This window comes from Bradyrhizobium sp. P5_C12 (assembly GCF_054049735.1).
On the sequence record NZ_JBFULU010000016.1, the window covers coordinates 56,694 to 112,946 of the forward strand.

General features: G+C 64.8%; 53 protein-coding genes (1 of these 53 cut by a window edge). 26 read left to right on the top strand and 27 right to left on the bottom strand.

Going from position 1 to position 56,253, the window contains the following annotated elements; genetic code table 11:
* Positions 1-182: 182 nt before the first annotated feature.
* From ACXJMY_RS16645 to ACXJMY_RS16655, 3 genes are all read right to left on the bottom strand, one after another.
* Positions 183-1,481, bottom strand: a complete 1,299-nt coding sequence (locus ACXJMY_RS16645) for a lytic murein transglycosylase (RefSeq protein WP_456620417.1) — start codon at positions 1,479-1,481, stop codon at positions 183-185.
* A gap of 117 nt (positions 1,482-1,598) precedes the next feature.
* Positions 1,599-3,536 (bottom strand): glycosyltransferase, encoded by a 1,938-nt coding sequence (locus ACXJMY_RS16650; protein ID WP_456620496.1) that lies wholly within the window; start codon positions 3,534-3,536, stop codon positions 1,599-1,601.
* A complete protein-coding gene (locus tag ACXJMY_RS16655; RefSeq protein ID WP_456620418.1) occupies positions 3,536-4,882 on the bottom strand; it encodes an HlyD family secretion protein in 1,347 nt (448 codons plus the stop codon). The genes ACXJMY_RS16650 and ACXJMY_RS16655 overlap by 1 nt, the downstream gene beginning before the upstream one ends.
* Before the next feature lie 286 nt (positions 4,883-5,168).
* On the opposite strand from ACXJMY_RS16655, the gene htpX reads away from it, so the two are divergent.
* Together htpX and ACXJMY_RS16665 are read left to right on the top strand one after the other, a co-directional pair.
* Positions 5,169-6,140, top strand: a complete 972-nt coding sequence (gene htpX, locus ACXJMY_RS16660; protein WP_456620419.1) for a zinc metalloprotease HtpX — start codon at positions 5,169-5,171, stop codon at positions 6,138-6,140.
* Between the two features lie 138 nt (positions 6,141-6,278).
* On the top strand, positions 6,279-6,905 hold the full coding sequence (locus ACXJMY_RS16665; RefSeq protein WP_456620420.1) for a tetratricopeptide repeat protein: 627 nt from the start codon (positions 6,279-6,281) through the stop codon (positions 6,903-6,905).
* Positions 6,906-7,065: 160 nt separating this feature from the next.
* Here ACXJMY_RS16665 and ACXJMY_RS16670 read toward each other — a convergent pair whose 3' ends face one another.
* Positions 7,066-7,410 (bottom strand): hypothetical protein, encoded by a 345-nt coding sequence (locus ACXJMY_RS16670; RefSeq protein WP_456620421.1) that lies wholly within the window; start codon positions 7,408-7,410, stop codon positions 7,066-7,068.
* 173 nt (positions 7,411-7,583) lie between these two features.
* Complete coding sequence (locus ACXJMY_RS16675; protein WP_456620422.1) at positions 7,584-8,384, bottom strand: hypothetical protein; 801 nt, start codon at positions 8,382-8,384, stop codon at positions 7,584-7,586.
* Positions 8,385-8,613: 229 nt separating this feature from the next.
* Between ACXJMY_RS16675 and ACXJMY_RS16680 the strand changes: the two genes are divergently transcribed.
* Positions 8,614-8,907 (top strand): antibiotic biosynthesis monooxygenase, encoded by a 294-nt coding sequence (locus ACXJMY_RS16680; protein ID WP_027522803.1) that lies wholly within the window; start codon positions 8,614-8,616, stop codon positions 8,905-8,907.
* A gap of 180 nt (positions 8,908-9,087) precedes the next feature.
* Here the strand turns inward: ACXJMY_RS16680 and ACXJMY_RS16685 are convergent, their stop codons facing one another.
* A complete protein-coding gene (locus ACXJMY_RS16685; protein WP_456620423.1) occupies positions 9,088-10,533 on the bottom strand; it encodes a helix-turn-helix domain-containing protein in 1,446 nt (481 codons plus the stop codon).
* A gap of 241 nt (positions 10,534-10,774) precedes the next feature.
* Here ACXJMY_RS16685 and ACXJMY_RS16690 point away from each other — a divergent pair, with 241 nt between their 5' ends.
* The 3 genes from ACXJMY_RS16690 to ACXJMY_RS16700 all read left to right on the top strand — a co-directional run bounded on the left by ACXJMY_RS16690 (position 10,775) and on the right by ACXJMY_RS16700 (position 13,396).
* On the top strand, positions 10,775-12,415 hold the full coding sequence (locus ACXJMY_RS16690; RefSeq protein ID WP_456620424.1) for an isocitrate lyase: 1,641 nt from the start codon (positions 10,775-10,777) through the stop codon (positions 12,413-12,415).
* Positions 12,416-12,445: 30 nt separating this feature from the next.
* Positions 12,446-12,655, top strand: coding sequence for a DUF4170 domain-containing protein (locus tag ACXJMY_RS16695; protein ID WP_018323282.1), 210 nt, complete (start codon positions 12,446-12,448; stop codon positions 12,653-12,655).
* A gap of 186 nt (positions 12,656-12,841) precedes the next feature.
* Positions 12,842-13,396: a hypothetical protein gene (locus ACXJMY_RS16700; protein ID WP_456620425.1), complete on the top strand. Its 555-nt coding sequence runs from the start codon at positions 12,842-12,844 to the stop codon at positions 13,394-13,396.
* Between the two features lie 122 nt (positions 13,397-13,518).
* On the opposite strand, the gene ACXJMY_RS16705 is transcribed toward ACXJMY_RS16700, so the two are convergent.
* A complete protein-coding gene (locus tag ACXJMY_RS16705) occupies positions 13,519-14,400 on the bottom strand; it encodes a metallophosphoesterase family protein (RefSeq protein ID WP_456620426.1) in 882 nt (293 codons plus the stop codon).
* Between the two features lie 92 nt (positions 14,401-14,492).
* Between ACXJMY_RS16705 and ACXJMY_RS16710 the strand changes: the two genes are divergently transcribed.
* From ACXJMY_RS16710 to ACXJMY_RS16730, 5 genes are all read left to right on the top strand, one after another.
* Positions 14,493-14,984 (top strand): NUDIX domain-containing protein, encoded by a 492-nt coding sequence (locus tag ACXJMY_RS16710; protein ID WP_456620427.1) that lies wholly within the window; start codon positions 14,493-14,495, stop codon positions 14,982-14,984.
* 48 nt (positions 14,985-15,032) lie between these two features.
* Positions 15,033-16,184, top strand: coding sequence for a hypothetical protein (locus tag ACXJMY_RS16715; protein WP_456620428.1), 1,152 nt, complete (start codon positions 15,033-15,035; stop codon positions 16,182-16,184).
* Complete coding sequence (locus ACXJMY_RS16720; protein WP_456620429.1) at positions 16,181-17,116, top strand: glycosyltransferase family 2 protein; 936 nt, start codon at positions 16,181-16,183, stop codon at positions 17,114-17,116. The genes ACXJMY_RS16715 and ACXJMY_RS16720 overlap by 4 nt, the downstream gene beginning before the upstream one ends.
* A gap of 57 nt (positions 17,117-17,173) precedes the next feature.
* Complete coding sequence (locus ACXJMY_RS16725; protein WP_456620430.1) at positions 17,174-17,689, top strand: GNAT family N-acetyltransferase; 516 nt, start codon at positions 17,174-17,176, stop codon at positions 17,687-17,689.
* Positions 17,690-17,826: 137 nt separating this feature from the next.
* Entirely contained in the window at positions 17,827-18,309 is a 483-nt protein-coding gene (locus tag ACXJMY_RS16730; RefSeq protein ID WP_456620431.1) for an N-acetyltransferase family protein, read from the top strand.
* Positions 18,310-18,337: 28 nt separating this feature from the next.
* Here ACXJMY_RS16730 and ACXJMY_RS16735 read toward each other — a convergent pair whose 3' ends face one another.
* The 7 genes from ACXJMY_RS16735 to ACXJMY_RS16765 form a co-directional block, all read right to left on the bottom strand.
* Positions 18,338-18,751: a nuclear transport factor 2 family protein gene (locus ACXJMY_RS16735; RefSeq protein ID WP_456620432.1), complete on the bottom strand. Its 414-nt coding sequence runs from the start codon at positions 18,749-18,751 to the stop codon at positions 18,338-18,340.
* 156 nt (positions 18,752-18,907) lie between these two features.
* The gene (locus ACXJMY_RS16740) at positions 18,908-21,304 is read right to left on the bottom strand and encodes a TonB-dependent receptor (protein WP_456620433.1); all 2,397 of its coding nucleotides are present in this window, start codon (positions 21,302-21,304) and stop codon (positions 18,908-18,910) included.
* A 128-nt stretch (positions 21,305-21,432) separates the two neighbouring features.
* On the bottom strand, positions 21,433-21,831 hold the full coding sequence (locus ACXJMY_RS16745; protein WP_456620434.1) for a DUF2946 domain-containing protein: 399 nt from the start codon (positions 21,829-21,831) through the stop codon (positions 21,433-21,435).
* 152 nt (positions 21,832-21,983) lie between these two features.
* Entirely contained in the window at positions 21,984-24,047 is a 2,064-nt protein-coding gene (locus ACXJMY_RS16750) for a hypothetical protein (protein WP_456620435.1), read from the bottom strand.
* Positions 24,048-24,177: 130 nt separating this feature from the next.
* Positions 24,178-26,991 carry a DUF4159 domain-containing protein gene (locus ACXJMY_RS16755; protein ID WP_456620436.1) on the bottom strand — a complete coding sequence of 938 codons (2,814 nt, stop codon included), beginning with the start codon at positions 26,989-26,991 and terminating at the stop codon, positions 24,178-24,180.
* A complete protein-coding gene (locus tag ACXJMY_RS16760; RefSeq protein WP_456620437.1) occupies positions 26,988-27,932 on the bottom strand; it encodes a DUF58 domain-containing protein in 945 nt (314 codons plus the stop codon). Before ACXJMY_RS16760 ends, ACXJMY_RS16755 begins: the two co-directional genes overlap by 4 nt.
* The gene (locus ACXJMY_RS16765; RefSeq protein WP_456620438.1) at positions 27,932-28,930 is read right to left on the bottom strand and encodes an AAA family ATPase; all 999 of its coding nucleotides are present in this window, start codon (positions 28,928-28,930) and stop codon (positions 27,932-27,934) included. Before ACXJMY_RS16765 ends, ACXJMY_RS16760 begins: the two co-directional genes overlap by 1 nt.
* Before the next feature lie 272 nt (positions 28,931-29,202).
* On the opposite strand from ACXJMY_RS16765, the gene ACXJMY_RS16770 reads away from it, so the two are divergent.
* Genes ACXJMY_RS16770 through ACXJMY_RS16785 form a run of 4 tightly spaced genes read left to right on the top strand, consistent with a single transcriptional unit; the run spans position 29,203 to position 32,009 of the window.
* Complete coding sequence (locus ACXJMY_RS16770; RefSeq protein ID WP_456620439.1) at positions 29,203-29,814, top strand: DUF1285 domain-containing protein; 612 nt, start codon at positions 29,203-29,205, stop codon at positions 29,812-29,814.
* Positions 29,811-30,482: a CoA pyrophosphatase gene (locus ACXJMY_RS16775; protein ID WP_456620440.1), complete on the top strand. Its 672-nt coding sequence runs from the start codon at positions 29,811-29,813 to the stop codon at positions 30,480-30,482. Before ACXJMY_RS16770 ends, ACXJMY_RS16775 begins: the two co-directional genes overlap by 4 nt.
* A complete protein-coding gene (locus tag ACXJMY_RS16780) occupies positions 30,479-30,742 on the top strand; it encodes a DUF6111 family protein (protein WP_456620441.1) in 264 nt (87 codons plus the stop codon). The genes ACXJMY_RS16775 and ACXJMY_RS16780 overlap by 4 nt, the downstream gene beginning before the upstream one ends.
* A gap of 10 nt (positions 30,743-30,752) precedes the next feature.
* The gene (locus tag ACXJMY_RS16785) at positions 30,753-32,009 is read left to right on the top strand and encodes a CCA tRNA nucleotidyltransferase (protein WP_456620442.1); all 1,257 of its coding nucleotides are present in this window, start codon (positions 30,753-30,755) and stop codon (positions 32,007-32,009) included.
* 112 nt (positions 32,010-32,121) lie between these two features.
* Here the strand turns inward: ACXJMY_RS16785 and ACXJMY_RS16790 are convergent, their stop codons facing one another.
* Positions 32,122-33,105, bottom strand: coding sequence for an AraC family transcriptional regulator (locus tag ACXJMY_RS16790; protein ID WP_456620443.1), 984 nt, complete (start codon positions 33,103-33,105; stop codon positions 32,122-32,124).
* Between the two features lie 290 nt (positions 33,106-33,395).
* Between ACXJMY_RS16790 and ACXJMY_RS16795 the strand changes: the two genes are divergently transcribed.
* The 3 genes from ACXJMY_RS16795 (at position 33,396) to ACXJMY_RS16805 (ending at position 35,493) form a co-directional block, all read left to right on the top strand.
* Positions 33,396-34,244 carry an outer membrane protein gene (locus tag ACXJMY_RS16795; protein ID WP_456620444.1) on the top strand — a complete coding sequence of 283 codons (849 nt, stop codon included), beginning with the start codon at positions 33,396-33,398 and terminating at the stop codon, positions 34,242-34,244.
* 94 nt (positions 34,245-34,338) lie between these two features.
* Positions 34,339-34,503, top strand: a complete 165-nt coding sequence (locus ACXJMY_RS16800) for a hypothetical protein (protein ID WP_456620445.1) — start codon at positions 34,339-34,341, stop codon at positions 34,501-34,503.
* Positions 34,504-34,722: 219 nt separating this feature from the next.
* On the top strand, positions 34,723-35,493 hold the full coding sequence (locus ACXJMY_RS16805; protein ID WP_456620446.1) for a sulfite exporter TauE/SafE family protein: 771 nt from the start codon (positions 34,723-34,725) through the stop codon (positions 35,491-35,493).
* On the opposite strand, the gene ACXJMY_RS16810 is transcribed toward ACXJMY_RS16805, so the two are convergent.
* The 3 genes from ACXJMY_RS16810 to ACXJMY_RS16820 are packed head-to-tail and all read right to left on the bottom strand — an operon-like array spanning position 35,483 to position 38,710.
* Complete coding sequence (locus ACXJMY_RS16810) at positions 35,483-37,072, bottom strand: DHA2 family efflux MFS transporter permease subunit (protein ID WP_456620497.1); 1,590 nt, start codon at positions 37,070-37,072, stop codon at positions 35,483-35,485. The genes ACXJMY_RS16805 and ACXJMY_RS16810 overlap by 11 nt on opposite strands.
* Before the next feature lie 46 nt (positions 37,073-37,118).
* Positions 37,119-37,637 carry an isoprenylcysteine carboxyl methyltransferase family protein gene (locus ACXJMY_RS16815; protein WP_456620447.1) on the bottom strand — a complete coding sequence of 173 codons (519 nt, stop codon included), beginning with the start codon at positions 37,635-37,637 and terminating at the stop codon, positions 37,119-37,121.
* Positions 37,634-38,710: a type III polyketide synthase gene (locus tag ACXJMY_RS16820; RefSeq protein WP_456620448.1), complete on the bottom strand. Its 1,077-nt coding sequence runs from the start codon at positions 38,708-38,710 to the stop codon at positions 37,634-37,636. The genes ACXJMY_RS16815 and ACXJMY_RS16820 overlap by 4 nt, the downstream gene beginning before the upstream one ends.
* A 347-nt stretch (positions 38,711-39,057) precedes the next feature.
* On the opposite strand from ACXJMY_RS16820, the gene ACXJMY_RS16825 reads away from it, so the two are divergent.
* Together ACXJMY_RS16825 and ACXJMY_RS16830 are read left to right on the top strand one after the other, a co-directional pair.
* The gene (locus ACXJMY_RS16825; protein WP_456620449.1) at positions 39,058-41,238 is read left to right on the top strand and encodes a PQQ-dependent dehydrogenase, methanol/ethanol family; all 2,181 of its coding nucleotides are present in this window, start codon (positions 39,058-39,060) and stop codon (positions 41,236-41,238) included.
* 225 nt (positions 41,239-41,463) lie between these two features.
* Complete coding sequence (locus tag ACXJMY_RS16830; RefSeq protein ID WP_456620450.1) at positions 41,464-42,762, top strand: glycosyltransferase; 1,299 nt, start codon at positions 41,464-41,466, stop codon at positions 42,760-42,762.
* A gap of 150 nt (positions 42,763-42,912) precedes the next feature.
* Here the strand turns inward: ACXJMY_RS16830 and ACXJMY_RS16835 are convergent, their stop codons facing one another.
* Together ACXJMY_RS16835 and ACXJMY_RS16840 are read right to left on the bottom strand one after the other, a co-directional pair.
* Positions 42,913-43,116 carry a DUF2158 domain-containing protein gene (locus tag ACXJMY_RS16835; protein WP_456620451.1) on the bottom strand — a complete coding sequence of 68 codons (204 nt, stop codon included), beginning with the start codon at positions 43,114-43,116 and terminating at the stop codon, positions 42,913-42,915.
* 89 nt (positions 43,117-43,205) lie between these two features.
* On the bottom strand, positions 43,206-44,252 hold the full coding sequence (locus ACXJMY_RS16840) for a hypothetical protein (protein WP_456620452.1): 1,047 nt from the start codon (positions 44,250-44,252) through the stop codon (positions 43,206-43,208).
* A 254-nt stretch (positions 44,253-44,506) separates the two neighbouring features.
* Between ACXJMY_RS16840 and ACXJMY_RS16845 the strand changes: the two genes are divergently transcribed.
* Positions 44,507-45,016 carry a hypothetical protein gene (locus tag ACXJMY_RS16845; RefSeq protein ID WP_456620453.1) on the top strand — a complete coding sequence of 170 codons (510 nt, stop codon included), beginning with the start codon at positions 44,507-44,509 and terminating at the stop codon, positions 45,014-45,016.
* A gap of 110 nt (positions 45,017-45,126) precedes the next feature.
* On the opposite strand, the gene ACXJMY_RS16850 is transcribed toward ACXJMY_RS16845, so the two are convergent.
* From ACXJMY_RS16850 to ACXJMY_RS16875, 6 genes are all read right to left on the bottom strand, one after another.
* The gene (locus ACXJMY_RS16850) at positions 45,127-45,330 is read right to left on the bottom strand and encodes a YodC family protein (RefSeq protein WP_456620454.1); all 204 of its coding nucleotides are present in this window, start codon (positions 45,328-45,330) and stop codon (positions 45,127-45,129) included.
* A 337-nt stretch (positions 45,331-45,667) separates the two neighbouring features.
* Positions 45,668-46,426, bottom strand: a complete 759-nt coding sequence (locus ACXJMY_RS16855) for an HAD family hydrolase (RefSeq protein WP_456620455.1) — start codon at positions 46,424-46,426, stop codon at positions 45,668-45,670.
* Positions 46,417-47,304 (bottom strand): oxygen-dependent coproporphyrinogen oxidase, encoded by an 888-nt coding sequence (gene hemF, locus ACXJMY_RS16860; RefSeq protein WP_456620456.1) that lies wholly within the window; start codon positions 47,302-47,304, stop codon positions 46,417-46,419. The genes ACXJMY_RS16855 and hemF overlap by 10 nt, the downstream gene beginning before the upstream one ends.
* Before the next feature lie 130 nt (positions 47,305-47,434).
* Positions 47,435-47,800 carry a 6-pyruvoyl trahydropterin synthase family protein gene (locus tag ACXJMY_RS16865; protein WP_456620457.1) on the bottom strand — a complete coding sequence of 122 codons (366 nt, stop codon included), beginning with the start codon at positions 47,798-47,800 and terminating at the stop codon, positions 47,435-47,437.
* A gap of 17 nt (positions 47,801-47,817) precedes the next feature.
* Entirely contained in the window at positions 47,818-48,450 is a 633-nt protein-coding gene (queE, locus tag ACXJMY_RS16870; RefSeq protein ID WP_456620458.1) for a 7-carboxy-7-deazaguanine synthase, read from the bottom strand.
* An 18-nt stretch (positions 48,451-48,468) separates the two neighbouring features.
* Positions 48,469-48,927 carry a tRNA (cytidine(34)-2'-O)-methyltransferase gene (locus ACXJMY_RS16875; protein ID WP_456620459.1) on the bottom strand — a complete coding sequence of 153 codons (459 nt, stop codon included), beginning with the start codon at positions 48,925-48,927 and terminating at the stop codon, positions 48,469-48,471.
* Between the two features lie 280 nt (positions 48,928-49,207).
* Here ACXJMY_RS16875 and petA point away from each other — a divergent pair, with 280 nt between their 5' ends.
* The 5 genes from petA to ACXJMY_RS16900 all read left to right on the top strand — a co-directional run bounded on the left by petA (position 49,208) and on the right by ACXJMY_RS16900 (position 55,981).
* Positions 49,208-49,738 (top strand): ubiquinol-cytochrome c reductase iron-sulfur subunit, encoded by a 531-nt coding sequence (petA, locus tag ACXJMY_RS16880; RefSeq protein ID WP_282524363.1) that lies wholly within the window; start codon positions 49,208-49,210, stop codon positions 49,736-49,738.
* 62 nt (positions 49,739-49,800) lie between these two features.
* A complete protein-coding gene (gene fbcH, locus ACXJMY_RS16885) occupies positions 49,801-51,864 on the top strand; it encodes a cytochrome b/c1 (protein ID WP_456620460.1) in 2,064 nt (687 codons plus the stop codon).
* Positions 51,865-52,008: 144 nt separating this feature from the next.
* Entirely contained in the window at positions 52,009-52,683 is a 675-nt protein-coding gene (locus ACXJMY_RS16890) for a dienelactone hydrolase family protein (RefSeq protein WP_456620461.1), read from the top strand.
* A 478-nt stretch (positions 52,684-53,161) separates the two neighbouring features.
* Positions 53,162-55,327: an anthranilate synthase component I gene (locus ACXJMY_RS16895; protein WP_456620462.1), complete on the top strand. Its 2,166-nt coding sequence runs from the start codon at positions 53,162-53,164 to the stop codon at positions 55,325-55,327.
* Between the two features lie 114 nt (positions 55,328-55,441).
* A complete protein-coding gene (locus tag ACXJMY_RS16900; RefSeq protein WP_298878702.1) occupies positions 55,442-55,981 on the top strand; it encodes an adenine phosphoribosyltransferase in 540 nt (179 codons plus the stop codon).
* A gap of 22 nt (positions 55,982-56,003) precedes the next feature.
* Here the strand turns inward: ACXJMY_RS16900 and ACXJMY_RS16905 are convergent, their stop codons facing one another.
* Positions 56,004-56,253: the 3' portion of a GIY-YIG nuclease family protein gene (locus ACXJMY_RS16905; RefSeq protein ID WP_456620463.1), read on the bottom strand. The gene runs 83 nt beyond the window's last position; the window shows 250 of its 333 coding nt (coding positions 84-333); the start codon falls outside the window, past its right edge; it ends in the stop codon at positions 56,004-56,006.

Here is a 56,253-nt window from a genome sequence, read left to right on the forward strand (position 1 = left end):
ATGGGAGCCTCATGGAAAAATACAATCGCGCGAGCGGCTTGTGCGGTGCGAAAATTCTCCACGGCTGTCATCGCCCGCGAAGCGGGCGATCCAGTACGCCGCGGCCGGAATTGTGCGTACCAATTGTCGCCGCGGAGTACTGGATGCCCCGCTTTCGCGGGGCATGACGGAGAGTAGAGGCTTTACCGCACCGTCGCCTGGGGCTGCGCCTGCGCCGTGCCGCCGCGCATGCGGGCGAGCAGCTCGGCGGTCGGCCAGGAATCGGCGGGCAGGCCGTATTTGACCTGCATCGCCTTCACGGCGGCACGGCTCTGCTGGCCGAGCACGCCGTCGACCTTGCCGACATTGAAGCCGGCGCGGACCAGGAGCTGCTGCAATTCCTTCAGGTCGTTGAACGGCAGCTGCGCGACCGGCTGGGCCGGCTTGCGCATCGGCGCCGCGCCCGCGATGCGCGAGGCGAGGTAACCTGCGGTGGTCGAATAGATCAGCGAGTTATTCCACTCGGTGTAGGCCGCGAAATTCGGATAGGCCATGAAGGCCGGACCAAAGCGTCCCATCGGCAGCAGCACGGAGGCCGCGAGATTGTCGTTCGGCAGCGGCCGGCCGTCCGGATAGGTGACACCGAGCTGCGCCCATTTCGAGCGCGGCTCTCGCACCGAGAGATCGGTCTGGTCCCATGGCAGGTTCTGCGGCACCTTGATCTCTTCCAGCCATGGCTCGCCGCGCCGCCACTTCAAGCCGTTGGCGATGTAGTTCGCGGTCGAGCCGATCACGTCGGGCCCGCTGCGCAACAGATCGCGCCGCCCGTCGCCGTCATAGTCGACGGCGTAGTTGACGTAATGCACCGGCAGGAACTGGGTCTGCCCGAGCTCGCCGGCCCAGGAGCCGATCATCTCCTCGGGCGTGAGGTCGCCGCGGTCGATGACCTTCAGCGCAGCGATGGTCTCGTTCACGAACATCTCCGAGCGCCGGCAGTCATAGGCGAGCGACACCAGCGATTTCAGCGTCGGCAGATTGCCCATGTTGGCGCCGAAATCGCTTTCCAGGCCCCAGAACGCCGCGATCACCGCCGCCGGCACGCCGTATTCCTTCTCGGCCCGCGCGAACGCGGCCGCATAGGTCTTGATGTGCTGCTGGCCGTTTTGCATGCGATAGGGCGCGGCCATGCGGCCGGCGAATTCGGTGAAGAGCTGGCCGAACACGCGCTGGCCGCGGTCGCGGTTGACGATGCCCTGGTCGTAGACGAGGTAGGGCGAGGCTTCCGCGATCGTGTGCTGCGACACGCCGGCGGCAACGGCCTGCTGTTTAATGTCGGCCAGGAAGCGATCGAAGCTCGCCCCGTTATGGCACGACGCCGCGCGCGGCGAGGGAGCGGTGGCCTTCGGGACGGCGGGCTTTGTCGGAGGCGGCATGAGCTGAGCCGAGGCGCTCGAGCAGGCGAGGAGTGCGACGGCCGCGATCAGAAATCGGGTCTGGACCATGTGGGTTCCGGCAGGGGGAGGGCGAGGCGTGGATTCGCCCAAAGTTTAGGTGAAGTGATGGCCTCAAGCCAACCTTTCCATGACCCGCCGGCTGATGGAATAAGAGCGAGCGCTGATCTAGCCAAACAGCCTCATCAGAAGTGCTTTGCCGACCGGGAGGGCCCTGACGCCCTGATAGGCGCGGATATATTCGCCGGCATAGAACGCCCTGATCGCATGGACGCGTGCATCCATGCCTTCCTCAAACCGCACCGCGAATCCATCCACCGTCAGTCGCACCACGATCGCCGCGATCGAGCGGCCATAGATGCGGCAGTCGATCGTGCTGCCGGGTGCCGGCGGATCGGGATCGATCAGCCGGGCGCCGGTAATGGAGATGTCGGCGAGCCGCGCGAGATGCCACTTGCCGCCCTGACGCAACAGGATCGGCTCATTGCGATTGAAGCGCTCCGCCTTGCGCTTGCGCGGCTGCTCGATGCAGACGAAGCAGACCACGGTGAGGATGACCGCGTTGTAGAGGCTCCAGGCCAGGGCCAGTCCGCCATAGGCGATGTTCTCGCCGCGCAGATGCAGGATGAAAGCGTAGGCGATGGCCGCGAGCGTGATGATGAGGGCGCAGCCATAGATCCGCAGCAGCGGCCATTCGACGAATCTGCTGTCACGGTCGCCGCCCTTCGCCGTGACCTTGAATTTGTGTCCCTTCGGCTTCAACAGGCCGGTTGCCACCGCCTTGAGCACCGCGGGCGCGGCGATGAGTTGCGAGACGTCCGACATCATGGCGAGTGACCGGCCGTGCGACAGCCAGGCCATGCTGAGTGCGTGCCAGACGTAGAACGGCAGGAAGAAGCGCAATAGCTCAGTGAGGTCCGCCTGCACCGCCTTGATGCCGAACAGCAGGAACAGCCAGGGCACGATGAGTCCTGCGACCTTCGACGTGTAGACCGCCGCCCAGCTCATGAAGGCATCGACCAGCGAAAGCCGGTCAATGAAGGACAATTTTGAATCCCGCGAGAGCGGCCCGCTGCGGCCGCGGACGATTTGCATCAGGCCGAGGCACCAGCGGGCACGCTGGGTGATGTATTCCTTCAGCCCCTCGGGCGCGAGCCCGATCGTCAACCGCTCGTTGAGATAGACCGTGTTGAGGCCGTTTTCCTTCAGGCGAAGGGTGACGAGGTAGTCTTCCGTCACCGAGTCGGTCGGGAAACCGCCGATCTTCACCAGCCCGGCATAGCGAATGAGGGATGAGGTGCCGCAGCAAAACGCGACGCCCCAGGCGTCCTTGGCCGGCAGCAGGATGTCGAAGAAGAAGCGCTGCTCGTCGGGCCATACATCGGTCGCAGCGAGGTTGGTCTGGATCGGGTCGGGATTGATGAAGTGCTGCGGCGTCTGCACCACGCCGACCGAAGCGTCGTCCATGAGGGAGATGGTGCGCGCGAGGAAGTCGGGCCGCGGCACGAAGTCCGCGTCAAGAATGGCCACGAAATCCGGTCGCTCCGGCAGGGCGCCGACGTGCTTGAGCGCATGGTTGATGTTGCCCGCCTTGGCGTGGTGGTTGTCGGGCCGTATGAGATAATGGCAGCCGAGTTCGCTCGCGAGGCGCCGCAGCCAGGGGCGTCGGCCGTCGTCGAGCACCCAGACGCGATACTTGCCGTACTCCATGCCGGTCGCGCCGATGATCGTGCGCTCGAGGATGGATCGTTCCTCGTTGTAAGTGCAGATGAAGACGTCGATCAGAGGCGCGTGTGGATCGATGGCCCGGCCGTCTATCCTTGCCGCGCCGGTGCGGTCGACGGTCCGGCTCAGAAACAGCAGGGACAATGCGACCGCGACGAGCGAGGCCGCCTCCAGCAGCATGAAGGGATAACCGATCACGGCGTCCGCGGTCAGATGCGGTGGCGGGAGCGTCGCCGTGACACGCCAATAGAGGTAGCGGAGCAGGAACACCAGCGAGACAACGGCCATGAACGAGCGCGCCATCGTGCTGTCGCGCCTGAGCAGCGGCACGACCGCCATGAAGGCGCCGAGCGCAATCAGGCCTGGCGTCAACCCCGTCATCACGGCGCGGTCTCGTGCCGGGCAAACACGACGCGGCCCGTCCGCCCGACCGTACAGCCGTGCGCGGCGGCATCGCCAATCGCCACGGTGACGCGATAGGGCTCCTTGCTCAGTGCATCGGGATTGATGGCAAGATTGGCGGGCGCGCCGGCGGCGCCGGTCAGATTGACCACGGTGCCGGAGATCGGCTCGCCGCCGTCATTCGGCTCGAAGCTGGCGCGGTCGCCGAGTTGCAAGCGGTTGTAGACGTTCTCGGTGACATTGGCCGTGATGACGGCGCCGCTGCAATCGAGCACCTTGAGCAGGGGTTGGCCGGCCTGCACGTCCTCGCCCGGCGAGGTCATCATTTCCCAGACGCGGCCCGCGACGGGTGTTGTGATGTTCGCTTCGGACAGATCGGCGAAGCGAGCCTCCTCGATGATGATCTCGTTGGCGAGCCAGGCGATTTCGGTGTCGGTGCGGGCGAGATCGGCCGCGAGATCGTTCGCACGCTGGCGCATTTCCTCTTCGCGCTGGACCGAGCTTGGGCGGTCATTGTAGCTGTCGCCGAGGAACGAGCCGTTCTTTGCCGCAGCAAGCTCGACCGTTGCAGCATCCAGCCGCTTGCGCGCGCCGAGTTCGGTTTGCTGGGCCACGGAAAGCTCGCGCGTCAGCCGCGCCAGCTCGACCGTCGAGACATTGCCGGATTTCGCGAGCGAGGATGCGCGCTCGACGGCGGCGCTGGCTTCGTCCCGCCGCGCTGCCGCCGCCTCGATCGAGGTCTGGATCTCGGCGATGCGGGCCTCGAGCTGAAGCACGCGTCCCTCGCGGAATTGCGCGGCCTGCCGCGCCAGGTCCTTTTGCGCGGCCTGGGCCGAGGCGAGCTTGGCGGCAACGCTCGGCCGCTCGAGCTCCAGCCGCGATTTCTGCCGCCGCAGATCGTCGAGCCGGGTGCGATCGCCGCGCGAGTTCACGACGCGCAGGAGCACGGTTCCGGCGTCAAGTTTGGCTTGATCGGTGACGCCCTGGGCGGCCGCCACGCGCCCGCCGATCGGCGTGCGCAGGGTGACGAGGCGGGAATTCAGCACGGCCTCGACGCTTGAATTCTCCCATATCGCGCGCAGCGGCAGCCAGCCGAACACGGCAATGATGGCAAGCCCGATGGCGATCTTGGCGCCGCGCCGCAGATGCGGCCAGCGCGGCCTCGGTTCCGGCGCCGCCCGCGCATCGGGCACGTGGTCGGGTTCCTCATGAGCGAACAGCTGCTCCTGCAGCGCCTCCTGCAAGGCCTTGGCGTCACTCTTTGTGTCGTGAGAGGAGGGAGTCGATCCGGGGTCGACGGAAGCGGCGCGCGAGCGGTCTACCATGAAGGTCACCTTGCCGACGGGAAGCCAATGGAACCGGTCAATGCGCGAGGACCGCGCGGCGTGCCGGTCATTGCGGATTAAGCCGACGCTGCGCTTTCCAGGTCTCTAAACTTACGCGCGTGTTTTTGCACAAATCCCCGTCAAGGTTTAGCGACGCCGCAAAGGCTGGCCGCGCGTTTGCGGTCTGCGGCCCGGCGACGCACCTTGAAACCTTGCGGTGCACGGTGGCGTCCATACTTCGAGGGCGCCGGCCAATGGCTTGTCCGGGCCGGCCCGGGAGACGGCCATGAACTATCTTCGTACCGCAATGCTTCTCGCAGGCCTCACCGCCCTGTTCATGGGCGTGGGCTATCTCATCGGCGGTGCCGCCGGCGCCATGATCGCGCTCGTCATTGCGGCGGCGACCAATCTCTTCACCTACTGGAACTCCGACCGCATGGTGCTCCGCATGTACGGCGCCCATGAGGTCGACCGCGCCAGCGCGCCGGAACTGGTCGGTCTCGTCGCCGAGCTCGCGGGCCGCGCCGGCCTGCCGATGCCGCGCGTGTTCCTGATCGACGAGCCGCAACCCAATGCGTTCGCGACCGGCCGCAATCCCGAAAATGCCGCCGTCGCCGTCACCGCCGGCCTGATGCACCAGCTCAGCCGCGAGGAACTCGCCGGCGTGATCGCGCACGAGCTCGCGCACATCAAGCATCACGACACGCTGCTGATGACGATCACCGCGACCATTGCGGGCGCAATCTCGATGCTCGCCCAGTTCGGGATGTTCTTCGGCGGCCACCGCGACAACAACAGCGGCCCCGGCATCGTCGGCTCGATCCTGATGATGATCCTCGCACCGCTCGGCGCCATGCTGGTGCAGATGGCGATCAGCCGCACCCGCGAATATGCCGCCGACAATCTCGGTGCGCGCATCGCCGGTCAGCCGATGTGGCTGGCATCGGCGCTGGTCAAGATCGAGAGCGCCGCGCATCAGGTCCCGAACTTGGAGGCCGAGCGAAACCCCGCAACCGCGCACATGTTCATCATCAACCCGCTGTCGGGCCATGGTGTGGACAATCTCTTCGCCACCCATCCCTCGACGCAGAACCGCATCGCGGCGCTTCAGCAACTGGCAGCCGAGCTCGGCACGCATGCGCCCCCGTCGCTCGGCGCGAACGAGAACTATCCGCCGCAGGGCCCATGGGGCCGCTCATCCTCGCGCGGTCCCTCACGCGGTCCTTCACGTGGTCCTTCACGTGGTCCCTGGGGCTGATCCGGAACCGGCCGGAATTTTGCGCCCGGCTTTGTGACTTGGCGCACACAGGATCGTCCGGGCCGGTGCTAACACCCCTGCGAGATTATTCGTTCGAAAGGGGATGCGTGCCCGGCCTGTCGCCGGGCATCGCCGAAGATGACCAAAGCTGCCGTGCCATTGCTGATCGTCCTGGGCGTGCTCATCGGCCTGTCCACGCACATGGTCGTCAATTGCGGCGACGAGGATGACCCCGACATCTGCTCGGCCGTGATCGGCTTCTCGCCGCTGCGCGGCTCACTGATCGCCTTCGCCTATGAGGGGCGCGGACGGATCGCGCTGCGCCATGGCGACTGGCGGCGGGCGATCGCCGATTTCGACGAGGCCATCCACCTCAATCCCAACCGCGCCCCGCTCTACCGTGACCGCGCTTTCGCGCGGTGGCAGAACGGCGATCTGGAGCTCGCGATCGAGGATTATGACGAAGCGATCGCGCATGATCCCAAGCTCGCCGCGCCCTATCACCAGCGCGGCCTCGCGCTCGCCGCCACGGGCGATCTCGATCGCGCCATCCTGAGCTACAACACCGCGATCCGCCTCGACCCGTCGGACGCGCGGGCCCGCTTCGATCGCGGCGTGGCATTCCTCGCCCGGGGACAGGCCGACGATGCACGCGCCGATTTCGAAGCGGCTCTGGCGCTGCCGGCCGGCAAGGACGGCCAGACGCGCGAGGCGGCGCGCGCGAAGCTTGCCGAGCTCACCAATACCGAGCCCACGCGGCGGTGAGAGAAATTTCTCTCCCTCTCCCCGTTCTTACGGGGAGAGGGTTGGGGTGAGGGGCCTCTCTCCACACGGTAGACTGCCGCGGGACCTGTACCCCCTCACCCGGATCGCTGAAGCGATCCGACCTCTCCCCGCAAGCGGGGCGAGGTGAAGGCACACCACGCTACTTCGCCTTTTTCTTCTTCGCCTTGGCCGCCTTCTTCACCGGCTTCTCCTTCGCCGGTTTCTCCGGCTTGGCCGCGACGGGTGTGCTGGCGGCGAGCCGCATCGCACGCGCGTAGCTGTCGGCGACGTTGTCGGCGGACATCTGCAGGCGCCTGGCAGCCGCGGTGGCCTGCTCCATGGTGGCCTTGGCCATCGTCTTGAAGCGGGCGCTCGTGTCCTTGCCCTTGGCCTTGGCCGCCAGCGCGTTGAAGCGATCCCGTCGCTCCTTGGCACGGGTCATCAGGCCCGCATGCGTTTGTCTGGCCAGTTGCCGGATCACGACATCCAGGTCGGCGTCCGCCATGTTGTTCTATCCTCTTCGAAACAGTCACCAAATCGATGCGCGGGACTATGCAGATCAGGCCCCGCCTTGGCAATTCCCGGCCGTGCGTCATCCGCAGCTTCCGGTTCAAAAACGAAAAGGGCCGCGCTGGGCGCGGCCCTTGAGGTGTTTTGGCGCGGGATCGCGCTTTTGCCTTACTGCAGCGAGGCGACCGGTCCGCTTGACGGTGCCGGGTCGGGGTCGAAGCCGAACACGCCGACCAGGTATTTGTAGTAATCCGGCATCTTCTCCTTGAGCGTCTCGCGGGACTTTGGATCGTGGAATTCGCTCTTCCCGGCCAGGAAGATGCTGGCAGTCACGGCAAAGAATTCCATGTGATTCTTCAGCGCGTAGGCCTCCTTGGGCAGGAGATCCTTGGACTTGGCATAGGCGTAATAGGCCCTGACGCCCTTGTTGTCGTAACCGTCGGGCAACAGCCGGGCGTGATAGGCGTGCAACAGCTCGTGCAGCAGCACCGCCTCCTTTTCGTAACGCATCATGTCCGGCCGCAGCATGATCACGCCAAGCCCCGAATCGACCGCGAGGTCGACGGCGTTCGGATTGGTCCATTGCTGCTTGTTATGGTCCCACACCGTCAGCATGCGCGGGACGCGGCGCTCCACGTTCGGGGCAACCCGGCCGTAACACGCGGTCGCGGCGCCTTCGTCGAGGCAGGCCAGCTCGCTCGCGACGATCGGCACGGTGCGGAAGAAGCGCAGCACGCGCGGCGAGAGGCCGGCCGCCTCGACCACGTCGATCTGGCGCTTCAGATTGTCGGTGAGCTTGTCGACGTCCTTGCGGTCGGAGTTCTCCGACAGGTCGAACATGTAGCCGCGGTAGCTCTGGAAGCCCGGCGGCAATTGCTGAGCTGCGTCAGCTTCGAGCGGCCCGGCATTGGATGGATTGGCGAAGAGCGCGCCGATAACGGTCGCGGTCAGCAGCAGCGCAATGCGCATATGAACCCCCTGATGTCACTTCAGCCGGCAGAATAGGCCGCCGTTGTTTGCGAAAAGTGAGTGGGGCGAGACTAAGGCGCCGATGTTGAGGCGTGCTTAATGGTTCGTTGCAGACCGCGAGGGGCGGGTTAGTCCAGGGTTAACCAAGGAGGTATCCCGGGTCCGCGCTTCGGCGTAACATCCGGCTCGGGCACCAAGCCCCTGTTCAACAGTCGGAAGGGAGGATGCCATGTACGCCGCCATCCGTCAGGCCAAGGCGAAAAGCGGGAGCGCGGAAGAGCTGGCGCGCCGCATCAAGGAGGGCGCCGTTCCGATCATCAGCGACGTCGACGGCTTTCGGGCCTATTACGTCGTCTATGCCGGCGACGACACGGTGACCGCGATCTCCATCTTCGACAAGTTCGAGCAGGCGGAGGAGGCGAACCGGCGTGCGATCGCCTGGATCGAGAAGGATCTGGGCCCGCTGCTCGCCGGACACGCGAGCGCCGCCGCGGGCCCGGTGATCGTGCATACGCTGGCGTGACGTCGGCGCGAGCTCTCTCCGATGTCGTCCCGGCGAAGGCCGGGACCCATAATCCCAGGGAGTAGTTGTGGCGCGAGATCGGAGCGACCGGTCTTCGCCAAACACGATGCGGTGGTTATGGGTCCCGGCCTGCGCCGGGACGACACCGAGATTGTAGAGCGCGTTTTCCGCCAAACGCGCTCACAACTCCCGTGCATTCGAGAACGCGAACGAGCTCATGCGCCGTGTCGTCTCGTCCAGGATCAGCGTGCGCGTGATTGGCGGCTCGGCGCGTTGCGCGCAGTTTTCGCGCTCGCAGAGGCGGCAATTGACGCCGATCGGGGTGCCTTCCGCCTTCTCCAGGTCCATGCCGGAGGCGTAGACGAGGCGCGCGGCGTGACGCATCTCGCAGCCGAGGCCGATGGCGAAGCGCGGCTGGGGCAGCGGGTGCGGCGCCACCGGCCGGCGTACCATCTGCGCGATCGAGAAATAGCGCGTCCCGTCGGGCAGCTCGATCACCTGCTTCAGCAGGCGGTCCGGCGTGTCGAAGGTCGAATGCACGTTCCACAAAGGACAGGTGCCGCCGAACTTCGAGAACGGGAAGGTGCCGGACGAGAAGCGCTTCGACACGTTGCCGGCATTGTCGACGCGCAGCAGGAAGAAGGGAATGCCGCGCGCGTTCGGCCGCTGCAAGGTGGTGAGGCGATGGCAGACCTGCTCGAAGCCGGAATTGAAGCGCTGCGCCAGCAAATGGATGTCGTAGTTCAAGGCCTCGGCGGCAGCCAGGAACGCCGGGTAGGGCATCATCACCGCGGCGGCGAAGTAGTTGGCGAGCGTGATGCGGAACAGGCGGCGCGGTGCGTCGTCGAGCGGGCCGGCGCGGCCGATGATGGTTTCCAGATGCTGCGTGCATTCGCCTAAGCCCAGCTGGAAGGCGAGCTGGAACGCGCGGCCGGCCGGGTCGACCAGCTCGGAGATCAGGAGCTGGCGGCGGTGGCGGTCGAAACGCCGCAGCGTCTCCCGCATCACGTCGACCGGCATGATGCGGGTCTGGACCGAATGTTTTTCACGCAGACGCGCGGCGAGCGCGGCATAGAGCCCTTCGGCCGGCACGTTCAACTCGTCGCGCAGGGTTTCGGCGGCCTGCTCGAGCTCCGGAAAATAGTTGCGGTTGGCCTCGATCAGCTCGCGCACGCGCTCGACCGGATTGGCCTCATAGCGCGTGCCGACGTCGCGGTCGGCCATCTGCGCCGCCGCCAGCGTCTCGCCCTGGCGCGCCTCGGTATAGGCCGCATAGAGCCGTTGCAGCGCATGGGTGACGCCCGGGCAGAGCTCGGCGAGGTCGCGCAGCTCCTGCTTGGGCACGTCGATCTGGCGGAACAGCGGATCGGAAAAGATCTCGTTTAGCTCGGCGAAGAAGCGGTCCTCGTCGGCGGTGGCGAGGTCCCTGAGGTCGAGGTCGTAGGTCTCCGCCAGCCGCAGCAGGATCTGCGCCGTCACCGGGCGCTGGTTGCGCTCGATCAGGTTGATGTAGCTCGGCGAGATTCCGAGCCCCTCGGCGATCTGGGTCTGCGACAGCCCCAATTGCTGCCGGATCCTCCGGAAGCGCGGGCCGACGAACAGCTTCTTCCCGGAATCGGCGGGCATTTTCACGTCTCCAGTGGCATCAAGGACAGTCTCGCTGACCTATAATTTTACAAACTTTACAAAATAACATCTATTACATGTACCGATGTTACATGACATCACCATTCGAATACAAGCCATCTATACGAACTTCGCTTTCTCGCGTTTAGCTATCGCCACGCATTTCGCAATGCACTGTCAAGAATGTCGAGACGAATAGCGGACTAACGCTGCATTTGTCGTCACCGAAAGGATTACGCAGATGAACTACCAGCCACGTGGACTCAGTGACCAGGCGATCCAGGGACCCGCTTCCTATCTGAGCGAGGTTGGCGCTGCTGAAGCGCTCCTCAAGACCCAGCCGACCTGGAACGGGGTGACCGCCGAAGCCGTGGCGCGCATGCGTCTGCAGAACCGCTTCAGGACCGGCCTCGACGTCGCCCGCTACACTGCGGCGCTGATGCGCAGCGATATGGCTGCCTATGATGCCGATCCCACCAAGTACACCCAGTCGCTCGGCTGCTGGCATGGCTTCATCGCGCAGCAGAAGCTGATCTCGGTCAAGAAGCACTTCGGTGGCAAGACCGATCGCACCTACCTGTATCTCTCGGGCTGGATGATCGCGGCGCTGCGTTCCGAGTTCGGACCGCTGCCCGACCAGTCGATGCACGAGAAGACCTCGGTGCCGGCGCTGATCGAGGAGCTCTACACCTTCCTGCGTCAGGCGGACTCGCGCGAGCTCAACGATATCTTCCGCACGCTCGACAAGGCGCGCAAGGAAGGCGACAAGACCCGCGAGAAGGAGCTGATCGAGAAGATCGACAACTTCCAGACCCATGTCGTGCCCGTCATCGCCGACATCGACGCCGGCTTCGGCAATGCGGAGGCGACCTATCTGCTCGCCAAGAAGATGATCGAAGCGGGCGCCTGCGCGCTCCAGATCGAAAACCAGGTCTCCGACGAGAAGCAGTGCGGCCACCAGGACGGCAAGGTCACCGTGCCGCACGAGGTGTTCCTGGCCAAGATCCGGGCCTGCCGCCACGCCTTCCTCGAGCTCGGCGTCGAAGATGGCATCATCGTGACCCGCACCGACTCGCTCGGCGCCGGCCTCACGCAGCAGATCGCCGTCAGCCACAAGCCCGGCGACATCGGCGATCAGTACAACAGCTTCCTGGATTGCGAGGAAGTGACGGCGGAGAACGCCCGCAACGGTGATGTCATCATCAACCGCAACGGAAAGATGATGCGTCCGAAGCGGCTCGCCAGCAACCTCTACCAGTTCCGCGCCGGCACCGGCGAAGACCGCTGCGTGCTCGACAGCATCACCTCGCTGCAGAACGGTGCCGACCTGCTGTGGATCGAGACCGAGAAGCCGCATATCGAGCAGATCGCCAAGATGGTCGACCGCATTCGCGAGGTCATTCCGAACGCGAAGCTGGCCTACAACAACTCGCCCTCGTTCAACTGGACGCTCAACTTCCGTTGGCAGGTCTACGATGCGATGAAGGAAGCCGGCAAGGATGTCAGCAAGTACAACCGCGCCGACCTGATGAAGCCGGAATACGACGATACGCCGCTGGCCATTGAAGCCGACGAGCGCATCCGCACCTTCCAGGCCGATTCAGCCAAGCGTGCCGGCATCTTCCACCATCTGATCACGTTGCCGACCTATCACACGGCGGCTCTGTCGACGGACAATCTCGCCAGAGAGTATTTCGGCGAGCAGGGCATGCTGGGCTACGTGAAGAATGTTCAGCGCCAGGAGATCCGTCAGGGCATCGCCTGCGCCAAGCATCAGAACATGGCCGGCTCCGATATCGGAGACGACCACAAGGAATATTTCGCAGGTGAAGCCGCTCTGAAGGCGGGCGGCGCCCACAACACGATGAACCAGTTCGGCTAACGCGCCACGCTATTCGACAGGAGACTGACAATGACCAAAGGCAGCAATTTCTGGGTGATCGGCGGCGAGTTCGGTTCGATGAACTTCCACAAGCTCGTGGAAGGCTCGGCCCAGGTGCAGGGTCCGTTCAAGACCCGCAAGGAAGCCGAGGATGCCTGGCGCACTGTCTCGGAGGAGAACCGCCACAAGGCCGGCGTCCGCTTCTCGATCGTGGAAGAGCCGTCGCGGGTCTCGGCCTGACGGCTGCCTGACTAATCAAGAAACGTCCAAGGACGGAGGGTCCCATCCGGCGCAAGCCGGGTGGGATCGTCTGTTTTTGGCACAGTGAAGGAGCTGTGGGCGCCGTAAGTATCTGGAATTATGGGCCCTTTGCGGACGTCTTGGTTGCTGATAGGTTAATGGCGGTGAGTGAGGACGAGGCCGACAATGTCAGAGCCCGAGACCAGCGGGACCCATCCCAGCCAGCCGCGCCCGGTGCGGCTGCGCGACGCGCTGCTGCGGGCGCGGATCGAGGCCGCCGACCGGACCGGCGTGGTCGTCGACCTCAGGGATGCCGAGGTGGCGCGGCTGGAGATCCTGAACGACGCGCTCGATCCCTTGTTCGCGCAGGTGCCCGAGCAGGTCGATTTGTTCGACCGCGGCATCAGCCAGGGCGATACGCCGCGGCTGTGGATCGACGTCGTCGCCCACATCCTGATGGGTCGCGACAAGCGGCTGTACCGCTTCGTCCAGGACACCCGATTCGGCCGCATCGTGCTCGCCGAATCGCACGACACGGCTGTCATCGTCGAGGCCGTGACCGACTATGTCGCGCGCCGCATGATCGAGCGCGAGCATGCCATGGTGGTCCTGCCCGAGCCGAAGCCCGCCACGCCGGAGCAGCCGCGCCGCTCGCGCGTGTGGCCGTTCGTGTTCGGCTTCATCCTCGGTGCAGCCGCATTGTTCGGCGTCGCCGTGCTTGCGGTCCTGCGGAGCTGGTGAATTCCTCTCCGCCGTCATTCCGGGGCGCGCGTCAGCGCGAACCCGGAATCCATTTATCCGCACATGCTGAGGCCCGATGGATTCCGGGCTCATGCTTCGCATGCCCCGGAATGACAGGCACCTCAAATCAACCTTGCATGCTTGATCTGGCGGACCTGCAGACCGGGATTGAGGCTCCGCACCGTCTGCTCGCAGCGCCAGCCGGCATTGTCCTTCTCGATCGCGAACAGATTGTAGGCGGCCGCGGGATAGCGCCCATGCGCGAGCGCGGAGGCCGACGGCACGCCGATTGCGGGAATGTTGCCGTTGGGGCCGTCGAACCACATGGTCGAATGAATGTGGTCGTGCCCGTGCAGGATCAGCTCGACACCGCGGCGCCTGATCAGCGCCAGCAGATCGGCCGAATCGGTCAGCCGCTTCTGGCGCGCCCTCGACTTCAGGGGGTGATGGACCAGCAGCACGCGAAAGACGTCCTCGGCCGCAAGCCGTTCGAGGATCTGTTCGAGGGCTGCGAGCTGGTCGCGCCCGAGCGTGCCGGTCGCCATCAACGGCAAGGTCGGCACCGCCGTGGACAGGCTGATCAGCGCCAGCGGTCCGCGCCGGCGGATGGCGGGGAAGCCGATGCTGCCGTCGTCGCCGGCAAGATAGGGCGCAAATGTCTCGCCAAAGCGATGATAGGTAGCGCGGACATAGGCGTCGTGATTGCCGGGAATCGTGGTGACGCGGTCGGGCGGGCCGACGCCGTCGAGCCACGCGCGTGCGGGGCCGAATTCTGCTTCCAATGCCAGGTTGACGAGGTCGCCGGTCACCGCGATGTGGTCGGGCGCCTGCGCCTGCATGTCGGCGACCAGCACGTCGAGCACCTCGCGGCGCTGGTACTTGTGGCGGTTGCGCGTCCAGTTGACATAGCCGAGCGCACGCTTGCCCGCGAGCTCGATCAGCCGCGGCTTCGGCAACGGCGGCAGATGCGGGTCGGACAGATGGGCGAGCGTGAAGGGGGCCATGGCGCGCGATTGCCTCGCAATTCCTGCGCTGTAATGGCAAGGTCGCGACATCAGCGCAAGGGAAGCCTGAAAAGGGACGTCAAGGGAGCCTGATGGGGGATCGTCTGGACTGGATGCGACGGAGATTCGAGCCGCTGCTGCGGCGAGTCTTCCACGCCTATTTCCTGCTTGTCCGCGGCATGACCCTCGGCGTCCGCGCCGTGGTGCTGGACGCCGACAACAGGGTCTTCCTGGTCAAGCACAGCTATGTCACCGGCTGGTATCTGCCCGGCGGCGGCGTCGATTTCGGCGAGACCATGGAGCAGGCGATGCGGCGCGAGCTCAAGGAGGAAGGCGATATCGATCTCACCGGCGAGGCCGTGCTGCACGGCATCTTCCTCAACAGCCACGTCTCCCGCCGCGACCATGTCGCGGTCTACGTGGTCAGGCATTTCCGGCAGGAGCGCCTGCCGCAGCCCAACCATGAAATCGTCGCATCCGGATTCTTCGCGGCCGGCGCGCTGCCCGAGGGGACCACGCCCGGCACGCGGCTGCGGCTCGCGGAAGTGCTCGACGGCACGCCGCTGATTGCGACGTGGCGGTGAGGGCGGGCTGTGCTAGTAACCGGCCGGAACGGGTGCCGCGGAAACCGGATGAAGATTGCAAAATTCGCCTTCGGCCTGATCTGCCTTGCGATCCTCGCCAGCAACATCGTCACGATGTCGCGCTGGAGCGAGGCGCGCGGGGTCTATGACGACATCTGCTATCTCCGGCAGGCGCATCTGTTCCAGCGCCTCGGCATCGGTGGGCTGAACACCAATGCCCTGTTGGATTACGATCATTATTTCGAGGACAAGATGAAGGAGATCGCGTTCGCCGAATGGCGCGACCCGATCCGCTGGCCCTGTCACAACCCGATGCCGAACGGCAAGGTGGTGATGCAATATCCGCCGGGGACCGGATTTCTGCTGGCGCTGTTTCCACAAGGCCACCAGGTGGTGCCGCTCTACATTGCCGCCAGCCTGATCGTCTGCGGTCTTGCGCTGCTCGGCATCTTCATGGCGCGAACGCTGCCTTCGATCGTGGGGGCGGGCGTATTCGGCGCGCTTGCCGTCTATCTCATGATCAATCCGGCGAAGGCGAGCTATTCGGTCGCGCCGACCATGGCGATCTCAGCCATCGCGGGATTCCTGACCGCCCTGTGGCTGACCAGGGACAAGCGCAGTGTCTTGCTGATCGCGCTGATCGGCCTCCTGCTCGGTGCCTCCGTCAATTTCAGATTGCCGAACGCGCTGCTCGCGGCCGGCTACTTCCTGTTCCTCGGCATTCCCTTCGTGTGGTCGCGCAAGCTTGCCACCTTCTTGCAGGGCCTCGGCTTCGGCGCCGGCGTGCTCGTCGGCATGGCGCCGACGCTGATCGCCCAGGCCATCAATGCCGGCAGCCCGTTCGCCACCACTTACGGCAGCGCCGACGTGGTCGCGCCGGCCTTCGACTTCGCCGTTCTCGGCCAATATCTGCGCGACATGCAGTTCGTGCTGATCGTGCTGGCGATCGGTTCGACGGCGTGGCTGTTGCGGGTGGGTGAGGGCAGCGTGCGGCAGGTCGCGCTCGTCGTCGCCAGCAATCTCGCGATCAACCTCGTCTTCTTCCTGAGTCATCCGGTCTTCACGCCCTACTATGTGGTGCCGATCGCGATGCTGTCTTTGTGGAGCGTGTCGTTTGCCTGGCTGATGCAGCCGGAAGAGGCGCGGCAGGCCGCGCCGCTGCGGCGCGCGCGGGCCAACCTGGGAGTTCTGCCGCGATGATGTCCACGCCATTTCGCATCGCGGTGCTGGTGCCCTGCTACAACGAGGAAGCGGCGGTCGCGACCGTCGTTGCCGATTTTCGCAAGGCGCTGCCCTCGGCCGAGATCTACGTCTACGACAACAATTCGCGCGACCGCACCGCTTCCGTCGCGCGCGAGGCCGGCGCGATCGTGCGCAGCGAGCGGCGGCAGGGCAAGGGCCACGTGGTCCGGCGCATGTTCGCGGATGTCGAGGCCGACGTCTACGTGCTGGTCGATGGCGATGCGACCTACGACGCGCCGAGCGCGCCCCGAATGATCGACAAGCTGCTCGACGATCATCTCGACATGGTGGTCGGCCTTCGCGTTGACCAGGTGCAAGCCGCCTACCGGCTCGGCCACCGCACCGGCAACCGCATGCTGACGGGCTTCCTGTCGTCGACCTTCGGACAGGAGTTCAAGGACATCCTGTCCGGCTACCGGATTTTTTCGCGCCGTTTCGTCAAATCCTTCCCCGTGCTCTCCGACGGTTTCGAGATCGAGACCGAGCTCGCGGTCTACGCGCTGGAATTGTCGCTGCCGGTCGCCGAGGTCGAGACGCCCTATTATGCGCGCCCGGAAGGCTCGTTCTCGAAGCTCAACACCTGGCGCGACGGTTTTAGCATCCTCGGCACCATCCTGAAGCTTTATCGCTCGGAGCGGCCGTTGCGATTCTTCACGGTGATCGGAATTCTGCTGGCGCTGGTCGCGATCATCCTCGCGATCCCGATTGTCATCACCTTCATCGAAACAGGTCTCGTGCCGCGCTTTCCGACGGCCATCCTGTCGATGGGATTGATGATCATGGCGCTGTTGTCGGTGTCGTCGGGGCTCGTGCTGGACACCGTGACGCGCGGGCGGCGGGAAATGAAGATGCTCGCCTATCTGTCCCAACCGGCGCTGAAAAGGGACTGAAGTCGGGGCTCGCTCCCATGGACCTCCGCATGCGCAAATGCTACTCCGCGACATAACATGAACGATCTCTCAGTCACCATTCTTCCCGAAGCCGCCGGCGACGCCCAGGCGATCGAGCGGTTGCACGAGCGCACCTTCGGCCCCGGCCGTTTCGTGCTCAGCGCCTATCGGATCCGCGAGCATGTCGACCATCTGCTCGACCTCTCCTTCACCGCCCGCATTGGCACGCTGCTGGTCGGCTCTGTGCGGCAGCTGCCGATCCTGGTCGGCGAGACGCCGGCGCTGCTGCTCGGGCCGCTCACGGTCGAGCCGCCGTTCCGCGGCCGCGGTGTCGGGCGGCTCCTGATGGAGCGCGCGCTGAAGGACGCGAAGGAGAAGGGTCACCGCCTGGTGCTGCTGGTCGGCGATGAGCCCTATTACAGCCGCGTCGGCTTCAAGCCGGTCGCCAAGGGCCGCGTCACCATGCCCGGCCCGGTCGACGCCGGCCGCATCCTGGTGTTCGAGCTCGTCGACGGCGCGTTCGAGGGCGTGTCGGGGGCGGTCGGCCCCGACTGGAGCAAGGCGCGGGGGTAGCTGTAGCCCGGATGGAGCCAACGGGTCGGCGCGAAGCGCCGCCCGATGACAGGCTCCGCGCAATCCGGGACGATGTCGCTATGCGGATAGAACCCGGATTACGCTACTGCTCCATCCGGGCTACGGGAGTATCGCAGATGCAGGTGAGGCCGGCTGATCCTGGTGAGATCGATCATCTCGCGCGGTTGTGGCACGACGTCTGGCACGAATCGCATGCGGCTTTTGCGCCGCCTGAGCTGATCCGCCTCCGCACGCTTGCGAGCTTTCGCGATCGGCTCGAGGCCGCGCTCCCCAATGTCTATGTTGTCGGCCCGGTCGGCGCGCCTCTCGGCCTATGTGTTCTCAGGGGTGAGGAATTGTATCAGCTGTTCGTGTCGACCGAAGCGCACGGCTCGGGCGTGGCTGCGGCGCTGATCGCCGATGCCGAGGCGAGGATGGCCGAGCGCGGCGTCGAGACGGCGTGGCTCGCATGCGCGATCGGAAACAATCGCGCTGCGCGGTTCTATGAGAAGAGCGGCTGGCACAGGGCCGGCACCTTCGTCATGTTGTCGGAAACGTCGAACGGTCCTTTCCCCGTGGACCAGTGGCGCTACGAGAAACGGCTCACGCGCTCAACGTGAGATATCAGACGCGCCTTCAGCTCGCCCATTATGTCGGCGGCGAGTCGAGATAGACATAAAGAGCCGCGATCTTGCCCTCGCGAGCAATGATGAAATCCACGCCGGTGTAAGCAGGCGTTTCGCCTTTCGGCCCCGATCCCCACGCCAGTCGTCCCGAATTGTGCAGAACCTGGGGCGCGCCGTGCGGCGTATAGACAAAATGCGGATGCGTCGCGCGGAGATCGCCGGCGAACTTGTCGAGCGCGTCGTGACCGACGAATGTGCCGGGCGGCGCGTACAGCACGCAGTCCTCGGTATAGAGTTCCTGAATGGCGCGCCTTCGGCGAGCCGGATCACCTTCACCGAATACGTCCGGAAGATTGCGGTTGAGCAGCGTCTCGATCCCGCTCACATCGGCGCCCGCCGATAGTGGCACGTTGGTCTTGCTGGCCTGTTGGTTCATCGGAAACTCCCTGTCTGTGGGGAGATGATGTGGTCGCTGGCTCAGCGACCGAAACAGAAATAATTGAAAGTCATCGTTTCAGTTTTTTGGGTATGGGCGATGGTGTCTACAAGCAGCCGAGGGTGTCGGGGCCCATAGGCCCCGACCGGAGCAAGGTCAGAACTTGAAGTTGGCGAACGCCCGCACGCCGATGCCGGGCATCAAGACCTCGTCCTTGGTGTAGGACACCGAGTTGCGGATGTTTTCGTTGAGCAGATTGTTGCCGACGAGGCCGGCTATCATCTCGTGCGCGCCGAACCAATGCGGATCGAGCTTGGTCTTGTAGCTCACCTCGGCCTTCAGCAAATTGTAGCCGGCCGTCGGCGTCTCCGCGATCACGGCGACGTTGTTCTGCGCGAAAGCGTGCAGCAGGTTGACGCGCATCAGCCAGTTGTCGTCGCGCCAGAACACGCCGCCGCCCAGCCGCACGGGCGGAATGCGCGGCACGTTGGTGCCGTCGGTGAAGGTGGCGCGGACCACGTCGAACTGGTTCTCGATGCCCCAGATGCCGCCCTGGAACGCGCCGACGTCGAGCTGGGACTGGAATTCGCCGCCGCGGAAGGTCGCGTCCCGCTGCGAATATCTCGCTTGCTGCAGCTCAAGCTGGTCCGGATTGGCGATGTCCACACAAGCCGCCTCGTCGCAGGTGTTGCCGGTCAATCGGCGGAATATGAATCCGTTGAACCTCGTGTAGTAGCCGGTGAGTTCGAATCGGAACGGCCCCGTCGCCCGCCGCAACCCGACCTCGATCGATTTTGCCGTTTCGATGCCGAGGTCTGGATTGCCGATGTCGAAGGTAGCGGTCGCGTCATGCGCGCCGCGCGAAAAGAGCTCTGCCGGTTTCGGCGCTCGTTCTACGTATTGACCGGTAATGCTGGCGACCAGATCCCACGGCAGATTCTGGAGCAGGCCAATGCTCGCACTTTTCGGCGTGAAGTTCAGGTTCCGCGACGTGGCAGGACCAATACTGGCAGGGTCGATGTTAACGTCGAACACGGGAGGGATGAATGCCGGCGTTGTCCCGGAGAGATTGACATGCTCGATGCGTCCGGCAATCTGCGCCTTGGTGGTCTCGCTGAATTTCAGCTCGTTGAAGACGTAGCCGGCGACCCTGTTGTTCTTGTTAGGGTCCCATAATCCGTTGAGTGGGCTGCCGGGATCGTCGGGGCTCGGCGCGGTCAATTCCTGGTGGCCGGCCTGGAAGCCGAACGCCGTCGTCACCTCGGCAAAGCGCGCGTTGAACGGCATCAGCTGCACCTCGGTGCGGATCTCCTGCTCCTTGTTGGTGAAGGTCTGCCGCACGCCGTCGGTGTTGGGATCGGCGGGATCGGCAAGGCCGATCTCGTTGTGCCGGTAATCGGTCGCGCCGGCCCAGAAGCGGACGGCGTCGATCGCGGCGGCGTCGGGATGGTATTCGCCCTTGACGTTGATCTTGGTCTGGTGCGCGTCGATCCGGGTGTTGTGGTCGGCGCCGTCGATGCCGGGGATATGGTAGAGCGAGTCGTTCTGGGTGATCGCCGCGCCGATATAGCCGCCCTGGAAGAAGTAGGAGCCGCCGAGCGAGGCGCCGTCCGAGCGCGTCGCCGAATTGGGCTGGCGCCCGTTCGTGATCGGTCGCGTCTGGTCGGTCAGGTACGGGTAGCTCGGGATGCCGTAATCCGTCGTGTTGCGGCCGTAGACGTCGGCGTGGAACGCGAAATTGCCGCCACCGGTATCGAGCAGCACGCCGCTTTCGACGCCGCGATCGACCGAGCTGAATGCGCTGCGCGTCTCGGCCGTGACGCAAGGCGCGGTCCCGGTGCTCGCGAGCGGCGCCTTGACCGGCAGGCCATAGCTCTGGAACGGTTGCGCGCCGCAGGTTGGCAGCGCGTCCGGAATCCGGTTGTTGGTCGCGCTGACGACGCCGCCGATCGAGGTCGAGCCATAGCGCAAGGCGGCCGGCCCGCGCACCACCTCGACCTGGTTGGTCGCGAGCGTATCGACCGGGACGAAATGATCCTCGCCGAGATCGGAGGCGCCGTTCGAATTGGTGCCGTTCTCGACGATGCCGACGCGGTTGACGTCGAGCCCCCGGATGACCGGCCGGCTGGAGGCGCCCGGCGCGAAGCTCGAGCCGGTGATGCCGGGCTTGGAGAACAGGAGATCGCCGAGCTGACCGCCGCCCTCGCGGCGGATCTCCTCGTTCGGCACCACGGTGACGGTGGCGAACTGGTTGGTCACGATCGGCAGCACGCCCTGTTGGGGCGAGGCGGCGGGCGGAGGTGTCGGCGTGGATTCGGCGGTGCGTTCGCGGTTGCGTGCAGGCGCAGGACGCGTGCCCCGGCTTGCGGTGCGCGACGGCACCACGGCCCGGCGCACGATGGGGCTGGGGGCCGTCACCGTCACCGCGGGAAGTTCGGTGGCTGCCGGCTTGTCCTGGGACGTGTTTTGGGCCAGCGCCGGAGTGGCGGCGGCGCCGAGCAGGAGCAGGCTTGCTCCGCCAAGGCGCTGCGCGCGTCGCAATTCAAATGACATGATCCTGATTCCAGTCAGGCGCCGTCCGCATGTGTGCTTGCTGATCGGAGGTGGCCTGCCGTCGCAGCGCGACGGAATTCGACTTCAACGGGTCCCGGGCGCGCCCAGGCGTGATCAAGCGTTGGAGGTCAGGACGCGGGAGGGGCGCGGGGCTGGAACGCCGCGCTGGCCGATTTCAGATGGACGAATTCGGCGTCGGTGGTGCGGTAGAGCAGTTCGACCGCCTGCGGCAGCAACAGCAACGGCGGCGTCGCGAACACGACGGTGCCCGCCATCGCCACCACGGCGCAGATCGCGCAATTGTCGTCGCCGGGATGCTCCCGGTCGGGACTCCCTGGCGATTGCTTCTGGGCCGCCGCGCGATCGATCGCAGCGGCGCCCTTGGTGCTGTCGGTCTGCTGGGACTGGACGAGAGGCGTCGCCTGCGCGAACCAGTGGCTGTGGCCGAACGTCAGCGCGAACTGCACCAGCATCGCGAACAACGCGAGCCGGGCGCCGTGCCTGATATTCGACCGGAACCACTTCATTTGGAAACGCCACCCCGCATCGCGAGCCGCCAATCCCCTGACGTCGCGATGTTATAATGTAACATCGCAGCATCGGTTAGCGGATGTCAACGGCGGTCATGCGATCTCGCGCGGGCGGCCGTGCGATGTGTCGTTCGGGCAACTACAAGGATTCAGCGTCCTTCGCGGACCCAGGTCGCGGCGAATGCGCCGAGCAGCAGCAGCAGCCCGATCAGGCCGGAGAAGATCGGCAGCACGCCGACGCCCTTCACCACGCTGGCGTCGCGCATCCGCACGCCCATCCAGCCGTCGCCATGGAACATGCTGGCCGAGCGCACCGGCACGACCCGGGGCAGCTCGACGCTGGCGCCGTCGACCACGCGCACGGCGTTGCCGCCGGTGGCCTGCGTCAGCGGCTTCAAGGTCTCGGTGGTGGAGGTGACTTCCGAAAACTCCTTCGGATTGGTCGGGCCGACATTGATCAGCGCCTTCAGCGTGCCGTCGGTCGCCTGCCACAGGCCGAGCTCGTTCGCAGGCAGGCTGGCGCGCCACTCGCCGGGGTCGCCGGCACTGAGCGTCAGGTCGCGCGATACACCGGAGGGCGAGGTCACGCTCACCGGCTGGACGCTGTCCGACATGGTCTGGCGCACCACCACGAGATCCTTGCCCTGCACCTGGAGGCGCAGCGCCTCTTCATCAAGATCCGGCTGCTTCATCAGCCAGTGCGACATCCGCCGCAAGAGATCGAGATGTGGACCGCCGCCCTCGTAGCCGCGCGCCCACAGCCAGATGTGGTCGGACAGCAGCAGCGCGACACGGCCTTCGCCGAAGCGAGACAGGAACAGCAGCGGCTTGCCGTCGACGCCCGTCATCACCGGCGGGTTGACGGAATTGCGGGTCTCGACGGTGCGGAAGAAGCGGCTCCAGCGCGGCGGCTCGGATGCCGAGCCTTCCAGCCCGCGCGTGACGGGATGGCGTTTGCCGACGTCGGACAGATGCGCGTAGAACGGTTTTTCGGTGACGCCGACGGGTTCTGCCGGCAGCACCGAATCCAGCGGCGTGCGCCAGATGCTGGTGTTCGAGGCATAGTCGGGGCCGGCCGAGACCAGCACCGCGCCGCCGGCGCGCACGTAGCGCGCGATGTTGTCGAAATAGGCGATCGGCAGCACGCCCTGGCGGGCATAGCGGTCGAAGATGATCAACTGGAATTCGTTGATCTTCTGCTGGAACAGCTCGCGGGTCGGAAACGCGATCAGCGACAATTCGTTGATCGGCGTGCCGTCCTGCTTCTCCGGCGGACGCAGGATGGTGAAGTGCACGAGATCGACGCTGGCGTCGGATTTCAGCAAATTGCGCCAGGTGCGCTCGCCGGAATGCGGCTCACCCGAGACCAGCAGCACGCGCAGCTTGTCGCGCACGCCGTCGATGGCGACGACCGCACGGTTGTTCACCGGTGTCAGTTCCCGCTCGAGCGGCGAAGCCTCGATCTCGACGATGTTCGGCCCCGCATGCTTGATGTCGACGTCGACGCTCGCGGTCTGGCCGCTCGACAGCGTGCGCTCGTTGATGACCTCGCCGTCCCTGCGGACCGTGACCTTGGCGCGCTCGCCGCTGACGCCCTGGTCGTCGAGGCGGTAGGTGATCGTCTGGTTCTGGCCGACGATGCCGAAGCGCGGCGCCGCCGTGATCGCGATGCGGCGGTCGCGCTCGTCCTTCTGTCCCGTGATCAGCGCGTGCACCGGCGCCTGGAAGCCGAGCGCGGCGGCATTGGCCGGGATGTCGTGGACGCGGCCGTCGGTGATCAGGAACGCGCCGGCGACGCGGTCGACCGGCACGTCCGACAATGCGGAGGCGAGCGCACCGAACAACCTTGTGCCGTCGGTTTCGCCATCGGCCTGTCCGGCATCGACGACGCGGACCTCGAGGCCCTTGATCTTCTTCAGGCCGTCGACCAGCGCCTCCTGCGCCTGTGCGGCCTCGCGGGTGCGGTTGCCGAAATTCTGGCTCGGGCTCTTGTCGACGACGACGGCCGCGATCGAGGTGAGGGGATCGCGGTCCTCGCGCGTGAAGGAGGGATTGGCGAGCGCCAGCAGGAACAGCGCCAGCGCCGCCACGCGCACGGCCGCTCCGCGCGCCCGCGCAAGCGCCAGCACGAGCGCGATGACGACGACCGCGGCGAGCGCCAGCCACAGCACGATCGCGGGAACCAGCGGCGTGAACGCAATGCCGTAATTCATCAGACAGACCTATCAACGTCATTCCGGGGCGATGCGAAGCATCGATCCCGGAATCCCGAGATTCCAGGTCTGGTCCTTCGGACCATCCCGGAATGACGGGGCGTGTGGCTCAAGCTCGTCACGCGCATCTCTATTGCCCCAGCCGTTCGATCAAGGCCGGCGCGTGCACCTGGTCGGCCTTGTAGTTGCCGGTCAGCGTGTACATCACGATGTTGACGCCGGCGCGGTAGGCGAATTCGCGCTGGCGCGGCTCGCCCGGCGTGAGCGGCAGCATCGGCTGGCCGTCGGGACGGATCGCCCAGGCACCGGCAAGATCGTTCGAGGTGATGATGATCGGGGAGACGCCGTCGCCGCCGCGCGCCGGCCGCTGTGCGCTCTCGTCGTCGTCCTCGCGCGGCAGCGTCTCGACCCAGGTCTGGCCGGAGTTGAAGCGGCCGGGGAAGTCGCGCAGCAGGTAGAAGGTCTTGGTCAGCACGTGCTCGCGCGGCACCGGCTCGAGCTCGGGCACGTCGAGCGAGGACAGGATCTCGCGCAGCGCCCGCATTCCCGGCGTCTGCGAGGCACTGTTGTCGCCGGGCGGCGCTTCGATCGCGTCGCGGGTGTCGAAGATCACGGTGCCGCCCTGCTTCATATAGGCGTCGATCTTGTTGATCGCGTCCTGCGGCGGCTTTGGCGCGCCCGGCACGATCGGCCAGTAGATCAGCGGGAAGAAGGCGAGCTCGTCGCGCGCGGGATCGACGCCGACGGGATCGCCGGCCTCGAGCGCGGTGCGCTGTGCCAGGAACAGCGTCAGTCCGGACAAGCCGGCCTTGACGATGGAATCGACGTCGGCATTGCCGGTGACGACATAGGCGAGGCGGGTCTGCGACACCGCCTTCATCGCGAACTCGTCCGCGGCGCCGTCGGCGCGCGAAGGCGTCGGCGAGAACGCCAACAGGCCGGCAAGCACCAGCCCGAGCACGATCATTGCAGGCGCGGCGCGGCGGCGCAGCAGCGCGGCGAGGCCGCCGCCCAGCACCGCGACGATGATGGCGTCGATCAGGAACAGCGCCAGCGCCGTCGACAGCAGCCAGCCGCGCAAATCGCGTGGCTCGGCATTGGTGTAGGTGGCGTGCCGGGCGCGCAGGCTCGCGGTGTTGAGCTGCGCGATGCGGTCGGCGGCGGCGAGCGTGTTCACGGCGAGCGGTCCTTCTGGCGGACCGTAAAAGCCCGGCGGATGATCGGGTGTGGCGCGGTCGCGATAATCCGCGGGCAACGGCTTTGCGGTGGCCGGCGGCGGGCCGAAGGCGCCGAAGCCGTCGAGAATGTGCAGCGGCGCCACCGTCTCGGTGCTCGCCTCGCCGGCAACGCCTGCGCCGGGCTTGGTGGTGTAGCCGGACATGTCGACGATCCGCCGCAGCATTTCGACGAAGGTGCCCGACATCGGCAGATCCGACCAGCGCATGTCGGCGCTGACGTGGAACAGGCTGACCAGGCCCTTGCCGCGATGCTCGCCGGTCACCAGCGGCGTGCCGTCTTCCAGCGAGGCCCAGCTCTTGGTGGCGAGCACGGCGTCGGGCTCGGCGAGAACCTGCCGGCTCACGGTGACGTCCTTGGGCACGACCACGCCGGTAAACGGCCCATCGGCGCTGAAGGTGGCCAGATGCTGCGGCTTCTCCCAGGTCAGGCTGCCGCCGAGCGTGCGGCCGCCCTTGCGCAGCTTGACCGGAACGAGATCGTCTTCGGCCTGCGCCAATCTGGGCCCGGCGAACCGCACCAGCACGCCGCCCTGGTCGATCCAGGCGTTGAGCCGTTCGCGCAGCTCGGGCGCGATGGTGCCGACGTCGGCCAGAATGATCATCGGCAGCTTCTGGTCGAGGAATTGCGTGATGCCCTGCTGCGGCGAGCCCTTGTCCGCGAGCCGCACGTCGGCGAACGGCGCCAGCGCGCGGGTGAGATAGAAGGTCGGTGCCAGCAGCGGCTGCGCGGTCTCGCTGGTCGCACCGGAGACGATGCCGATGGCGCGCCGGCGCCAGCGCTTGTCCAGCAGCTGCACCGCGCCGGCCGAGCGCTCGCCGGAGATCTCGAGCCGCGTGATGTCGTTGCGCAGCTCGACCGGCAGGTCGAACGCCGCTTCGGTTTCCTTGTCCTGCGGGCCGAAGCTGTAGCGCGCCTCGCCGATCGGCGAGCCCTTCTGGTCCAGCGCCCGCACGGTGCCGGCGGTGATGCCGCTGTCGGTGCGCAGCACCTTCACCGTCATTTTCGCCGCCGCGTTCTCCGCTGCGGCCAGCGCCAGCGGGGAGGAGGTGCCGCCTTCGAACACCGTCAAGCTGCGATCTCCGATGGTCTTGCCGAGGCCTTGCACAAACTCCTCGCCGCGGCCGGTGTCGACGCTGTCCGACAGCCAGGCGATCTCGCAGTCGCCGGTCGCTTTCAGAAAACGATCGATCGCGGTGAGGGTTTCCACGCGTTCGATGGAATAGGGTTTTGGCGTGAGCTGCCGCAGCGCCACGCGCGCAGCACCCGCCGGCATCAGCGTGATGTCGCGGTTCGGCTCGGACAGCGGCACCAGCGCGATGGCGCGGCGGTCATTCTCGGCATTGGCGATCAGCTCGTCGGCGGCCCTGATCCGGATGTCCCAGTTCGAAGCCGCGCTCCAGCCGTCGTCGAACATGATCATCAATGGCGCCTTGCTGGAGGCGAGGCCTGTTTGCGGATTCCAGATCGGGCCGGCGGCGGCGAAAATGACGAGGGCCGCAGCCAAAAGCCGCAGCGCGGTCAGCCACCACGGCGTCCGCGAGGGCGTCTCTTCCCTCGGCGCGATGTCGAACAACAGCCGTGTCGGCGGAAACTCGATGCGGCGCGGCCGCGGCGGCATCACGCGCAGCAGCCACCACAGCACCGGCAGGCTGACGAGGCCGATCAGGAGCAGCGGTTCGGTGAAGGCGAGCGGCAATCCCATCATGCTGCCGGCCCCGCCTTGATCGTCGTGGTGCGGGCGCCCGACTTGCTCACCTGCATGCCGGCATGCAGGAACAGCAGCAGTTCGGCGGCGGAACGGTCGGTCGAATGGGTCGCGAACAGCCAGTCGAGCCTGTTGGTCTCGGCGCGGATCTGGTCGCGGTGCAGTGCAAGCCGCGCGGTGTAATCCTGCACCCAGCTCTCGGCCCGGCCGGCGGTGATCACGCCGAACCCTTCGGGCTCGACGAACTCGATGCGGCCGGAATAGGGGAAGGACTCTTCGGCGGGATCGACGACCTGCACCAGCGTGCCATGCGCGCCGGAGCCGGCCAGACCGGCGAGCGTCGCTGTGATCTCCGCGACCGGCGACCAGAAATCCGATAGCACGATCGTCTCCGCCAGCGCCGAGGGCACGAAGGAGGGCGGCAGGCTCAGCCGTTCGGCGTCGTCATGCAGCATCGCCTGCGCCATCTTGTCGATGACACTGCGGCTCGCGGTCGGCGCCATCAGCCCGGGAATGCCGACGCGCTCGCCGCCCGAGACCAGCAGCTCGGCCAGCGCAAAGGCGACGATCAGCGTGCGCTCGAGCTTGGATTCGCGGGCCTGCTTCGAGGCGAAGGCCATCGACGGCGAGCGGTCGGGCCAGATCCACACCGTGTGCGAGGCTTCCCATTCGAGCTCGCGGACATAGAGATGGTCGTCGCGCGCCGAGCGCCGCCAGTCGACGTTCTGCGACGGCTCGCCCGAGACGAAGCGGCGGTATTGCCAGAAATTTTCGCCGGAGCCGGCGCGGCGCCTTCCGTGCAGGCCGTGGATGACGTTGGCGGCGATACGGCGGGCCTCGAGCACCAGGCGCGGCAGCGAAGCGGCGAGCGTGCGGCTTTCGCCATCGGCACGTCGGATCGCGATGATCTCCTTTGCTGTGTGCCCGTTGTCTGCGGCCATCAACCGATCCGTGTCTTCAACTGCCGGATCACGTCCGGAATCGTCCGACCTTCGGCCCGCGCCTGGAAGGTCAGCGCCATGCGGTGCTTCAGAATGGGTTCGGCGAGGTCGAGCACGTCGTCGATCGAGGGCGCAAGGCGTCCGTCGATCAGCGCACGCGCGCGCACCGCGAGCATCAGCGACTGGCTGGCGCGCGGGCCCGGGCCCCAGGCGATGAACTTGCCGGTCTCGCCGCTGTCCGGACCCGGACGGGCCGCGCGCACCAGCGACAGGATCGCCTCCACGACGGAATCGCCGACCGGCAGGCGGCGGACCAGCCGCTGCGCCGTGATCAGCGCATCCGCCGTCATCGAGCCCCGCGCCAGCGTCTCGTCGGCACCGGTGGTCTCGAACAGGATGCGGCGCTCGGCGTCGCGATCGGGATAATCGACGTCGATCTCCATCAGGAAGCGGTCGAGCTGCGCCTCGGGCAGCGGATAGGTGCCTTCCTGCTCCAGCGGATTTTGTGTCGCGAGCACGTGGAACGGCTTCGGCAGATCGTGGCGCGCGCCGGCAACGGTGATGTGCTGCTCCTGCATCGCCTGCAACAGCGCCGATTGCGTGCGCGGGCTGGCGCGGTTGATCTCGTCGGCCATCAGCAGCTGCGCGAAGACGGGACCGGAGATGAAGCGGAAGGAGCGCTTGCCGGCGGTGCTTTCGTCGAGCACTTCGGCGCCGAGAATGTCCGACGGCATCAGATCGGGCGTGAACTGGATGCGCTTGGCGTCGAGGCCCAGCGTGACGCCGAGCGTCTCGACCAGCTTGGTCTTGGCGAGGCCGGGCACGCCGATCAAGAGCGCATGGCCGCCGGAGAGGATGGTGACCAGCGTGTTCTCGATCACCCGGTCCTGGCCGAAGATGACGGAAGCGATCGCGTCCTTGGCCGCGCGAATTTGACCAGATACCTGCTCGGCCGAACGGACGATCCCGTCCTCGAGTTTCTCGACACTTTCCGCCATCCGTCAGCTCCTTACGTCCGCCACGCGGCTCGCTTGCGTCGTCAAATCATCTCATCACGTCGGATCATGGGCCTATGCTAGACTTGCAGGAAGGCCATGTATTCGTTGAATTAACCTATCCCCACCTTATCGGCTTCGGGATATGTAGGGCATCACGAAGTGGCGACCTCCACACCGGGCTAATCCGGGGTGGAACCGCACATCGACATACGACGTAGACTTACAAATCAGACCTGCACCAATCGTGCCAAATGACAAAGTCAGGGCAAACCATGGCGAACCAAGGGCAGAGTGCCGATCGCGGTCTCGAGGGGCTGACTGCCGCCGCCAAAAGTGCTGCCAACGCAGAAGGCGTCAAAAAAGGACTACCTCCTGTGCATCTGTGGAATCCGCCGTTTTGCGGCGATCTCGACATTCGAATCGCCTCGGATGGTACATGGTTCTACATGGGCACGCCAATCGGCCGGCCCGCGCTGGTGCGCCTGTTTTCGACGGTCCTGAAGCGCGAAGGCGAGAAGCACTTTCTCGTCACGCCGGTGGAGAAGGTCGGCATCCGCGTCGACGATGCGCCGTTCATGGCGGTCGAGATGCTGAAGGACGGCGAGAACGACCATCGCGTGCTCCGCTTCCGCACCAATGTCGACGACTGGGTCACCTGCGACGCCGCACACCGGCTGCGCTTCGAGCAGGCCGGGGACGGCGGGCTGACTCCTTATCTGCACGTGCGCGCCGATCTCTGGGCCAAGGTCACCCGCGCGCTCTATTACGATCTGGTTGACATGGGCGAGGAGCGGATGGTCGATGGCCAGCCGATGTTCGGCGTCGAGTCGGCCGGCGAATTCTTCGCCATGGCCGACGCGGAGCAGGTGAGGGCCGCGCTTTGAACAAGCCTATTCCGAGGAACGAGCCCGTCGCGGTCGGTGCGGCCGATTTCTTCGCCCGCTCCAGGGCGCGGCTCGGCTTCGACGTTCCGCCCGGCCTGTACGATCCGAACATCGTTCCGGCCTCGGGCGATCCCGGTACCGACAAGATGCTTGAGATCGTCGCGCGCGAGCGGCCGGTGCGGCCGGCAGCGGTGCTGATCGCGGTGGTCGACCATCCCGAGCCGACCGTCCTCTTGACGCAGCGTTCGGCGCATCTGAATGACCATGCCGGCCAGATCGCCTTTCCCGGCGGCAAGATCGATGCGACCGACAGGTCCCCGCTCGATGCGGCGCTGCGCGAGGCCGAGGAGGAGGTCGGCCTGTCCAGAGACTTCGTCGAGCCGATCGGCTATCTCGATCTCTACGGCACCGCCTTCGGCTTCCGTATCCTGCCGACCGTTGCCAGGGTGCGGCCTGGGTTTGAGCTGACGATCAACCATTCCGAGGTTGATGATGCGTTCGAAGTGCCGCTATCCTTCCTGATGAACCCGGTGAACCATCAGGTGCACAGCAAGGAATTCCGCGGCATGGAGCGGTTCTACTACGCCATGCCGTTCGCGGAACGCTACATCTGGGGTGCGACGGCCGGAATGCTGCGTGTGCTTTATGAGCGGATCTATTCATCATGATCCGGCCGGTTTTGACCGAGATCGGAATTTTCCTCGTCCCCTTTGTCGTCTATGCGCTGTTCCTGGCCGCCACCCGTTCCGGACTGTTCGTGCAATCGTCCTGGCCGATCACCATCGTCGCGCGCCTTGCCCTGGTGGCGCTCGTCCTGGTGATCGCAGGGCTGATCGGGTTTGCGCATTTCTCCGGCGCCGCGCCGGATTCGACGTACATTCCTGCCCATATCGAGAACGGCAAGCTGGTGCCGGGCAGGGAAAAATAAGGGCCGAACGATGAGCGCGGAGCCGATACTCGCCGATGCGCCCTGGCTGACCGCAGGCGGGACCGCGCGCGTCCTGCAGCTCCTGAACGCGGAGGGCGAGGAGGCGCGCGTGGTCGGTGGCGCCGTCCGCAACGCGCTGCTCGATCTGCCGCCGGGCGACATCGACATCGCGACCACGGCGCTGCCGGACGAGGTGATGCGGCGCGCCAAGGCTGCCGGCATCAAGGGCGTGCCGACCGGCATCGACCACGGCACCGTCACGCTCGTCATCGACGGGCAGCCCTATGAGGTCACGACGCTGCGCGAGGACACCGAGACGTTCGGGCGCAAGGCCAAGGTCGCCTTCGGCCGCGACTGGGTGAAAGACGCCGAGCGGCGCGACTTCACCATGAACGGGCTCTCGGTCGACGCAGCCGGAATAGTCTACGACTATGTCGGCGGCATTGCCGACGCCGCCGCGCGGCGCGTGCGCTTCATCGGCGATCCCGACCAGCGCATCGCCGAGGATTATCTGCGCGTCCTGCGCTTCTTCCGCATCCACGCCGCCTTCGGCGCCGGCGAGCCCGACCGCGACGGCTATCTCGCCTGCATCCGCGGCCGCGGAGGCCTCGCGAGCCTGTCGGCCGAACGGGTGCGCATGGAGATGCTGAAGCTGCTGGTCGCGGCCGGCGCGTCTGCAGCAGGGCTCGCAATGGCCGAGGGCGGATTGCTGCAAGCGCTGATCGGCGGCGTCGCCTACACCGGACCATTGTCGGCGATGATCGCGATCGAACGCGCGCTCGGCCTGCCGGCAAGCAGCACCCGGCGCCTGGCCGCGCTGACGGTCGCCGTGACCGAGGATGCAAAACGCGTCGCCGCGCGCTTGAGGCTCTCCAACGCCGAAGCCAAGGCGCTGGATTCGATGGGGCATCGCTGGTGGCGCTTCGCCGCCAAGGACGAGGCCCATGCCCGGCGGCTGTTGTACCGGCTGGGGGCCGGGCCCTATCACGATCGCGTGTTGCTGGGCTGGGCGAGGAATGGCGGCGATGTGACATCGTCGCACTGGCGCGAGCTCGCCGAGCTGCCGCAGCGCTGGACCGCGCCGAAATTTCCGCTTCGCGCCGCCGACTTCATCGCGCGCGGGATGGCGGAAGGGCCGGCACTTGGGCATGTGTTGACGCTCGCCGAGGACGCTTGGCTTGCAGCCGATTTTCCACTGGAGGAAGCCGCGCTCGCTTCCATCGCGGATCAAGCTGCGGCCCGCGTCAGCCGCGAACGGAAAACGTGACCATCGTCTCAGGCTTCGCCGATATCTCGATTTTGCAGCTTCTGCTGGTCGCGTTGATGGCGTTGTTCCAACTTGGCGAAACCGGCGCGCCGGTGCCCGACTGCAAATCCAATCATGTACCGCTGTGGTTCGTTCCTATTCGATATTGCGTCGGTGAGCAGCCGAAGTGATCGCGGAAGCGGCGATTGAAGTAAGTCACTTCATTGAAGCCGCAGGCAAAGGCGATGTCACTCACCTTCGTGTCGTCGTAGCGAACGTCCGACAACATGGCCCGCGCCTTCAGCAAGCGCAGTTCAAGTACGCGCTCGGAGAATGTCGCGCCGCTTTCGAGTAGCAAATCGCTCACATAGCGGCGCGATAGACTGAGAGCATCCGCGATGGCCGTGATCGACAGAGACGGCTCGGCGAAGCGTTTCTCAATGATTGCGATCAGTTCGCGCTGCCGCGCGGCGCGCAAGCCGCGTTCCGCCGCGATCTCCGCGACTTCGCCGCGCGCGCCGAGCGCCAACACGATCAAGTCTCCGAGCATCGCCTTGGCGCGCCGCGTCAACTCCGGGTCTTCGTAGACTTCATCGGCTTCAAGGAGAAAATTGATGGTGCGTTCGAGATGCCGTACCGCCGGATTGGCCGGGTCGAGCAACATTGCCGCACGATGATCGGCATGTGGAACAAGTTTCAGAATTTGCGCACGAGGTATGGAGGTCAAATTCCACGCTGTGAGGCCGTTCGTAAAGCTCGAGACCGGTTGGGCGATGTTGAAGGCAACGACACTTCCCGGTTGCAGCTCAAACCCCTGGTTTCCGACCGTCCATAATTGCGGCTGGGGGCTGCGATAAAAGCCCACAAAAATGTCGTCGCGATCATTGGCCACGTGCTTGCGCGTGCGCACGTAGTGTTCCGTCGTCGTGGCAAACCGGCCGACGCTCAATTCGCCAAGAAGAACATTCTTCGATGCGGTATAGAATGGCTTGTCCTCGGCGTGCTTCATGTCCGCCTTGCCGAGTTGTTCCATCCATATGTCGTGCCACAGGCGGAATCGGGCCTTGTCGTTCAGGTGGGATGGAAGCTGGTCCGATGAAAATTCTACCTTCGGCATATCCGTCCATAATCCTCGCGTGCCGGTTCCATTGCTATCATGAGGCCGCGCGAATGGCATCCACCCATCAGTCCATCGACGTGATGCAAAAGCGGACCGCCGTGCATTCCAGGTCAAGTTCGGTGCCGGATAGGTCAAGTTTTCGGCTGCCGACCGTTGCGCCGAAATCACATTCGCCGGCGATCCTGTTGCCGTGCCGTTTCGATCAAGCCCAGCACCTTCGCGGACAAGACGACCCAAGCGCGGCCCGGTAGTCATCCCGAACGACGGACTTATTGGGTATTTAAACAATGAGAAAATTGATCGCGGCCGGTGTTGTCGTTTCAGCCATGATGCTGTCGCCGGCATTGGCTGCCGACCTGCCGGTGAAGGCGAAGYCGRTCCCGGTCTATGACTGGACCGGATTTTACGCCGGTGTGAACGTTGGCTATGGCTGGGGCGATCGCGACCTGAGTTTTGCCCCGAACGATGACGCTACCCGTGTCTGGTCTGTTTCTGACGGCATCCCGCCACCAGCGTCGTTCAAGACGTCGGGTGCGCTCGGCGGATTGCAGTTCGGCTACAACCGACAGCTCCGCACGGGCTGGCTTGTCGGCCTTGAGGCCGATTTCAACTGGTCCGGCATCAAAGGCTCAGGCATTAGCTCCGGTGTCATGCCCCCAGTGCCCATTCCAGGTCCATACTCGGCACCCTTCGACGAGCGGATCGACTGGTTCGGCACGGTGCGGGCCCGCCTCGGCTACCTGCCGACCAGCACGCTGTTGACCTATGTCACCGGTGGTCTGGCGTCTGGTCAGGTCACGCGCAGCGGAAGTTACATCAACAATAGTACCGTTCGTTTCACAGCCAATGGACTGCCCGACAACAGCGGCTTCACATGCGCAAGCGGCACCACCTGCTTTTCCGGCGTGTCGCGCGACGTAACTGCGGGATGGACGGTGGGCGGTGGATTTGAATACGCTCTCGGAGAGCGCATGACCCTCAAGGCCGAATATCTATATGTAAGCCTTGCTGGGAAGAAAATCACCGAAACGGCTCTGGCGGTCTTCATTCCCGGCGATACGCCGGCCTCGATTAGCGCCAATGTCGGCCGCGCCACCTTCAGCACCGCGCGCGTCGGTCTTAACTATCGCTTCTAGAGCCTATTCGGTTCTGATTGAATCAGAACCCGGCTCCTTGCAACCTCCTCGTCACAGATGTTGCTGGACGGCCGGTGGCGGCCTCGAATATGCGGTGCTCCCGAACGCCACCGTCAAGGCCGGATGCCTGCACGTCGATCTCGGTGACCAGAGCGTGAAGCTGACTGTGCAGGGGCCGGCGACCGGCAATGGCTTCGTCAAAGTCAAGTTCAGCAACGCTTACGACATGGATCGTATGGGGATGAACTTCCGCTTTTGACCCGCTCGGGCGACCGAAGATCGGCCCGCCTCCAGCGACAGTCGTCGCGAAGCAAAAGGAGTGATCGCGGGCGCAGACCCGCCTGCGATCATCTACTGCTCAACATGTGTTGACACTCGCCGAGGACGCTTGGCTTGCGGCGGATTTTCCGCTAGAGGAAGCCGCGCTCGCTTCCATCGCAGATCAAGCTGCGGCACGCGTCAGCCGCGAACGGAAAACGTGACCATCGTCTCAGGCTTCGCCGATATCTCGCTTCTGCAGCTTCTGCTGGTCGCGTTGATGGCGTTGTTTGCTTCGATCATCGGTGGTCTTGCCGGCTACGGCACCGGCGCGCTGATGCCGCTGGTGCTGGTGCCGCTGGTCGGCGCCGAGCCGGTGGTGCCGATCATCGCGATCTCCGCCATCTTCACCAATTCGAGTCGTGCGGCTGCCTATCTCCGCTATGCCGATCGCCGCCGCGCGCTGATCGTGCTCGCCTGCGCGGCATTGACGACGGCGCTCGGCGCCTACGGCTATACGCGCCTCACCAATGCAGGCGCAGCGCTAGTGATCGGCTCCATGCTGATCCTGAGCGTGCCGCTGCGCCGCGTGCTCCGCCGCCGCCAGGTCAAGATCGGCGACACCGGGCTTGCGGCCGGCTCGGTCGGTTACGGCGTACTCGTCGGCGGCACGTCCGGCTCCGGCGTGATCCTGCTCTCGCTCTTGATGGCCGCGGGCCTCGAAGGCGCCGCGGTGATCGCGACCGATGCGATGATCTCGCTCGGCACGGGCCTGATCAAGATCTCGGTGTTCGGCCTGGCCGGCGCGGTGACCGCGCAGGTGCTCGCCTTTGCGCTGCTGATAGGGGCGATCGCGATCCCCGGCGCGTTCCTCGCAAAAGCTTTCGTCGAACGGATGCCGGTGCATATCCACACCGCGATTCTCGACGTTGCGGTGATTACAGGCGGGCTTGTGATGATTTCGGCGGCGGCGAGGCAGCTCATCGCGTAGACGACCCCGGCCCAACCGGCATGTCGCGCCTGGACGACGGATCGAAGGAGGCGGCCTCCAGCGCAATGTGGCTTCGATGTTCAAGTTGGTCTGTGGCCGCGTCGGTGCCTTCCGATCGACCATCCGCGAACGGAATGAGCAATAGTCCGAGCAGCGCCACGCCAGCGAGGAGCGCCCAGGCTTCGTTGGCACTGAGCGCGAAAGCGGCCTGTTCGACCATGGGACGCAGATAGGCTTCAATCGTGGCGTCGGATACCCCCGGAGGGCGGTGAGTAAACAACGTCAGGTCAAGCCCGATCGCCTGAGCCGCGGTCACATCGCCTGCAATCAGACGGTCGCGCAGAGCGTCGGCGTGCTCGATGGTGCGCCCATAAAGGATCGTATCGATCAGCGCGATACCGATTGCACCGCCAAGGTTTCGCATCAAATTGAACAGGCCGCTTGCGTCCGGTATCTGTGACGGGTTCAGCGAACCCAATGCCAGCCGGGTCGGAGGCAGCAGGCAAAACATGATCGCAACGCCGCGCAAGACCTGCGGCCAGAACATTTCCTGGAAGTCGGCGGCACGGCTCTCGAATGCACTGCAACCCAGTCCGACCGCGAACAGACCAAACCCCGCGGCCGACAACCAACGGGGATCAAGCCTGCTTTCCAGCAGGCCCGCAATCGGCGCGGTGGCAAGCTGCGCAACGCCGGTGACGAGCATGATCGTGCCGATTTCAAATGCGTCATGATGTCGAACATAGGCGAGGAAGACCGGCATGAGATAGACCGAGCCGAACAATCCAATTCCGAGGAAGAAGCTCAATGCGCAACCGATCGCAAACGAGCGCGATCTAAATGTCGACAGTTCGACCACCGGATGCGCGGCCCTGAGTGTTCGGATGGCGAAGACAGTTGCCGCGGCAGCACTCAAGACGATCAGGATGGAGCAGAATGGAGAAAGCCACCCGCGCTGCGGGCCTTCCTTCAGGCCGATCTCCAGGCATGCAAGCGAAACCGCAAGAAGTGCGAGAGACGGCACGTCGAGTGTGGCCAGATCGGAAAGCCGGGGTCGTTCGCGCGGCAGCAGCATTGGCGCGGCGAGTGCGGCGACCACGCCGGGGGCGACATTGATCAGAAACAGCCAATGCCAGGACCAGGTGTCGGTGATCCAGCCGCCGACCACCGGCCCGACCGTGGGCGCCAGCACAGCCATGACGCCGGCCATGGTGGTGGCAACGGGATGCAAACGAATCGGAAACAGCAGGAAGACAGCGGAAAAAACCGCCGGAATCAGCACGCCGCCAGCAAAACCCTGAAGCACGCGGAAGCTGACAAGCGTCGTAAAACCGCCGCTGAACGCGCAACCGATGGAGGCGAGGGTAAAGAGGCTGATCGCAATGACGAACAGCCATCGCAGCGTCAGGGCGCGCGTAAGCCACCCGGTCAGTGGAATGGCGATGATCTCGGCGATCAGATACGCGGTTTGGATCCAGCTCATCGCCTCTCGCGAAATGGCGAGTGTACTCTGGATCGTGGGTAGCGACGTGGCGACGACCTGAATGTCGAGGATCGCCATGAACATGCCAAGGCACATCAGGACGAAGCCAAGCCACGTAGCCACACTCGGCTCGGTAACCCGTTCAGTCATTATGAGCCACGCACAATGTCTCACGGGATGCGGCGAGGGCGCGGTTCTCGGCCCGTATGCGGATTGCGAGAACCGCAGCGTTGAGGACGGTGAAGACCACGGCCAGCAGCGGCAGACCCAGAGCCAAAGGGAGCACGGCGATCTCGCCGGCAACCACGGCATAGTTGGGATGCGACAGAAATCGATAGGGTCCCGCTGACACGAGCGGTTGTTCGGGCAGAACAATAATCCGCGTCGTCCATCGTGAGCCGAGCGTCCAGATGACCCAGAAGCGAAGGCACTGAAGGATGAGGTAGCCGGCCAGGGCACCGACATTCACCGGTTGGTCGCGGCCGAACACCCACAGCGACAACAGCCAGGCGGCATGAACCGTGATGATCAACGGATAATGCCGGGGTGCCACCTCGACGGCGCCGCGGGCCAGGAGCTTTCGAGTGTTGGCGCGCGAAATGACGAGTTCGCCGACGCGCTGCAGCGTGATGGCGCCGAGAATGAGTTCAGCAAGCGTCACGCAGCGTGCCGTAGCGTGACACAGCTCGCGGTGAAGCCGGGTCCGAGCGCCGTCAAGAGCGAGCGCGCCGGCAGCCCCTTCGCGCGGGCCTGCTCAAGCACAAACAATACAGTAGGTGACGACATGTTGCCAAAGTCGGCGATAATCTGCCGCTCATGGCAAAGCGTTCCCTGGTCGAGCGCGAGCGCGCTTTCCAATGCACCGATAACCTTCGCGCCGCCGGGATGGCAGATGAACCGGTCGATGTCTTCCATCGAAAGGCGCATTCTGGAGAGAATTTCGGTCACGGCGGGGTTGAAATGCCTCGTGACGAAGTCGGGTATGGTGCGACGAAAGATGACGCCAAATCCTTCCGGGTCGACATTCCATCCCATGATGCCGAGCGTATCCGGCCAAAGGTGTTCGCCGGCAGCCTCGATCTGCGTAGCGCCGCCATCGCCCGCGCGCAGCACGATTGCAGCAGCGCCATCGCCGAACAGGCTAACGGCGACGATGTTGGCCTTGGTAAGTTCGTCCAGGCGAAGTGCAAGTGAGCAGAGCTCGATCGTGACCAGCAGCACGTTGGTTCCTGGTCGCGCCTGGGCGAGGCGCGACGCGATCGATAATCCCGAAACCCCGCCCGCACAGCCAAGACCAAACACCGGTACACGCATCACGTCGGACCGGAACCCTATCCGGCGGCTGACGCGCGCCTCGAGACTTGGAGTCGCGATTCCCGTGGAAGAGACAGTCACGACGGTGTCGATGTCGCCGCCGGCAAGCTCTGCGCTCGCAAGCGCTTTCTCGGCGGCATCGACAAATAGCGCTTCAGCTCCTTCGAGAAAGGCCTCGGTGCGTTCCGGCCAGCCTCGTCGTTCGAGATACCAGTCGAACGGCTTGACGCCATGACGTTTGACGATTCCGGTATTCGAGAAAATGCTCGAGAACCTTTCGAACTCGGGAAAACGAGGGCCGAAGACATTCCAGGCTGCTGTCAGAACGTCCTTTTGTAAAAAGACGTGGGGAGGCACCGACGTCGCTAGCGAGACCAGGGCAGCTGCGGGCGGGGATCTTGACGCTTCTGTCATCGCCATAAGAAACATCGGCGCGGTGCTAATATTTCGACGCGTGTAACAAATAATCGGCCGGAGACGTCACTAAAACTTGAACAGCGTTACAATTCTCCAGCGCCAACTTGGAGTCCTGTTCGTCCTGCTCAATTAGCTTGACGAAACAAATTGCGCGCTCGGAGCGATCGATCGCCGCCCCCGGAGCGGAACGCTCCGACGCAGGGCGCTTTCCTACAAATGCAATCGGGCATGTCAGGACTGAAATGCTTCAGTAGCACCGTCCGGGCAGGTTTGAGACTTCATATCAACGGAAGCGGAGCGCAGGCATGCGCACGCATCGTGGTCTCGATATGCACGGAAGAAGGTGAGCCATGGGGCAATCCAGCGCACAGCATCAATGGCCTGAAAAAAAGTCGGGCGATCGGTTCAAGAGTAAGATTGCCTTCCGTGAGATCAGTGTCGTTCTTGTTCTCCTGGGTCTTTCCCTCCCTTCCAGTGCATGGGCGCAGGCCGGGACCGACGCGCAGCCGGACCGTATCAAGGCGGATATCTCGCGGGTCGACAGCGACTTCATCAAAGCAAATACGAAAACATCCTGGGATTGGCCTACCGTCGGTCTCGACTACGCCGAAACGCGGTTCAGCCAACTCAATCAGATCAACACTGACAACGTGAAGGATCTCGGGCTCGTCTGGAGTTACAATCTTGAATCATCGCGCGGGATCGAGGCAACCCCACTCGTCGTCGACGGCATCATGTATCAGTCGGCGCCTTGGAACGTGGTCCATGCCATTGACGCGCGGACCGGGACAAAAATCTGGTCGTTCGATCCAGGTGTCGACCGGTCAAAGGGCTATCGGGGGTGCTGCGACGCTGTCAGCCGTGGCCTCGCGCTTTACAAGGGCAAGGTATTCGTCGCCGCCTATGACGGACGCCTGATCGCGCTCGATGCCGCGACAGGGGCCGAGCTCTGGGAAAAGGATACGCTGATCGACCACGAGCATTCGTACACAATCACCGGCGCGCCTCGAGTCTTCAACGGCAAGGTCGTGATCGGCCAGAGCGGTGCCGAATACGGTGCGCGCGGATACATCACGGCGTACGACAGCGAGACCGGCAATCAAATTTGGCGCTGGTTCACCGTGCCCGGGGATCCATCGAAGCCGTTTGAGGACGCTTCGATGGCAGCCGCGGCGAAGACCTGGGATCCCTCAGGCAAATATTGGATCAACGGGGGCGGTGGCACGCCGTGGGACACGATTACATTCGATCCGGATCTGAACATGGTTTACGTCGGCACCGGAAACGGCGGCCCCTGGAATCGCAAGCTTCGCAGTCCGTCGGGCGGCGACAATCTTTATCTGGCCTCTATCGTCGCGCTCAACGCCGACACCGGCCAGTATATCTGGCACTATCAGGAGACGCCCGGCGACAATTGGGACTATACGTCAACCCAGCCGATGATCCTGGCCGATATCAAGATCGACGGCGTGCCGCGCAAGGTGATCCTGCACGCGCCGAAGAATGGCTTCTTCTTCGTCATCGATCGCACCAACGGCAAGTTCATCTCGGCGAAGAACTTCGTCGACGTGAATTGGGCGACGGGATACGACGCCAACGGACGGCCTGTTGAGCTGCCGGCTGCGCGCGACGCAGATCGATACGAGTCCATTCCGGGACCGGACGGAGCCCACAACTGGCAGCCGATGTCGTTCAATCCCCTGACCGGCCTTGTCTACCTTCCGGCGCAGCACATCCCGGTCAATCTGACGCCGGAAAAGTCATTTGCGCAGAATGCCACTGCGCCAGGTAAGATCGGCGCCATATTGGGCGCGAATATCGGCTTCGTTTTCAATCCGTCTCCGACATCGACCCCGTTCGGACGTCTGCTCGCCTGGGATCCGGTGCATCAAAAGGAAGTCTGGCGAGTCGAGCACGTGTCGCCGTGGAACGGCGGTACGCTGACCACCGCCGGCAATCTGGTTTTCCAGGGGACCGCGGATGGCCGCTTCGTCGCTTATGACGCAGCAAAAGGCACCAAGCTGTGGGAAATGCCAACCGGGACCGGCGCGGTGGCGGCCGCCGCAACCTACATGGTCGATGACAGGCAATACATCTCGATTGCGGTTGGCTGGGGCGGTTCCTACGGCCTTGCGCATCGCGCGACCGAGTACCAGAACCCGGGAACGATCTATACATACGCGCTCGGCGGCACGGCGAAGCTGCCGGAGTTCGTCAAGTATCAGACCGAAGGTCTGCTGCAGGGCGTGAAGTACGATCCGAAGGATATCAGGGAGGGCGGGGAGATCTATGTCACGGCGGCCTGCATAGCCTGCCACGGTGTGCCCGGCGTCGGCCGCGGCGGCAACATCATCAATCTCGGCTACGTCGGCACTGATGAGATCTCCAATCTAAGGAATATCCTCTTCCACGGTCCATTCCGCGACCAGGGCATGCCGGATTTTAGCGGCAAGTTGACGGAAGGGGACGTCGGGAAACTCCAGGCCTTCATCCAGGGAACTGTTGACGCCATCAGACCGAAGAGCAGGTGATGAGCCAGCAGGCGCTGTAGGCAGACCTGCCGAAGATCGTGTCTGCCTGCAGCCTTCAACTCGGATGTCCGCAACTCGGATGTCCGCTCTGCGCCCACAAGCGGTCGTCCTCTCCTTACAGCTGTAACCATCTCAAACTGAAGAGACATCGTTCAGTAGCGCACGCCACTTCATTCTTGGCGGGACCAGCGCGCACGCGCGGCCAAGCGATGGAGAGATTCTAGGATGTCGTATGATTTTTTGCTGGCGTCGTGGGGGACCCTCGGAAATCTAAGCCCGCTGCTGACTGCGGCGCGGAGGTTGCGCCAAAATGGACACCACATCCGGGTGATGGCGGATCCGGCGATGCGCTCCGAGGTCGAGGCCTCCGGCTTTGCATTCGTCACATGGCGCCGCGCCCCGACCGGAACGGCTGCGGATCCGGTCGATGTCTCGGACATAAACGACTTTCTACGGCGGGCCATCTTTGATCCGGCGGCGCTCTATGCGGTCGATATCCGCGATGAGATCGGCCGTCTGCCGACCGATGCCGTTCTCGTGCTTGACGTGCTTTTTGGTGGCGCGCTCGGGGCGGAGGCATCCGGCGTGCCTTTCGCTCTGCTGTCCCCTCATGTCAGCCTTCGGCCCCTGCCGGGAATGCCGCCGGCCATCAGCGCATTGAGCCAACCGAAGACACCGGAAGAGCGCGCCGAAGTCGACGCCGCCAATGCCAGGCAGGCCGAAACACTCAATGCGTTTCTGCCCGATCTCAACCGCTCACGCGCCGATCTGGGTCTTTTTCCGCTGAGAGATGTCTTCGATCTGTTCGACCGCGCCAACCGACTGTTGCTCGCGACCAGCCAGGCGTTCGACTTTCAGGCCGACACGCTGCCCGACAATTTCCGCTATGTCGGACCGCTGCTCGATGTCCCGAACTGGTCCAGATCTCTGCAGACGGAGGCATGGCGAGCGCCATGGTCGGCCCGCTCGGGGCGTCCTCGCGCGTTGATCGCATGCAGCACGGGCGCGCAAGGTCAGCGCGACATGTTTCAGCGCATTATCGACGCGATGGAAGCGGTCGAGATCGATGCCCTTGCAACGGCCGGTCCCAATCTGGACGTCGCCGATCTCAGGGCTCCGAAGAATGTGCATTTGACCCGGGGCGCTCCCCATGACCTGGTCATGAAGGATGTTTCCGTGGTGATATCGCAAGGCGGCCACGGAACGACCACGCGCTCACTCATCAACGGACTGCCGCAGCTCATTCTGCCAATGGGGCGGGACCAGGCCGCCAACGCCGCGCGCGTCGAGGCGAAGGGGGCGGGGCTTCGATTGCCGCCAACCGCCTCCGAAGCGGACATTGCCGCGGCGGTGAACCGGTTGATTGCGGAGCCGCAATTCAAGACGGCGGCTTCTCTCCTCGGCGAGGCCATGAAGGTCGATATCGATCGCTCCAGCCTCGTCGACGAGATGGAGGCGATCGCCGCCATTGGCCGCGCGGCGAGACAGCAACCGAAGACACGACCGCTTCGAAAATCTGCCTGACAGTTCACAACACGGCGCCTGACAGATGAGGTGCCCTTCGCCGCCGCTCGGGAAGTTGACCGTGCGGCCGCAGATGAGGGGACTCGTCTGAGGCCGAACGGCCGGTGACAGCGAGAGCCGAATCCAAGCAGGATTCGGCCTTAAGGGTGCCTACTCTTCGTCCTCGTCGTCATCCTCGTCCTCGTCGTGGTCTTCTTCCACCTGCACGAGTGCGGCGAGCGGCAGCGTCTCGCGGAACAGGTCGCCTTCCGTGCCCATCCAGAGGCAGAGCACGTCGTCCTCCTTCACCTCCGCGACGGTCAGCGGATGGCCGCCGGATTTCAGCATCACGACATCGCCGGCTTTCAAGTCCATGGATTTGTCCTCCGAGTTGATCTGCTCGGAGGACAGGCTAGCAGGCGGTCATGACACGCGGAAAACGCAGGGCGCTGCGTGGATGGGCCTCAGGTGCGCTCGCTCGTGATCGGCGGTATCGGCAGACACTGGTTGCTGAAATAGCCGACCGCGTCGCGCACCACCGGAACATGACAGACGAAGCCGGTGGGACGGTATCGCACCCTGATGCGGTCCAGCTGCGCCATCGTCAGCGTCATGAACGCGTCGAGCCGACGGGCCTGAAGCTGCAACCTGTGCTCGCTGCTGTCCCGCGGCTTCATGGTCTCCAGCTTGCGATCGTTGGGGACATCGCTGCCCGATGCCGGAGCTTGCAGCGGGTTCGGTTGGYCGCGCAGCGCCTCGAAGCAATGATGCATCACCAGAACGTGGTGCTTGGCGCTCCACCAGTTGACGGCGACGACCTTCTGCAGGGGATCGATCGCCCCGCCCGGCAGCCTGGCACAGAGATCGACATAGGCCTTCAGTCCATTGGCCGTTGGGTCGTTACAGAGTTCTTCGCTGGGGCGCCCTGGATCGCCTCCGCTGTAGATCGCACCCTTGAACTGCGGCAGGTTGGCTTCGGCGTCGCAATCGAAATTGTACTTGGTGAGCAGCGTTGCCGTCAGGGGATCCTGGTCAAGGGTGTGCTCCGCTGCCGCATCGCGGCCCATGTCGCTGGGCCAATCGATGTAGATCTCCGCCTTGCGTGCGAAGATGGCGCCGTTCCGCCGCAACGATGTGCGTGCTTTCCAATAGTCGGAGAATGGTTCGAGCGTCTTCGCGTCGATGGGTATGAAGGCGGGACTTGCTTGCGCCTTCAGCGAACCGAACTGCTCGGGCAGCATGCTCTCTTGCAGCATCTGCACTTCGGCGAACGCGTTCGAAATTTCGATGAAGGTGTCGGTCGCCTTCTGCATGTCTGCTTTGGCTTGCTCTCCGACCTTTTGCTCGTAGGAATTCAGATACTGGAAGTATCCGCCCAGGAAGCCGGTCAGCAGGGTGACGGCCGTCAGTCCCTTGGTCACTGACAGGCGGCTATCCCAGGACTGGATTCTCTGCCACGCGCCGGCCGGGGGTTGTGTGCGCGCTGCTTCCTTTGGAAGGTCCTGCTCCATTGTCGCCTCCAACTCACTCCACGCCCCATGGAGCGAGGCTAGCGCAATCCCGGATTGCAGGTTGTGAGGTATTTCACTTCAAGTAAGGCAAGGGCGTTGTCAGATCACGCTCGTTTCACGCGTGATGATGAGACGGAGATTGCGTGCACGGTCACCGTGATAAGAGCGGACCCATTAAACTTTACCGGCGAGCGACGCTGGCACGCCCGGAGGTGGATAGGTAGGATCCGAGGGTTTTTCGGGGGGAGACCATAATGCGATTGTTGATTGCGATTTCGCTGCTGCTGATGCCCATCGCGCCGGCGCTTGCCGCTCCGCCGTCGAGCTGCGCCGGAAAGTTCGTCGGGGAGTGGCGGCATTCCGGCAGCGGCAACCGAGGCTCGGTGAAGGCCGACGGACGGGCGCTGTGCAGCGAGCATCCCGCCTGCGTGCAGGGCACCTGGACTTGCTCCGGCGACGTCCTGATTTACACCAACAGCCTGGGGACCTGGAACTACACGCTCGCGCCGGACGGCAGATCGATGTCGACCGGCACTGCCGTCGCGACCCGCATCGGCCCCGTCCCGGCGGTCGCCCGTTCGCGCGCGCCGGCGCCCGCCGCCGCAGCTCCCGCGTCCGAACCGGATGTTCCTCTCGTGAACCGCGCCGGCGCCACGGTGCGGGAATTCGTCAGGAAGAACGTCCTGCCGCCGGACTGCGAGTGGACGCCCGACAACCGCAACCATTGCAAGCCGCCGCCGAAGTGCTGTGGCGTTCGGGGTTAGCCCACGATGCGTCGGCATCGGCACTGGGCTCCCTCTCCCGCTTGCGGGGGAGGGCTGGGGGGTCTCCGCGTCGGGATTGTTGAGGATTGCGGAGGACGTCTCAGGCGGTCCTACTCCTCGTCTTCGTCGTCCTCGTCGTCGTCCTCGTCCACTTCCTCCAGGCGTTCGAGCACGGCGAGCGGCAGGGTCTCGCGAAACAGGTCGCCTTCCGCGCCCATCCAGAGGCAGTTCACGTCGTCGCCTTTTACGTTCGCGACGGTCAGCGGCTGGCCGCCGGATTTCAGCATGACGATATCGCCGGCTTTCAGTTCCATGGATGGTCCTTTCGGGTTGATTGACTTAAGAAGCTAGCAAGCCGGCATGACACGCCGATCGCAAGATGCGGGATCAGTGGATGTGCTGCGGCAGCGCGCATCCGCTGCCAGGCTGCTGAAGCGCCGACGACGGAGCTTCAAGCCGGAAGCGGGACCATGACGGAGGCCAAGGCGCCTGCGCGATGGGTTGCGCAGGGGCTTTTCCGTCCCATGCGCCGCGATGTTGGCATCATGCGCCTGTTTTGCCCGACGGGTCAAAGGATTTCGTGAAATCCGTAAGCCCTTGATTTTGCAGCAGCCGTCTACTGTGCATGGGGTTGTTTGTCGATATTTTGCGTCAGACTTGGTCCGGCACGAGTTCGGTCAGCGAACGAATGATGCGATCGGGCTTGACGGTCGAGCCTTCGGGCAGGCCGTCGCCATGCACGTCGATCCAGATCGAATAGATGCCGAGGCGCTGCGGCGTCACGACTTCCCATTCCAGATTGTCGCCGATCATCCAGGTGTCCTTGGCGGTGACGCCGAGCGCCTCCATCGCGTGCAGATAGGCGCGCTCCTCGGGCTTGCCGAAGCCGTGCTCGCCCTCAATTTGGATGTGGTGGAAGCGGTGCGCCAGCTCGAAGCGCTCGACCTTGGCGCGCTGCGTGTCGGCGGCGCCGTTGGTCACCAGCGCGAGCTTGATGCCGAGCGCCTTCAGCCTGTCGATGGCGTCGTGCGCGCCGGGGAAGACGAACATCTCCTCCTCGCGATAGGTGGTGAAGCGGTCGGCGAGGCGAATGGCGAGATCGTCGGGCAGGGCGCGGTGGCCGGCGGCCGCGAGCGCGGCGAAGCCGCCCTTGACCGTGAGGTGCCGGGCCTCGGCGAGCTTCATCCGCCACGCGGCTTCCGCATTGGCCCAGAAGTTTCGCGCGAAAGCCAGAACCGCGGTTGCGAGCTCTCGCGGCGGCAGCGGCGCAAGCTCTTCGGCAAATTCGTTCGCGATCGTGTTCCAGGCGATCTCGGGCCGGCCATAGGCCGACAGGATGGTGTCGTCCATGTCGATCAGCATGGCGCGGGGGAGCGGCCTCACAGCAGGCTTCATCGCAGTCATGGCCATTTCACCTCCGGCGGCAGCGACGACAGGATCGAATCCACATTGCCCCCGGTCTTGAGTCCGAAGATGGTGCCGCGGTCATAGAGCAGGTTGAATTCGACATAGCGTCCGCGCCGGACCAGTTGCTCCTCGCGATCTTCGGCCGTCCAGGCCGTCGCGAAATTGCGGCGCACGATGTCGGGGTAGATCTTCTGGAAGGCACGGCCGACGTCCTGGGTGAAGGCGAGGTCGGCGTCCCAGTCGCCGCTGTCGTGCCAGTCGTAGAAGATGCCGCCGATGCCACGCGCCTCTTTCCGGTGCGGCAGGTAGAAATATTCGTCGCACCATGTCTTGTACTTGTCGTAATCGGCGACGCCGTTCGGCTGCGCACAGGCCTGCTTCATCGCGGCGTGGAAGGCGATGCTGTCGGCGTCCCCCTGCGTGCGCCGGCGATCCAGCACCGGGGTGAGGTCGGCGCCGCCGCCGAACCAGGCCTTGGTGGTGACGACGAAGCGCGTGTTCATGTGCACGGCGGGCACATGCGGATTGCGCAGATGCGCGATCAGCGAGATGCCGGAGGCCCAGAACCGCGGATCGTCGGCCGCGCCCGGAATTTGCGCGCGGAATTCGGGGGCGAATTCGCCGTGCACGGTCGAGCAGTGCACGCCGACCTTCTCGAACAGGCGGCCGTACATCATCGACATCACGCCGCCGCCGCCGGGCGCGCCAGAGTGGTCGGTGCGCTGCCACGGCGTGCGCACGAAGCGGCCGGCCTCGCCGGGATAGAGGCTTTGCGGCGCGTCGTCTTCCAGCCGTTCGAAGCTTGCGCAGATGTCGTCGCGCAAGCGCTCGAACCAGGCGCGGGCGCGGGCCTTGCGATCGTCGATTGTTGAAACGTCCATCTGCATTCCCGTCGCTACTCAGCGGAGCCTGTAGGGTGGGCAAAGGCGCTCTTGCGCCGTGCCCACCAACTTTTACGCGTCGTCTTGAATGGTGGGCACGCTACGCTTTGCCCACCCTACGAGACCGTAACTAACCCTGCGGACCGTAATAGGTGCAGCTCTCGTTGCAACTGTCGCGGTGGATGCTGACGCGGGTGAGCTTGCCGATATGGGCCAGCCGCTCCCAGACGAAGCGCGCGAGATTCTCCAGCGTCGGGGTGCCCAGCGCCTCGATCTTGTTGAGGAACTTGTGGTCCAGCATCACACGCACATCCTCGATCGCGCGCTGGAGCAGGCCGAGATCGACCACCATGCCGGTCGCGGGATCGGGCGTGCCGCGCACCGTCACCTCGGCGCGGAAGGAGTGGCCGTGGATTTCTTCACTGGCAGCGCCAAACGTCGTTCCCGACAGTGAATGCGCCGCCTCGAAGCGGAACGATTTCGTCAATTCCCACATCTGTCCGAAAACCAATCCTATCTGATGCCGAGCGATTTATGCGTCTGCACGCTGAGCCGCCATTGCGGATGACGCAGGCAGTAGTCGATCGCGCGCGCGGTGTTCTCGGCGACCTCCGGCCCGTCCATCGGCTGCAGCGAGAAGCGCTCGAAGGCGAGGCCCTCGAAGGCCTCCGGCGCGGCGAGCGCCTGCGGATAGACCAGCTTCAGCTCGTGGCCGCGGCGCACCACCAGATCGCTTCCGCCCTTGGGGCTGACGCAGATCCAGTCGAGCCCCTCGGGCGGAGCGATCGTGCCGTTGGTCTCGACGCCGATCTCGAAGCCGTGGGCATGGAGCGCGTCGACCAGGGCAGCATCGACCTGCAGCAGCGGCTCGCCGCCGGTCAGCACCACGTAGCGGTTTTCTTGCGATCCCGTCCATTGCGCGGCGATGGTGCCGGCGAGTTCCGCGGCCGAGGCGTAGCGGCCGCCCAGCGTGCCGTCGATGCCGACGAAATCCGTGTCGCAGAACTTGCAAGTCGCCTCGGCGCGATCGGCCTCGCGGCCGCTCCAGAGATTGCAGCCGGCAAAACGGCAGAACACGGACGCGCGCCCGGCATGGGCGCCTTCGCCCTGCAGGGTCAGGAAGATCTCCTTGACCGCGTAACTCAATCGTCTCTCCTCAACCTGTCAGACCTGCTGGTTCCGGACCTGCCGCAGCGCTTCGCCTGCGGCCATCGCCGCGGTCATCGCCACATTGAGCGACCGCAGCCCCGGTGTGATCGGGATCACCAGCCGCGCATCCGCGGCCTCGACCACCGCGTCGGTGACGCCGGCGCTCTCGCGCCCGAATAGCAGGATGTCCGACGTCTGGTAATGAAAATCGCGGTAATCGGTGGCCGCCTTGGTGGTGAACAGCAGCAGCCGGGCGCCTTGCGCCGCGCGCCATTGCTCGAATTTCGACCAGGAGTCGTGGCGGGTGATGCTGACCTGGTCAAGGTAGTCCATTCCCGCCCGGCGGAAATGCCGGTCGGAGACCGGGAAGCCTGCCGGTTCGATGATGTGGGCGGCCAGCCCCAGGCAGGCACAGAGCCTGAGAATCGTGCCGGTGTTCTGCGGAATGTCGGGTTGGAAAAGCGCTATGTGCATGGGGTGCGACGGGTTGGTGGCGGCTGGAAATGTCTCAATAAAACATCGCTAGCGCGGGAATTCGTGCATTGCACGCTCCCGCGCCGATAGCGGGCTTGCGCTCGCCCGGCAAGGGTGCCAATAGAACGATTCTGGACTGCTGTTTTCGCCGTGTTTTGGTGGGGACACGCGAAGTTCTGCCGCCGCGGGGGGCCGCGGGCGCCGGCAGCCTGTTCTGGGGAGCTTGTGGGCGCCCCCTGGAGCGGTTCCGCCGGCAGCATAAGAAGAAAGGGTTGGAATCGTGACGACAGCGTCTTCGGCGGACCATCCGACACGCCGTGATTTCTTATTCGTTGCAACCGGGGCAGCTGCAGCAGTAGGGGGCGCAGCTGCGCTCTGGCCCTTCATCTCCCAAATGAATCCGGACGCCTCGACCATCGCCGCAGGTGCGCCGATCGAGGTCGATCTGACCCCGGTCGCCGAGGGGCAGGACATCAAGGTGTTCTGGCGCGGCAAGCCGATCTACATCAGCCATCGCACCAAGAAACAGATCGACGAGGCGCGCGCCGTCAACGTGGCGAGCCTGCCCGATCCGCAGTCTGACGAGGCCCGGGTCAAGCCCGGCCATGAGCAATGGCTGGTCGTGATCGGCATCTGCACCCACCTCGGCTGCATTCCGATCGCTCATGAGGGCAATTACGACGGGTTCTTCTGCCCCTGCCATGGTTCGCAGTACGATTCGTCCGGCCGCATCCGCCAGGGGCCCGCGCCCGCGAACCTGCCGGTGCCGCCGTACCAGTTCGTTTCCGACACCAAAATCCAGATCGGCTGAGCTTCGGGCCCTCGTCCGAAGCCTCGCGCCGTCATGTCGTATTATTTCCTCAGGATCGCATCATGAGCGGACCATCCGACTACCAGCCGAGTAATCCGGCCCTGCAATGGATCGAGCGACGTCTGCCGATCCTCGGGCTCATGCACTCCTCTTTCGTCGTCTACCCCACGCCGCGCAATCTGAACTACTGGTGGACCTTCGGCGCCATCCTCTCCTTCATGCTCGGAATGCAGATCCTGACCGGCGTGATCCTGGCGATGCACTACACGCCGCATGCCGACCTCGCCTTCAAGTCGGTCGAGCTGATCGTTCGTGACGTCAATTACGGCTGGCTGCTGCGCAACATGCATGCCTGCGGCGCGTCGATGTTCTTCTTCGCGGTCTACGTCCACATGCTGCGCGGCCTGTATTACGGCTCCTACAAGGAGCCGCGCGAGGTGCTGTGGATCCTCGGCGTCATCATCTACCTCCTGATGATGGCGACCGGCTTCATGGGCTACGTGCTGCCGTGGGGCCAGATGAGCTTCTGGGGCGCCACCGTCATCACCAATCTGTTCTCCGCCATTCCCTATGTCGGCGAGAGCATCGTGACGCTCTTGTGGGGCGGCTATTCGGTCGGCAACCCGACGCTGAACCGCTTCTTCTCGCTGCACTATCTGCTGCCGTTCCTGATCGCGGGCGTCGTCGTGCTCCACGTCTGGGCACTGCACGTCGCCGGCCAGAACAATCCCGACGGCGTCGAGCCGAAGACGGAAAAGGACACGGTGCCGTTCACGCCGCACGCGACCATCAAGGACATGTTCGGCGTGTCCTGCTTCCTGCTGCTCTACGCCTGGTTCATCTTCTACATGCCGAACTATCTCGGCGACGCCGACAACTACATTCCGGCGAACCCGGGCGTGACGCCGCCGCACATCGTGCCGGAATGGTATTACCTGCCGTTCTACGCGATCCTGCGCTCGATCCCGAACAAGCTCGCGGGCGTGATCGGGATGTTCTCGGCGATCATCATCCTGTGCTTCCTGCCCTGGCTCGATGCTGCCAAGACCAGGTCGTCGAAGTACCGTCCGCTGGCCAAGCAGTTCTTCTGGATCTTCGTCGCGGTCTGCATCCTGCTCGGCTATCTCGGCGCGCAGCCGCCGGAAGGCATCTACGTGATCGCCGGCCGCGTCCTGACGGTCTGCTACTTCGCCTATTTCCTGATCGTGCTGCCGCTGCTCTCGCGCATCGAGACGCCGCGGCCGGTGCCGAATTCGATCTCGGAATCGATCCTGGCCAAGGGCGGCAAGGCGGTAGCCTCCGTCGCGATCATGCTCGTCGCCGCCGGCGCGCTGTTCCTTGGCAGCCTCCAGGACGCGCGCGCCTCCGAAGGCAGCGACAGGCCGCCGGGCAACAAATGGTCCTTCGCCGGCCCTTTCGGCAAGTATGACCGCGGCGCGCTCCAGCGTGGCCTGAAGGTCTATAAGGAAGTCTGCGCCAGCTGCCACGGCCTGTCCTACATCGCCTTCCGCAATCTTGGAGATCCCGGCGGCCCCGGCTATTCAACGGCGCAGGTGGCAGCCTTCGCCTCCGACTACAAGATCAAGGACGGCCCGAACGATGCGGGCGACATGTTCGAGCGTCCGGGCCGGCCGGCGGATTATTTCCCCTCGCCCTTCCCGAACGAGCAGGCTGCGCGCGCGGCGAATGGCGGCGCGGCGCCGCCCGATTTGTCGCTGATCACCAAGGCGCGTTCCTATGGCCGCGGCTTCCCGCTGTTCATCGTCGACTTCTTCAGCCAGTACCAGGAGCAGGGCCCGGACTACGTCGCGGCGGTGCTCCAGGGCTTTGAGGAGAAGGTGCCGGAAGGCGTGACCATCCCGGAGGGCTCCTACTACAACAAGTACTTCCCGGGCCACGCCATCAAGATGCCGAAGCCGCTCAGCGACGGCCAGGTGACCTTTGACGATGGCTCGCCGACCACGGTCGCGCAATATTCCAAGGACGTCACCACGTTCCTGATGTGGACCGCCGAACCGCACATGGAAGCGCGCAAGCGCCTCGGCTTCCAGGTGTTCGTGTTCCTGATCATCTTCGCGGGCCTGATGTATTTCACGAAGAAGAAGGTCTGGGCCGGCTCGCACTGAGCGACGCGAGACGAGATTGAAAAAGCCCCCGCGAGGGGGCTTTTTTGTTGGACACGAGCGTGTGTTGTTTGGCGCGATTGCCTATCTCGCTCCCAACCGCCAAAATACCTCCAACCGCTCCCCAGAAACTCGTCGGAGGACACCATGGGAACCGTCATCACCTTCAAGCGCCCGGACGGCAAGGACGCCTCGGGCTATCTCGCCAATGCCGCGCGCGGCAATGCGCCGGGCGTGGTCGTGATCCAGGAATGGTGGGGACTGTCGGACCAGATCAAGGGCCTCTGCGACCGCTTTGCGCTGGCCGGTTTCGATGCGCTGGCGCCGGATCTCTACAAGGGCAAGGTGGTGCCGTATCACGACACCGACGCCGCCGGCAAAGAGATGAACTCGCTCGACTTCATGGACGCCACCACGCAGACCGTGCGCGGCGCCACGCAATATCTGTCGCGCAACGGCGCCAAGGTCGGCCTGACCGGCTTCTGCCTCGGCGGCGCGGTGACCATCATCGGCGCGACCAGGATTCCGGAGCTTGCGGCCGGCGTCGTGTTCTACGGCATCCCGCCGGAGCAGGCGGCCAAGCCCGCCGACGTCAAGATCCCGCTCCAGGCCCATTTCGCCAACAAGGACGATTGGTGCACGCCGGAGCTAGTCGGCGCCTTCGAAAACGGCATGAAGGCCGCCGGCAAGTCGCTGGAGCTGTTCCGCTATGACGCCGAGCACGCCTTCGTCAACGAGCAGCGCCAGTCGGTGCACGACCGCGAAGCCGCCGAGCTCGCCTGGGGAAGGGCGACGGAGTTTTTCAAGAAGCATTTGGGGTAGGTGTGGTGCGCCAGCCGCGCCACAAAATCGGTGTCGTCCCGGCGAAGGCCGGGACCCACAACCACAGGATTTTGTGGTTAGGACCTGCTGTCACTCCGAGTCTTCGCCAAGTTCAATTTTGTGGCTATGGGTCCCGGCCTTCGCCGGGACGACAGCTGAGATTGACGCCGTCAGTAGTTGTAGCCCGGATGGAGCGCAGCGTAATCCGGGGCTGTCTCGTCGTGGCACGAACCCCGGATTGCGCTGCGCTCCATCCGGGCTACGGCACCTAGGCCACCCTTGACGCCGCTCCCCGGCCATGGTGAGTATCCGCCCATGAGCACCGCCGTCCGCCCAGCCCGTCTTTGGTGGCGCACCTCCTAAGAGGTGGCCGGTGCGATTTCTTTTCCCAAAATCGTCGAAGGTCGCCAACGCAGTGCGGCGGCCTGATCGTTTGTCCTGTGTGGCGTTCCCTCGGCAAGTTTCGTAAGAGGACCCCATGAACAGGACCGTCTTTGCCCTCCCGGCCAGAAGCGACTATGTGACCCGCGCAGGTCTTGCGATCACGCGCGTCGCGGAGCAGTTCACCGGCGGCGCCAACCGGCTCGACGATCTCGTCAGCCTGCTCGACCGCCGCCGCGGCGTGGTGCTGTCGTCGGGCACGACCGTGCCCGGCCGCTACGAGAGTTTTGACCTCGGCTTCTCCGACCCGCCGCTCAAGCTCGAGACCGTTGGCGTCAATTTCAAGCTCGAGGCGCTCAACGAGCGCGGGCAGGTGCTGATCGCCTTCCTCACTGAGGTGCTCCGCGAACCCTGCGTGGTGATCTCCGAGACAACAGCTTCGCGCCTCGCCGGCCATATCATCCGTGGCGCGGCTCCGGTCGAGGAGGACCAGCGCACGCGGCGCGCCAGCGTGATGTCGCTGGTGCGCGATCTCGTCGCCGCCTTCTCCGCCAACGACGACGGGCTGCTCGGCCTGTTCGGCGCCTTCGCCTACGATCTCGTCTTCCAGATCGAGGACCTCGTGCAGAAGCGGGTGCGCGAGAGCGACCAGCGCGACATCGTGCTCTATGTCCCCGATCGCCTGCTGGCCTACGACCGCGCCACCGGCCGCGGCGTGGTGCTGAGTTACGATTTCGCCTGGAAGGGCAAATCCACCGAGGGCCTGCCGCGCGAGACGGCCGAGAGCCCGTACCAGAAGACGCCGCGCCAGGGCTTTGCCGATCACGCGCCTGGCGAATATCAGGCCACGGTCGAGACTGCGCGCGCGGCCTTCGCGCGCGGCGATCTGTTCGAGGCCGTGCCCGGACAGCTGTTCGCCGAACCCTGTGATCGCTCGCCCGCCGAAGTGTTCCAGCGGCTCTGCGTCATCAACCCGTCGCCCTATGGCGCGCTGATGAATCTCGGCGACGGCGAGTTTCTCGTCTCGGCTTCGCCGGAAATGTTCGTGCGCTCCGACGGACGCCGGGTCGAGACCTGCCCGATCTCCGGCACCATCGCCCGCGGCACCGATGCGATCGGCGACGCCGAGCAGATCCGCCAGCTCCTGAATTCGGAGAAGGACGAGTTCGAGCTCAACATGTGCACCGACGTCGACCGCAACGACAAGGCGCGGGTCTGTGTCCCCGGCACCATCAAGGTGCTGGCGCGGCGGCAGATCGAGACCTACTCAAAACTGTTCCACACCGTCGACCATGTCGAGGGCATGCTGCGTCCCGGCTTCGACGCGCTCGACGCGTTTCTCACCCATGCCTGGGCCGTGACGGTGACCGGCGCGCCAAAGCTCTGGGCGATGCAGTTCGTCGAGGATCACGAACGCTCGCCGCGGCGCTGGTATGCCGGCGCGATCGGCGCGGTGAATTTCGACGGCAGCATCAACACCGGCCTCACCATCCGCACCATCCGCATGAAGGATGGCCTCGCCGAGGTCCGCGTCGGCGCCACCTGCCTGTTCGATTCCGATCCCGCCGCCGAGGACCGCGAATGCCAGGTCAAGGCCGCGGCGCTGTTCCAGGCGCTGCGCGGCGATCCGCCGAAGCCGCTGTCGGCGTTTGCGCCCGATGCCACCGGAAGCGGCAAGCGGGTGCTGCTGATCGATCACGACGACAGCTTCGTCCATATGCTGGCCGACTATTTCCGCCAGGTCGGCGCCAGCGTCACCGTGGTCCGCTACGTGCACGCGCTCGACATGCTCAAGCAGAAGCGCTGGGACCTGCTCGTGCTGTCGCCCGGTCCCGGGCGGCCTGAGGATTTCGGGATCAAGAAGACCATTGATGCGGCGCTGGAGAACAAGCTGCCGGTGTTCGGCGTCTGCCTCGGCGTGCAGGCGATCGGCGAGTATTTTGGCGGCGCGCTCGGGCAGCTCACCCATCCCGCCCATGGCCGGCCCTCGCGGGTTCAGGTTCGGGGCGGGCGGCTGATGCGCAACCTGCCGAACGAGATCGTGATCGGCCGCTATCATTCGCTCTATGTCGAGCGCGACAGCATGCCGGAGGTGTTGAACGTCACCGCCAGCACCGAGGATGGCGTCGCCATGGCGCTCGAGCACAAGACCCTGCCCGTCGCCGGCGTGCAATTCCATCCGGAATCGCTGATGTCGCTCGGCGGCGAGGTGGGTTTGCGGATTGTCGAGAACGCATTCAGGCTGGATGCTGGGGCGAATTGAGTGCATGTTTCATGCTCGTCATTCCGGGGCGATGCGTAGCATCGAACCCGGAATCTCGAGATTCCGGGTTCGGCTCTTCGAGCCGCCCGGAATGACAGCTAATATGGGATACAAATGACCTTTGACCACGATCTGAAGGCGAGCGTCCGCACCATCCCCGACTATCCCAAGCCGGGGATCATGTTCCGCGACATCACCACGCTGCTCGCAGACGCGCGCGCGTTCCGCCGTGCGGTCGACGAGCTCGTCAATCCCTGGGCCGGCAACAAGATCGACAAGGTCGCCGGCATGGAGGCGCGCGGCTTCATCATCGGCGGCGCGGTGGCGCATCAGGTCTCAGCCGGCTTCGTGCCGATCCGGAAGAAAGGCAAGCTGCCGCACACCACCGTGCGCATCGCCTATTCGCTGGAATACGGCATCGACGAGATGGAGATGCATGTCGACGCGATCCAGCCCGGTGAGCGCGTGATCCTGGTCGACGACCTCATCGCCACCGGCGGCACGGCGGAGGGCGCGGTGAAGCTGCTGCGCCAGATCGGCGCCAATGTCGTCGCCGCCTGCTTCATCATCGACCTGCCCGAGCTCGGCGGCGCCGCCAAGCTGCGCGCCATGGACGTGCCGGTGCGCACGCTGATGACGTTCGAGGGGCACTGAGCGTTCGCCGCCGCGGCGATCGTCAGATCGCCTCGGCCTTCAGTTCGGCCCGCCAGTGCAGCCAGCGCTCCTTCAGCAGCGCATTCCGGACGTAGTCGGTCTCTTCATCCTCCAGCCGCTCGCATTCGCCGAACGTCAGGCTTGCCTCGCCATGCGCGTTCCACGCCGCCTGAAGGCTGCGGCAGGTGTGGTTGCCCTGGCGCAGCGAAAACCAGATGCGGTTCTGGATTGTGTCGAGGTTCGGGGCCTGGCCGACCCAGGCCTCGCCCGAG

Coding starts and splice junctions, on each gene's coding strand:
- ACXJMY_RS16890 (WP_456620461.1), top strand. CDS start 52,009: ATGGGAACCGTCATCACCTTCAAGCGCCCGGACGGCAAGGACGCCTCG.
- ACXJMY_RS16750 (WP_456620435.1), bottom strand. CDS start 24,047: ATGAATTACGGCATTGCGTTCACGCCGCTGGTTCCCGCGATCGTGCTG.
- ACXJMY_RS16830 (WP_456620450.1), top strand. CDS start 41,464: ATGTCGTATGATTTTTTGCTGGCGTCGTGGGGGACCCTCGGAAATCTA.
- ACXJMY_RS16655 (WP_456620418.1), bottom strand. CDS start 4,882: ATGGTAGACCGCTCGCGCGCCGCTTCCGTCGACCCCGGATCGACTCCC.
- ACXJMY_RS16865 (WP_456620457.1), bottom strand. CDS start 47,800: ATGTGGGAATTGACGAAATCGTTCCGCTTCGAGGCGGCGCATTCACTG.
- ACXJMY_RS16720 (WP_456620429.1), top strand. CDS start 16,181: ATGATGTCCACGCCATTTCGCATCGCGGTGCTGGTGCCCTGCTACAAC.
- ACXJMY_RS16735 (WP_456620432.1), bottom strand. CDS start 18,751: ATGAACCAACAGGCCAGCAAGACCAACGTGCCACTATCGGCGGGCGCC.
- ACXJMY_RS16780 (WP_456620441.1), top strand. CDS start 30,479: ATGATCCGGCCGGTTTTGACCGAGATCGGAATTTTCCTCGTCCCCTTT.
- hemF (WP_456620456.1), bottom strand. CDS start 47,304: ATGGACGTTTCAACAATCGACGATCGCAAGGCCCGCGCCCGCGCCTGG.
- ACXJMY_RS16810 (WP_456620497.1), bottom strand. CDS start 37,072: ATGTGCCTTGGCATGTTCATGGCGATCCTCGACATTCAGGTCGTCGCC.
- ACXJMY_RS16645 (WP_456620417.1), bottom strand. CDS start 1,481: ATGGTCCAGACCCGATTTCTGATCGCGGCCGTCGCACTCCTCGCCTGC.
- ACXJMY_RS16690 (WP_456620424.1), top strand. CDS start 10,775: ATGAACTACCAGCCACGTGGACTCAGTGACCAGGCGATCCAGGGACCC.
- ACXJMY_RS16745 (WP_456620434.1), bottom strand. CDS start 21,831: ATGAAGTGGTTCCGGTCGAATATCAGGCACGGCGCCCGGCTCGCGTTG.
- ACXJMY_RS16790 (WP_456620443.1), bottom strand. CDS start 33,105: ATGCCGAAGGTAGAATTTTCATCGGACCAGCTTCCATCCCACCTGAAC.
- ACXJMY_RS16715 (WP_456620428.1), top strand. CDS start 15,033: ATGAAGATTGCAAAATTCGCCTTCGGCCTGATCTGCCTTGCGATCCTC.
- fbcH (WP_456620460.1), top strand. CDS start 49,801: ATGAGCGGACCATCCGACTACCAGCCGAGTAATCCGGCCCTGCAATGG.
- ACXJMY_RS16900 (WP_298878702.1), top strand. CDS start 55,442: ATGACCTTTGACCACGATCTGAAGGCGAGCGTCCGCACCATCCCCGAC.
- ACXJMY_RS16670 (WP_456620421.1), bottom strand. CDS start 7,410: ATGGCGGACGCCGACCTGGATGTCGTGATCCGGCAACTGGCCAGACAA.
- ACXJMY_RS16675 (WP_456620422.1), bottom strand. CDS start 8,384: ATGCGCATTGCGCTGCTGCTGACCGCGACCGTTATCGGCGCGCTCTTC.
- ACXJMY_RS16710 (WP_456620427.1), top strand. CDS start 14,493: ATGGGGGATCGTCTGGACTGGATGCGACGGAGATTCGAGCCGCTGCTG.
- ACXJMY_RS16850 (WP_456620454.1), bottom strand. CDS start 45,330: ATGGAACTGAAAGCCGGCGATATCGTCATGCTGAAATCCGGCGGCCAG.
- ACXJMY_RS16835 (WP_456620451.1), bottom strand. CDS start 43,116: ATGGACTTGAAAGCCGGCGATGTCGTGATGCTGAAATCCGGCGGCCAT.
- ACXJMY_RS16740 (WP_456620433.1), bottom strand. CDS start 21,304: ATGTCATTTGAATTGCGACGCGCGCAGCGCCTTGGCGGAGCAAGCCTG.
- htpX (WP_456620419.1), top strand. CDS start 5,169: ATGAACTATCTTCGTACCGCAATGCTTCTCGCAGGCCTCACCGCCCTG.
- ACXJMY_RS16820 (WP_456620448.1), bottom strand. CDS start 38,710: ATGGCGATGACAGAAGCGTCAAGATCCCCGCCCGCAGCTGCCCTGGTC.
- ACXJMY_RS16760 (WP_456620437.1), bottom strand. CDS start 27,932: ATGGCCGCAGACAACGGGCACACAGCAAAGGAGATCATCGCGATCCGA.
- ACXJMY_RS16875 (WP_456620459.1), bottom strand. CDS start 48,927: ATGCACATAGCGCTTTTCCAACCCGACATTCCGCAGAACACCGGCACG.
- ACXJMY_RS16825 (WP_456620449.1), top strand. CDS start 39,058: ATGGGGCAATCCAGCGCACAGCATCAATGGCCTGAAAAAAAGTCGGGC.
- ACXJMY_RS16730 (WP_456620431.1), top strand. CDS start 17,827: ATGCAGGTGAGGCCGGCTGATCCTGGTGAGATCGATCATCTCGCGCGG.
- ACXJMY_RS16680 (WP_027522803.1), top strand. CDS start 8,614: ATGTACGCCGCCATCCGTCAGGCCAAGGCGAAAAGCGGGAGCGCGGAA.
- ACXJMY_RS16685 (WP_456620423.1), bottom strand. CDS start 10,533: ATGCCCGCCGATTCCGGGAAGAAGCTGTTCGTCGGCCCGCGCTTCCGG.
- ACXJMY_RS16650 (WP_456620496.1), bottom strand. CDS start 3,536: ATGACGGGGTTGACGCCAGGCCTGATTGCGCTCGGCGCCTTCATGGCG.
- ACXJMY_RS16725 (WP_456620430.1), top strand. CDS start 17,174: ATGAACGATCTCTCAGTCACCATTCTTCCCGAAGCCGCCGGCGACGCC.
- ACXJMY_RS16755 (WP_456620436.1), bottom strand. CDS start 26,991: ATGATGGGATTGCCGCTCGCCTTCACCGAACCGCTGCTCCTGATCGGC.
- ACXJMY_RS16700 (WP_456620425.1), top strand. CDS start 12,842: ATGTCAGAGCCCGAGACCAGCGGGACCCATCCCAGCCAGCCGCGCCCG.
- ACXJMY_RS16665 (WP_456620420.1), top strand. CDS start 6,279: ATGACCAAAGCTGCCGTGCCATTGCTGATCGTCCTGGGCGTGCTCATC.
- ACXJMY_RS16765 (WP_456620438.1), bottom strand. CDS start 28,930: ATGGCGGAAAGTGTCGAGAAACTCGAGGACGGGATCGTCCGTTCGGCC.
- ACXJMY_RS16770 (WP_456620439.1), top strand. CDS start 29,203: ATGGCGAACCAAGGGCAGAGTGCCGATCGCGGTCTCGAGGGGCTGACT.
- ACXJMY_RS16695 (WP_018323282.1), top strand. CDS start 12,446: ATGACCAAAGGCAGCAATTTCTGGGTGATCGGCGGCGAGTTCGGTTCG.
- ACXJMY_RS16845 (WP_456620453.1), top strand. CDS start 44,507: ATGCGATTGTTGATTGCGATTTCGCTGCTGCTGATGCCCATCGCGCCG.
- ACXJMY_RS16785 (WP_456620442.1), top strand. CDS start 30,753: ATGAGCGCGGAGCCGATACTCGCCGATGCGCCCTGGCTGACCGCAGGC.
- ACXJMY_RS16855 (WP_456620455.1), bottom strand. CDS start 46,426: ATGGCCATGACTGCGATGAAGCCTGCTGTGAGGCCGCTCCCCCGCGCC.
- ACXJMY_RS16895 (WP_456620462.1), top strand. CDS start 53,162: ATGAACAGGACCGTCTTTGCCCTCCCGGCCAGAAGCGACTATGTGACC.
- ACXJMY_RS16705 (WP_456620426.1), bottom strand. CDS start 14,400: ATGGCCCCCTTCACGCTCGCCCATCTGTCCGACCCGCATCTGCCGCCG.